This window comes from Clostridioides sp. ES-S-0049-02 (genome assembly GCF_020658465.1).
GTDB lineage: Bacteria > Bacillota > Clostridia > Peptostreptococcales > Peptostreptococcaceae > Clostridioides.
This window is the reverse complement of the sequence record NZ_JACVWG010000002.1, coordinates 346,028-403,698: the sequence shown is the minus strand read 5'-3', so window position 1 is coordinate 403,698 and position 57,671 is coordinate 346,028. Positions and strand designations below refer to the sequence as shown.

Annotated in this window: 50 protein-coding genes (2 of these 50 running past the window's edge); 4 read left to right on the top strand and 46 right to left on the bottom strand. The window is 29.2% G+C overall.

Annotated features, from left to right (window positions below):
* The 7 genes from IC213_RS08035 to serS all read right to left on the bottom strand — a co-directional run.
* Nucleotides 1–204 carry the 5' portion of a GGDEF domain-containing protein gene (locus IC213_RS08035; RefSeq protein ID WP_227824330.1) on the bottom strand. Its footprint begins 1,386 nt before the window's first position, so the window shows 204 of its 1,590 coding nt (coding positions 1–204); its start codon is at nucleotides 202–204; its stop codon lies off the left edge, out of view.
* The gene (locus IC213_RS08030) at nucleotides 197–1,798 is read right to left on the bottom strand and encodes a GGDEF domain-containing protein (RefSeq protein WP_227434386.1); all 1,602 of its coding nucleotides are present in this window, start codon (nucleotides 1,796–1,798) and stop codon (nucleotides 197–199) included. Before IC213_RS08030 ends, IC213_RS08035 begins: the two co-directional genes overlap by 8 nt.
* 356 nt (nucleotides 1,799–2,154) lie before the next feature.
* Entirely contained in the window at nucleotides 2,155–3,411 is a 1,257-nt protein-coding gene (gene glyA / locus IC213_RS08025) for a serine hydroxymethyltransferase (RefSeq protein WP_227434385.1), read from the bottom strand.
* Between the two features lie 186 nt (nucleotides 3,412–3,597).
* A complete protein-coding gene (locus tag IC213_RS08020) occupies nucleotides 3,598–4,686 on the bottom strand; it encodes a hypothetical protein (protein WP_227434384.1) in 1,089 nt (362 codons plus the stop codon).
* A gap of 285 nt (nucleotides 4,687–4,971) precedes the next feature.
* A complete protein-coding gene (locus IC213_RS08015; protein WP_227862965.1) occupies nucleotides 4,972–5,670 on the bottom strand; it encodes a response regulator in 699 nt (232 codons plus the stop codon).
* Nucleotides 5,671–5,798: 128 nt separating this feature from the next.
* On the bottom strand, nucleotides 5,799–7,292 hold the full coding sequence (locus IC213_RS08010; protein ID WP_227434382.1) for a histidine kinase: 1,494 nt from the start codon (nucleotides 7,290–7,292) through the stop codon (nucleotides 5,799–5,801).
* Nucleotides 7,293–7,490: 198 nt separating this feature from the next.
* The gene (gene serS / locus IC213_RS08005; RefSeq protein ID WP_227482072.1) at nucleotides 7,491–8,762 is read right to left on the bottom strand and encodes a serine--tRNA ligase; all 1,272 of its coding nucleotides are present in this window, start codon (nucleotides 8,760–8,762) and stop codon (nucleotides 7,491–7,493) included.
* A gap of 370 nt (nucleotides 8,763–9,132) precedes the next feature.
* On the opposite strand from serS, the gene IC213_RS08000 reads away from it, so the two are divergent.
* Nucleotides 9,133–9,675, top strand: coding sequence for a helix-turn-helix domain-containing protein (locus IC213_RS08000; RefSeq protein ID WP_227434380.1), 543 nt, complete (start codon nucleotides 9,133–9,135; stop codon nucleotides 9,673–9,675).
* 180 nt (nucleotides 9,676–9,855) lie between these two features.
* Here IC213_RS08000 and IC213_RS07995 read toward each other — a convergent pair whose 3' ends face one another.
* Nucleotides 9,856–11,454: an amidohydrolase gene (locus IC213_RS07995; RefSeq protein ID WP_227862964.1), complete on the bottom strand. Its 1,599-nt coding sequence runs from the start codon at nucleotides 11,452–11,454 to the stop codon at nucleotides 9,856–9,858.
* Between the two features lie 397 nt (nucleotides 11,455–11,851).
* On the opposite strand from IC213_RS07995, the gene IC213_RS07990 reads away from it, so the two are divergent.
* Nucleotides 11,852–12,778, top strand: a complete 927-nt coding sequence (locus tag IC213_RS07990; RefSeq protein ID WP_227862963.1) for a carbon-nitrogen hydrolase family protein — start codon at nucleotides 11,852–11,854, stop codon at nucleotides 12,776–12,778.
* A gap of 199 nt (nucleotides 12,779–12,977) precedes the next feature.
* Here the strand turns inward: IC213_RS07990 and IC213_RS07985 are convergent, their stop codons facing one another.
* A complete protein-coding gene (locus IC213_RS07985; RefSeq protein ID WP_227482070.1) occupies nucleotides 12,978–13,973 on the bottom strand; it encodes a YhdH/YhfP family quinone oxidoreductase in 996 nt (331 codons plus the stop codon).
* A gap of 120 nt (nucleotides 13,974–14,093) precedes the next feature.
* Between IC213_RS07985 and IC213_RS07980 the strand changes: the two genes are divergently transcribed.
* Nucleotides 14,094–14,531 carry a MarR family winged helix-turn-helix transcriptional regulator gene (locus tag IC213_RS07980; protein WP_227434376.1) on the top strand — a complete coding sequence of 146 codons (438 nt, stop codon included), beginning with the start codon at nucleotides 14,094–14,096 and terminating at the stop codon, nucleotides 14,529–14,531.
* Between the two features lie 86 nt (nucleotides 14,532–14,617).
* Entirely contained in the window at nucleotides 14,618–15,205 is a 588-nt protein-coding gene (rbr, locus tag IC213_RS07975) for a rubrerythrin (RefSeq protein ID WP_227434375.1), read from the top strand.
* A gap of 395 nt (nucleotides 15,206–15,600) precedes the next feature.
* Here the strand turns inward: rbr and IC213_RS07970 are convergent, their stop codons facing one another.
* From IC213_RS07970 to IC213_RS07790, 37 genes are all read right to left on the bottom strand, one after another.
* Complete coding sequence (locus tag IC213_RS07970; protein WP_227434374.1) at nucleotides 15,601–16,932, bottom strand: MATE family efflux transporter; 1,332 nt, start codon at nucleotides 16,930–16,932, stop codon at nucleotides 15,601–15,603.
* Complete coding sequence (locus tag IC213_RS07965) at nucleotides 16,925–17,359, bottom strand: MarR family winged helix-turn-helix transcriptional regulator (protein WP_227434373.1); 435 nt, start codon at nucleotides 17,357–17,359, stop codon at nucleotides 16,925–16,927. Before IC213_RS07965 ends, IC213_RS07970 begins: the two co-directional genes overlap by 8 nt.
* A 214-nt stretch (nucleotides 17,360–17,573) precedes the next feature.
* Complete coding sequence (locus IC213_RS07960; RefSeq protein WP_227434372.1) at nucleotides 17,574–18,194, bottom strand: YhbD family protein; 621 nt, start codon at nucleotides 18,192–18,194, stop codon at nucleotides 17,574–17,576.
* Nucleotides 18,195–18,201: 7 nt separating this feature from the next.
* Nucleotides 18,202–18,972 carry a polymer-forming cytoskeletal protein gene (locus IC213_RS07955; protein ID WP_227830871.1) on the bottom strand — a complete coding sequence of 257 codons (771 nt, stop codon included), beginning with the start codon at nucleotides 18,970–18,972 and terminating at the stop codon, nucleotides 18,202–18,204.
* A gap of 39 nt (nucleotides 18,973–19,011) precedes the next feature.
* Nucleotides 19,012–19,833 carry a hypothetical protein gene (locus IC213_RS07950; RefSeq protein ID WP_227862962.1) on the bottom strand — a complete coding sequence of 274 codons (822 nt, stop codon included), beginning with the start codon at nucleotides 19,831–19,833 and terminating at the stop codon, nucleotides 19,012–19,014.
* A 254-nt stretch (nucleotides 19,834–20,087) separates the two neighbouring features.
* A complete protein-coding gene (phnW, locus tag IC213_RS21295) occupies nucleotides 20,088–21,998 on the bottom strand; it encodes a 2-aminoethylphosphonate--pyruvate transaminase (RefSeq protein ID WP_227830873.1) in 1,911 nt (636 codons plus the stop codon).
* 241 nt (nucleotides 21,999–22,239) lie between these two features.
* Complete coding sequence (locus IC213_RS07940; protein WP_227434368.1) at nucleotides 22,240–23,025, bottom strand: DeoR/GlpR family DNA-binding transcription regulator; 786 nt, start codon at nucleotides 23,023–23,025, stop codon at nucleotides 22,240–22,242.
* A 308-nt stretch (nucleotides 23,026–23,333) separates the two neighbouring features.
* The gene (gene dltC, locus IC213_RS07935) at nucleotides 23,334–23,564 is read right to left on the bottom strand and encodes a D-alanine--poly(phosphoribitol) ligase subunit DltC (protein ID WP_227434367.1); all 231 of its coding nucleotides are present in this window, start codon (nucleotides 23,562–23,564) and stop codon (nucleotides 23,334–23,336) included.
* An 18-nt stretch (nucleotides 23,565–23,582) separates the two neighbouring features.
* On the bottom strand, nucleotides 23,583–24,731 hold the full coding sequence (dltB, locus tag IC213_RS07930; RefSeq protein WP_227434366.1) for a D-alanyl-lipoteichoic acid biosynthesis protein DltB: 1,149 nt from the start codon (nucleotides 24,729–24,731) through the stop codon (nucleotides 23,583–23,585).
* Nucleotides 24,731–26,245, bottom strand: a complete 1,515-nt coding sequence (locus IC213_RS07925) for a D-alanine--poly(phosphoribitol) ligase (protein ID WP_227434365.1) — start codon at nucleotides 26,243–26,245, stop codon at nucleotides 24,731–24,733. The genes dltB and IC213_RS07925 overlap by 1 nt, the downstream gene beginning before the upstream one ends.
* Nucleotides 26,246–26,259: 14 nt before the next feature.
* Entirely contained in the window at nucleotides 26,260–26,400 is a 141-nt protein-coding gene (locus tag IC213_RS07920) for a hypothetical protein (protein WP_227434522.1), read from the bottom strand.
* A complete protein-coding gene (dltD, locus tag IC213_RS07915; RefSeq protein WP_227434364.1) occupies nucleotides 26,366–27,556 on the bottom strand; it encodes a D-alanyl-lipoteichoic acid biosynthesis protein DltD in 1,191 nt (396 codons plus the stop codon). Before dltD ends, IC213_RS07920 begins: the two co-directional genes overlap by 35 nt.
* Before the next feature lie 242 nt (nucleotides 27,557–27,798).
* A complete protein-coding gene (locus IC213_RS07910) occupies nucleotides 27,799–28,770 on the bottom strand; it encodes a Gfo/Idh/MocA family protein (RefSeq protein WP_227824333.1) in 972 nt (323 codons plus the stop codon).
* A gap of 36 nt (nucleotides 28,771–28,806) precedes the next feature.
* The gene (locus tag IC213_RS07905; protein WP_227862961.1) at nucleotides 28,807–29,826 is read right to left on the bottom strand and encodes a Gfo/Idh/MocA family protein; all 1,020 of its coding nucleotides are present in this window, start codon (nucleotides 29,824–29,826) and stop codon (nucleotides 28,807–28,809) included.
* Between the two features lie 195 nt (nucleotides 29,827–30,021).
* Nucleotides 30,022–30,555: a putative ABC transporter permease gene (locus IC213_RS07900; protein WP_227434361.1), complete on the bottom strand. Its 534-nt coding sequence runs from the start codon at nucleotides 30,553–30,555 to the stop codon at nucleotides 30,022–30,024.
* A 101-nt stretch (nucleotides 30,556–30,656) separates the two neighbouring features.
* Entirely contained in the window at nucleotides 30,657–31,337 is a 681-nt protein-coding gene (locus IC213_RS07895; RefSeq protein WP_227434360.1) for an HAD family hydrolase, read from the bottom strand.
* 28 nt (nucleotides 31,338–31,365) lie between these two features.
* The gene (locus IC213_RS07890; protein WP_227434359.1) at nucleotides 31,366–32,655 is read right to left on the bottom strand and encodes a hemolysin family protein; all 1,290 of its coding nucleotides are present in this window, start codon (nucleotides 32,653–32,655) and stop codon (nucleotides 31,366–31,368) included.
* A gap of 230 nt (nucleotides 32,656–32,885) precedes the next feature.
* Entirely contained in the window at nucleotides 32,886–33,560 is a 675-nt protein-coding gene (locus tag IC213_RS07885; RefSeq protein ID WP_227434358.1) for a flavodoxin family protein, read from the bottom strand.
* A 25-nt stretch (nucleotides 33,561–33,585) separates the two neighbouring features.
* Nucleotides 33,586–34,929: a solute carrier family 23 protein gene (locus IC213_RS07880; RefSeq protein ID WP_227862960.1), complete on the bottom strand. Its 1,344-nt coding sequence runs from the start codon at nucleotides 34,927–34,929 to the stop codon at nucleotides 33,586–33,588.
* 163 nt (nucleotides 34,930–35,092) lie between these two features.
* Nucleotides 35,093–35,440 carry a TIGR03792 family protein gene (locus IC213_RS07875; RefSeq protein WP_227824339.1) on the bottom strand — a complete coding sequence of 116 codons (348 nt, stop codon included), beginning with the start codon at nucleotides 35,438–35,440 and terminating at the stop codon, nucleotides 35,093–35,095.
* A 119-nt stretch (nucleotides 35,441–35,559) separates the two neighbouring features.
* Nucleotides 35,560–36,960 carry a dihydrolipoyl dehydrogenase gene (gene lpdA / locus IC213_RS07870; protein ID WP_227862959.1) on the bottom strand — a complete coding sequence of 467 codons (1,401 nt, stop codon included), beginning with the start codon at nucleotides 36,958–36,960 and terminating at the stop codon, nucleotides 35,560–35,562.
* Between the two features lie 58 nt (nucleotides 36,961–37,018).
* A complete protein-coding gene (locus tag IC213_RS07865; protein WP_227482061.1) occupies nucleotides 37,019–38,026 on the bottom strand; it encodes a dihydrofolate reductase family protein in 1,008 nt (335 codons plus the stop codon).
* A gap of 28 nt (nucleotides 38,027–38,054) precedes the next feature.
* Nucleotides 38,055–39,452, bottom strand: coding sequence for an amidohydrolase (locus tag IC213_RS07860; protein WP_227482060.1), 1,398 nt, complete (start codon nucleotides 39,450–39,452; stop codon nucleotides 38,055–38,057).
* Nucleotides 39,453–39,590: 138 nt separating this feature from the next.
* Nucleotides 39,591–40,856, bottom strand: coding sequence for a dihydrolipoamide acetyltransferase family protein (locus IC213_RS07855; RefSeq protein ID WP_227482059.1), 1,266 nt, complete (start codon nucleotides 40,854–40,856; stop codon nucleotides 39,591–39,593).
* 17 nt (nucleotides 40,857–40,873) lie between these two features.
* Complete coding sequence (locus tag IC213_RS07850) at nucleotides 40,874–41,851, bottom strand: alpha-ketoacid dehydrogenase subunit beta (RefSeq protein ID WP_227434351.1); 978 nt, start codon at nucleotides 41,849–41,851, stop codon at nucleotides 40,874–40,876.
* Nucleotides 41,851–42,831 (bottom strand): thiamine pyrophosphate-dependent dehydrogenase E1 component subunit alpha, encoded by a 981-nt coding sequence (locus IC213_RS07845; RefSeq protein WP_227482058.1) that lies wholly within the window; start codon nucleotides 42,829–42,831, stop codon nucleotides 41,851–41,853. The genes IC213_RS07850 and IC213_RS07845 overlap by 1 nt, the downstream gene beginning before the upstream one ends.
* A gap of 36 nt (nucleotides 42,832–42,867) precedes the next feature.
* Nucleotides 42,868–43,827, bottom strand: coding sequence for a methenyltetrahydromethanopterin cyclohydrolase (gene mch, locus IC213_RS07840; RefSeq protein WP_227434349.1), 960 nt, complete (start codon nucleotides 43,825–43,827; stop codon nucleotides 42,868–42,870).
* Between the two features lie 27 nt (nucleotides 43,828–43,854).
* Nucleotides 43,855–44,589, bottom strand: coding sequence for an SDR family NAD(P)-dependent oxidoreductase (locus IC213_RS07835; protein WP_227824341.1), 735 nt, complete (start codon nucleotides 44,587–44,589; stop codon nucleotides 43,855–43,857).
* A gap of 133 nt (nucleotides 44,590–44,722) precedes the next feature.
* Nucleotides 44,723–46,975: a molybdopterin cofactor-binding domain-containing protein gene (locus IC213_RS07830; protein WP_227835677.1), complete on the bottom strand. Its 2,253-nt coding sequence runs from the start codon at nucleotides 46,973–46,975 to the stop codon at nucleotides 44,723–44,725.
* A complete protein-coding gene (locus tag IC213_RS07825; protein ID WP_413927297.1) occupies nucleotides 46,968–47,456 on the bottom strand; it encodes a (2Fe-2S)-binding protein in 489 nt (162 codons plus the stop codon). Before IC213_RS07825 ends, IC213_RS07830 begins: the two co-directional genes overlap by 8 nt.
* 374 nt (nucleotides 47,457–47,830) lie before the next feature.
* Entirely contained in the window at nucleotides 47,831–49,156 is a 1,326-nt protein-coding gene (locus tag IC213_RS07820) for a uracil-xanthine permease family protein (RefSeq protein WP_227434346.1), read from the bottom strand.
* Between the two features lie 1,008 nt (nucleotides 49,157–50,164).
* The gene (locus IC213_RS07815; RefSeq protein WP_227835675.1) at nucleotides 50,165–51,766 is read right to left on the bottom strand and encodes an amidohydrolase family protein; all 1,602 of its coding nucleotides are present in this window, start codon (nucleotides 51,764–51,766) and stop codon (nucleotides 50,165–50,167) included.
* An 86-nt stretch (nucleotides 51,767–51,852) separates the two neighbouring features.
* Nucleotides 51,853–52,530, bottom strand: coding sequence for a hypothetical protein (locus IC213_RS07810; RefSeq protein WP_227482053.1), 678 nt, complete (start codon nucleotides 52,528–52,530; stop codon nucleotides 51,853–51,855).
* A 12-nt stretch (nucleotides 52,531–52,542) separates the two neighbouring features.
* Entirely contained in the window at nucleotides 52,543–53,238 is a 696-nt protein-coding gene (locus tag IC213_RS07805; protein ID WP_227862958.1) for a DUF5058 family protein, read from the bottom strand.
* 50 nt (nucleotides 53,239–53,288) lie between these two features.
* Nucleotides 53,289–54,488: a membrane dipeptidase gene (locus IC213_RS07800; RefSeq protein ID WP_227862957.1), complete on the bottom strand. Its 1,200-nt coding sequence runs from the start codon at nucleotides 54,486–54,488 to the stop codon at nucleotides 53,289–53,291.
* A gap of 257 nt (nucleotides 54,489–54,745) precedes the next feature.
* Entirely contained in the window at nucleotides 54,746–56,791 is a 2,046-nt protein-coding gene (locus IC213_RS07795) for a sigma 54-interacting transcriptional regulator (protein ID WP_227862956.1), read from the bottom strand.
* Nucleotides 56,792–56,988: 197 nt separating this feature from the next.
* A protein-coding gene (locus tag IC213_RS07790; protein ID WP_227434340.1) for an alpha/beta fold hydrolase crosses the window boundary here: on the bottom strand, nucleotides 56,989–57,671 show its 3' portion. 127 nt of this gene lie beyond the right edge of the window; 683 of the gene's 810 nt are visible here — the last part of the coding sequence; its start codon lies off the right edge, out of view — the gene reads right to left on this strand; its stop codon occupies nucleotides 56,989–56,991.

Genomic DNA, 57,671 nt, shown 5'->3' with positions numbered 1-57,671 from the left:
AGCATCTACATCCCATTTCATTTGAAAATATTGTGCCAAATACACATGAGCCAATGCTTGTCCATAGAAGTAGTTTAACTGTTCTGATATCATTAGTAACCTATCACAATCGTGTTTATTAAACCTAGAATTATGCTCAAAACGACACTGAATTCGATCAATCAGCAATTGAATTTGTTCAAGTGCTACATTATAGTTATTCATTATGCACCTCTTCCATAGCAATTATTGATTTAGCATTATTTCTACCATTATTCTTTACATCATATAGTGCTTTATCTACTTCATCAAATAAATTAAGTACATCAACTTTAGTTGAAACTGTCTTATTACCATATCCAATTGACAATGTTATTATTTTTTCACATCGTGAATGTATATGTTCAAGACTTTTTTCTTTTATTGCTTCTTTTACTTGATTAACATATTCAGCCATTTGTTCAAAATTCAAATCCCAGCTAAGACAAACAAATTCATCACCACCATAGCGAAAGACTGCCATTTGTTCATTTGCCTTTTCTTTCAAGCTACTTGCTACTTGTTTTAATATTTCATCACCTTCCAAATGACCATAATAATCATTGTATTCTTTAAAGTAATCAATATCAAATATTGCAAGACCAATATTAGTATATCTATTACTATTGAGAATTTCATCTTGCTTAATATTAAAATAATAACGATTGTATACATTAGTCAATTCATCATAATTTACAAGGTCATATAATTCTTCTAATACTTTTTTTGATTGAGTATACTTAGTATAAGTGTCATTCAATTCAATTTTTGCACGTAAACCTTCTACTTTTAATAGATTTACTTGATTTTGTGCTTTTAAATATAAATCATAATACTCGTGGTAATGGTAATATAATTCTTTTTTTGTCTCAAATTTCTGTGAATACTTAATATTCAATTTACATAATTTCAATAAAGGCTCTGGTTCATCTTCTTTTATTAGCTCTTGTAAGGATTGTAATAATTCACTTGATTTTACTTTGTTTTTGATAGATATCATTGCTTCTAATGCATTCATCAAAAATTCTATGAGATAAACACGATTTGGAAAAGTCATAAGTCCATCATTCTGCATTTCCTGTAGATAATATAAACTCTTTTCTTGATTCTGTATCTCTGCATAATAAAGCAAATATGCATAATCAACATATATTTTTAAATCTTTCTCTTCGAAGGGAAGTAAACTCAATTCTTCAATAGTTGATTTCATCAATTCAAGCTTACCTAATTTTAAATATATATTAATGAAATTAATTAACAGCATTCGCAGAAAACGTGGCTTCGTATCTGGCAAAGAACGCAATACTTCCATTGATTTATCTAAATAGAACAGTGCTTCATCATATAATTCATAGTCCAAATAATAAGCACTAATATTCCCATAATTTATACCAATGCGATGTCTGATGTCTAATCTTTCAGAAACATCCAATGCTTTTAAAGTGTATCTAAATGCAGACTGTTTATCATATGAATTTAAAGAAAGTAAACTACACAGTGCATAAAATTTTTCTAATAATTCACTTGGATTCTTTTCATTAATATACTCTTGTGCATACTCCAACTCTTTTGATACGCATTTCATATTTGATTCCACATAGAAATAATAATCGGCACGCCATACATGTCCAAAAGCCACACTTTGCCAATCTTTACTTTCTTTTGAAATCGAAATCAGTTTATCACAAATCCCACAAATAACATCATCGTTCACATTAATGTTTTCATGTATTTTTCTCTTTAATTCCTCAATTTCACACAAAACGTAGTTTTCAATCATGGCATTACTCCAAATTTATTTTTTACAACATTATAACACACAAGTGCGGCTTTCCACAATGAGATCTACATTTGTGTATCATAAGTATTAAATAGACTATACTGCTGTCCATTGTTGGCAATAACATACCTATTTTCCTCTTATATCAATGGTTCACAGTTTTTTAAGATTTTAAATAAACTTTCATTTAAATTATTACATAGATTAGGAGTTCTTAGAAATTCCATTTTCTATTTTTCTACAAAAAAAGGAGATGATTCAAAGTTTTATTTTGAGGCATCTCCTTATAATAATTATATATTATTGGGTTTTATGTTATAGGCTTTATAGGTTGTGAGCTATATAAATCAATATACTTAATCTTCAAAATATCCTTCTGGATATAATGGGAATTTAGCTATAAGTTCCTGAGCTTCTACCCTACATTCATCTAATACTTCTTTATTATCAATATTTTCTGCTACCTTATTCATTATTCCTGCTATTTGCACAACTTCTTTTTCTTTAAGACCTCTTTGAGATATTGATGTAAGACCGATACGAACGCCACTAGTTACAAATGGTGATTGTGGGTCATCAGGTATAACATTTTTATTAACCGTTATTCCTACATATTCAAGAGCCTTTTCAAACTGCTTTCCTGTCAAATTTTTACTTCTTAAATCAACCATTACTATATGATTATCAGTTCCACCACTTACTATACTAAATCCGTGAGAAATAAGTTCAGCTGCCAAAGTTTTAGCATTTACTACTACTTGCTCCATTATTTTACGAAACTCATCTGTCCCTAAATACAATAGCGAAAACGTTTTCGCTGCAACTGTGTTAAGATGTATAGAACCTAATGTTCCTGGGAAAACACCTTTATCAAGTTTCTTTGCATGTTCAGCTTTACAAAGCACAATACCACTTCTTGGTCCACAGAAAGTTTTTGTTGTAGATGAAGAAACAAAATCTGCATAAGGTACAGGACTAGGTATTACTTTTGCTGCCACCAAACCTGCAACATGAGCCATATCTACCATAAAATAAGCTCCTACTTCTTTTGCAACATTTGATATTCTTTCATAATCTATCAATCTTGGATATGAACTCGCTCCTGCAATTATAAGTTTTGGTTTACACTCTTTTGCCTTCGCTTCAAGAGCATCATAATCTATACGACCAGTATTTGAATCTACACCATAAAATTCATATTTATAAATATCATGTAAGAAGTTTACTGTACTACCATGTGTTAAGTGTCCCCCTTGGTCAAGACGCATACTTAAAACAGTATCATTTGGCTTTAATATTGCTGAATATACACAATAGTTAGCTGTAGAACCTGAGTAAGGCTGTACATTTACATGTTCTGCTCCAAATATTTCTTTTGCACGTTTTATTGCTAGATTTTCAAGTTTATCTGCTTCTTCAGAACCTGCTTGGAAACGTGCTCCTGGATAACCTTCTTCTGTTTTATTTGTAAATACACATCCACTTAATTCAAGTACTTCTGTTGGTGCTGTACTTTCAGAAGCTATCATCTCGATATTATGCTCTTGTCTAACCAATTCACCAGCTACAATTTCGTATAACTCTGGGTCTGAAATTCTTGTTGTTTTTAACATAATAACACCTCTTCTTAATTTAATTATTTTTATAAATTTAATTAATTTTTATTTATATTTATATTCTACTATAATATTTTAATTAATTATATTATCAAAATTTGCAATTTATTTAACTATTTTGACTTTTTTATAATTTGTATTACAATAAGAAATTTTCTCAACTATCAATTATCCTAACTATATTTATTCCTGACTTTGAGTTGATTTTTCTCTACATGTAATTGCCCTATATACCATGCAAACTAAAATTAAAAGTCCCATATAACCTGTGTATGGATATAAAATATTTACTAGCTTACCAAATGGTAAAAAGCCACCAATACAAGCCAAAATAGCTACTACTGTTGTAACTAATTTAAATTTAGGGTGTTTGTCTTCAACAATTCTATTAGTCACAGACCATAAAAGTGGAACAGCAGTTGTATAGATACCTAATATAAGTGCAACTGAGAAACATACACCTACAATAGGAGATATATTATCTGCTAGATAAAGGGATGGTATCTCTTTCATATACAGGTTACCTATATCTGAAATCATAGCTAGATACATAACTATACCAGCAGTCATAAAAACTACACCACCTAATAATCCTCCCCAGAAAGCATCTTTTTTATTTTCAACAGAAGCTCCCATACCTGTTAAAAATACAATCATTACAATTATATTTAATGTATTGTAAATTACACCTGAAACTATTGGGCTTCCTGATGCTTTTGTAACTTCAATATTTTTCATTGCCTCTCCAACAACAGGTAATCCATCTAAGTGCTTAAATAAACTTATTAATCCAACTGCAATAGTAAATACTGCTATTACTGGTCCAATGCGCCCAAGTATATTTACTAATTTTTCAAGCCCCATGGATACTGTGATTAGTGTAGCAATAGACATTAATACCCTTCCTAAATAAGGATTTATTCCATAATATTCAGTTAAAGTTGAACCAGCACCTGAAATCATTACTATCAGAATTCCAAATAAAAATATTGGACTAAACCATTCATAAAATTTTCCTAGAATCTTTCCACAATAAAAAGTGTAAATTCTTGTTGGCTCTTTAAGTTTTAACTCTCTCCCCCTTGTTATGACTTCAACACCAAGAAATGAGAATAGTACCATCGATATTAATGCTCCAATCAATCCCATATATCCTTGGGATGCAAAAAATTGGAGTATTTCTTGACCAGTCGCAAATCCTGAACCTATTGCTGTTGCTAAATAAGCACCTGCAATACAGATAACATTTTTAATATTTACTTTGTCTGACATATCAACTTACCTCCATTATAAAGTTACCTTCTTTAACAAATATAAATTTACAGCGAATTTAAATGAATATTCTGTCTTTTTGGAATAATATTTAATTCACTTTTTTTATTTTGTATATTTTTTAATTTTTATTTATATATATTTTTTTATATATATAGGTACATCTTTTATAAGGTTCAATGTTATTAAATATGTTTAAAGCGCTTTAATTTTTGTTATTAATTAAAGTATACTTATCCAGACATTTTCAAACAATTATCTATATTGACTTTTTATTTATCAATTTCAATTTTTAATATTCAATTTATAAACTTTGGGTGTCATCCCTTTTTCTATCTTAAAATTCTTATAAAAGTTATTTAGACTGTTATATCCAACTATTTCCGCAATCTCATTTATACTTTTTTTTGTATTTTCAAGCAATTCTATAGATTTTTCTATTCGTATATGATTTAAATATGATATAAAGGTAGTATTCAAATTACTTTTAAAAATCCTAGATATATTGGATGGATTAGTTAAAAATAATTTAGCACAATCATTTAATTTTAAATCCTCACTATAATTTAAATTTATATACTCTAGTATTTCATTTAACAAATCATTGCTAGTATACTGATAACCAATAATCTTTTCTACAGACCTAGTAAACTCCTTCAAGTCTAGTGGTTTAAGAAGTATATCTTTTACATTTAATCTTAAAGCTTTTTGGGCATATTCAAAATAATCAAAGGCAGTTATTACTACAAATTTTATTTTTTTAGATATGTGAGATGTTCTTTCTATTACTTCCAACCCATTATATATCGGCATCTGAATGTCTATAAATACTATATCTGGCTCTAAACTAATTATCTTTTCTACTGCTTCGTCACCAGAAGTTGCTCTCCCAACAATTTCTATTGGCATATCTTTCATCTCTGTAAAATGTGTTATTATTTTTAAAACAGCTTCTTCATCATCTATTATTAGTGCTCTTCTCATGAGAATTCCTCCCTTTTAGCTTAATGATGTACAAAAAAGTAAGATGTAAAAAATAATATAGAAACATCTAATATATTTCTTTATACTGATAAAACTTATTAATTTTATCTAAGTTTTATACATATTCTTTATTCATTTTCAAGAGGGATTTTAATAATTATATAAGTACCTTCTTTACTATTTGATTTAATATTCATCTCAAAATCACTTCCATAAGCAGATGTGAACTTTGTATATATTAAAGATAGACCATGACCATTATTACTATGAATACCTGTTTTCACTTTTTCAATAGTACCTTCATCCAAAATAGTTCCATTATTACAGATTTTTATAACAGCATACTGACAATCTACACTTGCAACTATTTTAATTTGCTTTTCTTTATCAATATCTCTAAAACCATGTGTAAAAGCATTCTCTACAATAGGTTGAATAAAATTGAAAGGTACAGAAATCTTATATAACTCTTTGGGAATAACATATTCAACTTTTAATGCATTACCATAACGTAACTTTTGCAAATTTAAATAATTTTTAATATATAATATTTCAGCTTCTAATTCTACAAACCTTAAATCCGACCTCATTGTATATCTAAACATTTTAGACAAATCTATTATTGCACTATATAAATCATAGCAACCATCATCAAGTGCTATACTTGCCATTGAATTTAAAGTATTAAATAAAAAATGATGATTTATTCTCAAATTAGTAACCGTATCCTGTGCTACCTTTAGATTCATTTCAAGTTGTTCTCCATAGTGATATGTTCTTGCAATAGTTTGTTCTTTCTCTTGTAAATCTTTTCTTATATCATTAAATGAACAAAAATTTATTATGTTTTTAGATATTTGCTTTAATAATCTTTTTATGCTTCTAGCAGCACCTTCTGGAATATCATATAAATTACTATGAGTAGTATCTAGATTTAAATCAGATAACAATACATATCCTCCTCGAATAACTCCAATACTATTGTTCTTGTATAATATTGGAATATTATATATAGTTATCCCATACTTACATATGAATTGATTGCTACTTTTTTGATTCATACAATCGCAATTTTTAGGAAACTTCATAGGGTTACACTTTTCAAAACAAAATAATGGAAAATATGGATTTTTTAAAACTATGTTCCAAGAATCATCATATATAATCAGTGGAATTTTAAATGGATCAATAAACTGACCACGAATTGATTCTACTGCTGCATATAAATTTAAAGTACTTTCACTATAATTTATTAAGGTCTTTTTTAAATCGCTATTAGGATTGATTTCTATAACTTCACTTTCTCCTATATTTCCTACATTATTTGAAACAATAAGTTCTTTTATTGGTCCATCTCCTGTATTTATAGACTCATGTGTGCTACCAGATTCTATGTAAAAAATCATACCTTGCGAAAATGGCTTCCAAACTCCATTTATAATATATAACCCTTCTCCTTCTAAAATATATATCATCTGTTCTTGACCATAATGAACATGATTAAAATGTTTTTTACCTGGCATAGTAACTGCGATATATATATTCATAGCTTGTTTTGGGTTATTCTCATCATAAGTATGTTTCCATTCAATATATCCCCACTCAGTATTTTGAATTTTCATAAAAAAACCCTTTCTGTTTATAGATTATTTATATTCATTTACCCTTAAATAAATTATCAAATAAAAATGTGCACATACTCTTTCATATGATAGCTATACTATATCAATATTCATTAGTTTGTACACATTATTATATTAATTATTATTTTTTAATTATTTATAGCTTACTTTATTATTTAAAAATATATATCTTAATTGTTATTTAATAACAGAAACACCCATATATGGTCTTAAAACTTCTGGAACTATTACAGAGCCATCTGCTTGTTGGTAATTTTCCAATATAGCTGCTACACTTCTTCCAATAGCCAGTCCAGAACCATTTAATGTATGTGCATATTCAGCTTTAGAATTTTTGTCTCTTTTAAATCTTATTCCAGCTCTTCTGGCTTGAAAATCTTCACAGTTTGAACAAGATGAAATTTCAACATATCTGTTATAACTTGGCATCCAAACTTCTACATCATATTTAAAAGAAGCCGTAAATCCTAAGTCACCTGTACATATTTTTACTACTCTATATGGTAAATTTAATAATTGTAGCATATTCTCAGCATTATTAGTTAATTTTTCTAATTCATTGTAAGATTCTTCTGGAGCTACTATTTTTACCATTTCTACTTTATTAAATTGATGTTGTCTTACCAAACCTCTTGTATCCCTTCCAGCAGAACCAGCTTCTGACCTAAAACAAGGAGTATATGCTGTATAATTTATTGGTAGTTGCTCAAATTTAAGTATTTCATTAGCATGTATATTAGTTAAAGGAACTTCTGATGTTGGAATTAAAAAGTAATCTAATCCTTCTATTTTGAACATATCCTCTTCAAACTTAGGTAGTTGTCCTGTACCCAAAAAACTATTTCTATTTGCCATAAATGGTGGAATAATTTCTGTGTATCCATTTACTGTTGTATTTGTATCTAGATAAAAATTTAATAATGCCCTTTCTAATCTAGCTCCTAATCCCTTATAAAGAGTGAATCTTGAACCAGTTATTTTACCAGCTGTTTCAAAATCAAGTATACCTAACTCAGTCCCTATTTCCCAATGAGCTTTAGATTCAAAATCAAAATTAGACGTCTTACCCCAAGTTCTCACCTCAACATTATCTTCATCGGTTTCCCCTTGTGGTACTTCTGAATGTGGTACATTTGGAATTCTCATTAACAAGTATTCCATTTTTTCCTCTACATCTTTAAGGTTTTGGTCTATAACTTTAATCTTGTCAGATAACTCTTTTAGCTTAATTTTTTCATTTTCTACATCTTTACCTTCTTTTATAAGATTTGGTATATTTTTAGATGCAGTATTTAATTCGTTTTTCATAACCTCAACTTCTTGAAGAATTTTTCTTCTTTCATCATCTAACTTAACTACTTCATCAAGATTAAAGGCTTTTTCACCTCTTCTTTCCATTGCTTTTTTTATACAATCTAAGTTTTCTCTTATTCTTTTTATATCAAGCATTTTTTCCTCCTCAATACTTTAAGATTGGATGTTATCTCTTAATCTCAGTTAACTTTGATAATAGTATATTTGCTTAAGGTTAAGAAATCTTTTTCTGTCTTATCCGAACCTATTATTTTTATTTAGTTATATTTTACTCACTTTTTTACATATTGTCAAATTATATTTAATTAAATTAATATAATTTAATTTTTCATCATTAATCTTACTTTTACTTTCATTATAATTATGCTAATTTTAGCAATCAATTATCTATTTTGACTTTTTTTTTATCAATCTTATATAATTATCAATTTTCATATAAATTTTTTTACCTTATGATATAATTCTTTATATATTCTTTGTCAGATGTTAGAATAGGAGGATTTTAATGAGTAATTCAAGTATAGGTAAAAAATTGACTTTATGTAGAAAAAAACAGAACATTAGTATAAAAGATTTATCTAAATTAATTAAAGTTACACCTTCTTTAATTAGTCAAATAGAAAAAGGAAGCGTAAATCCATCCATAAATTTTTTAAAATCAATTTCAAATGCTTTAAATGTACCATTAATTACTTTTTTCGTTCCTTCTATTGATGATTCAGAATTAATTGTAAGAAACAATCTTAGAAAAATAGTAATTTTTCCAGAATCAGAAAATATTTTATATGAAATGTTATCCAATAATCCATTTAATAAATTCGAATTTGCCATTATGAATTTGTCCCCTAAGTCTTACTGTAAAGAAAAAAATGGGCATGCTGGAGACGAAGTTGCTTATATACTTAAAGGAAGTGTTGAACTTAGTTTGGAAGATGATATATTTGAATTAAATGAAGGTGATAGTGTAAAAATACCTTTTGGTATGAGACATAAATGGGGAAATCCAAGTGAAGTTGAAAGTAAGGTAATCTACATAGTTGTGTCCTAAAAACACAAATTTTCAAGGCAGAATTAATAAAATTATGGCAATGAACCTTTAGACCTAATAAGCTAGCCCTTCAGTCACATATAATATTATTTAACTCTACCTATTTTATTAGATTTTATTTTTACATAATATTTTTTATACAATACTTTTACATAATATTTAAAAGAATATAATTCATATCTATTTTAATGAATATAATACTTCCCCTTCTACTATTGTTTGTAAAACTTTAATATCTTTTATTTTAAGAGAGTCAACAGTAAGTGGATTTTCATCTAGTATTATTAAATTAGCTAGTTTACCTTCTTTGATTGAACCCTTTTTATCTTCTTCAAAATATTGATATGCTGCATTTATAGTAACACCTTTTAAAGCTTCTAATGGGCTTATTTTTTCATTTTCACCTATCAATACTCCTTTTTTTGTAATTCTATTAACCGCACACCATATTGTTTCAAGCATATTAGGTGCTATTACAGGTGTATCTTGATGTAAAGTATAAATTAAACCTTTTTCTATAGTTGTTTTAATTGGACTAATCTTAAATGCTCTATCTTCCCCAAGGTTTTTAATATGAATATCTCCCCAATAGTATGTGTGAGCTACAAAGTATGAGGGTATCATGTTTATTTTTTCCATTTCATCAATTTGGTCTTCTCTTACAGTTTGAGCATGTATCATCACAGGTCTCATATTATCTTTAATATTTTTTCCTGTTATAACTTTTTCAAATAAGTTTATCAACTGGTCTGCCGCTGCATCCCCATTACAATGAGTTAAAAGTTGCATTTTTTCTTCTACTGAAATGTTTATAAATTTCTCTACTTCCTCATCTTTATATATAGAATACCCACGATAACCATCTTCTGAATTTTCATATGGTTTCGTTAACCATGCTGTCTTTCCTTGAGGAGAACCATCTAAAAATATCTTATATCCTCCTATTTTAAATTTATTTACATATTTCTTTACAAAATTTTTATTATCATCTTTTACAGATTTACTATTTTTTAAATCTACATATCCTACAATATCTATTTTTAGTCTATTTTGATTTGACATTAGTTTTAAGAGATTAAATTGATTATCTGCCATTAATCCCTCTTGTGCTGTTGTAATACCATAACTTAAATAAATATCTTGTACTTTTTCAATTAGATTACAAACTTCATCTAATGATGGTTGTTTTATTTTAGATGATACTTTAAAAAAGGCATTTTCCTCCAAGTATCCATTTGGCTCTTTACTCCCTTTGACTCTGCCTATATGCCCTCCTTCTGGGTCTTGTGTTTCATGAGTAACACCTAATTTTTTTAATCCTAAAGTATTTGCAACTCCCATGTGACCAGAAGCATGTGAAATTAGTATTGGATTTTCTAAAGATGCACTATCTAATAAATCTTTATCTGGATGAATATTTTCTTCTAAAAAATTGTTATCATACGAAAAACCAATTATCCATTCACCCTTTTTTATATCATTTGAATCTTTAAAATCTTGTATTTTCTTTACTATATCTTTAAAGCTAGTTGCATCTTCTAAAGGAACTAATCTTAGGGTAGTAGCAAAAGCTGTCAAATGACTGTGTGAATCTATAAAGGAAGGCATCAATGTTTTACCCTGCAAATCTATGACTTCTGTTTCATTATTTTTTAAAGCTAGAATTTCTTCTTTTGTTCCTATTTTTTTTATTATTTTATCTTTTATAAGAATAGCATCTCCACATATTGAATCTTCCATTGTAAGGATATTTCCATTATAATAAATTTTTTCTTTCATAAAGTTCTCCTTAAATTGTCTATTTTGATAAATTTATTTTAGTATTTTATAATTAATTATTCATATTTCATTAAGCTTATTTTTTTTAATATTAACTAATATTAATATATGAAAATCTCATTTTTAATTATTGTTCGCCAAGAAATAAATACTATTCATTATAAATATTATAATTTAATAGTCATAATATTGATGTGAAAAATTAATATTATATGTTAATAAAAAAAGTACTTAATATGAATTATTTTTTTGTATAATTGTAATTTGCTAAATCATGATGTATCATTTTAAATATACAGTTACATCATTATTTACAAGATAAGATACTTTTTTCTCAAATAAAACCTGATGTAATCTGTTCAAATCAACAAATTCAAATATTTTTTAGGAGGTTTTTATGAACAAAGAAAATAAAAATGTAAGAATTGCTGTTGTTCAGGCATCACCAATTATAATGGACTTAGATAAAACTGTTGAAAAAGCATTAGAATTAATTAAAGACGCTGGTAGAAAAGGGGCAAATATAGTAGTTTTCCCAGAAGCATTTATACCTGCATATCCAAGAGGACTTTCATTTGGATTTGTTGTTGGAAGTAGAACAATGAAAGGTAGAGAAGATTGGAAAAGATACTATGATAATTCTGTACCAGTACCTAGTGCTACAACAGATTTATTAGGAAAAGCAGCCCAAGAAGCAGGAGTATATCTATCAATGGGAATAACAGAAAGAGATGGAAACGATATAAATTGCACTCTTTATTGTACAAACTTATTTTTCTCACCAGAAGGTAAACTTATTGGTAAACATAGAAAACTTAAACCTACAGGAACAGAAAGATGCATTTGGGGTGAAGGTGATGGAAGCACTCTTACAGTTGTTGATACTCCATATGGGAAAATGGGTTCATTAATTTGCTGGGAAAACTACATGCCACTAGCTAGAACAGCTCTTTATGCTAAAGGTGTAAAACTTTATATAGCCCCTACTGCTGATTCAAGAGAAGAGTGGCAATCAACTATGAAGCATATCGCTTTAGAAGGAAGATGCTTTGTTATTGGATGCAATCAATATGTTGAAAAAAATATGTACCCAACTGACCTTAACTATTATAAAGAACTTGATGCAGAACCAGAGATTATGTGTCCAGGTGGAAGTTGCATAGTTGACCCTTTTGGAAAATATGTAGCAGGCCCTATTTTCAATAAAGAAGAAATATTAATAGCTGATTTAGATTTAGAACAAATAGTTCTTAGTAGACTAGATTTTGATTCAGAGGGTCACTATTCAAGACCTGATGTATTTGAATTAATTGTTCACGAATAGTCTTTTTATCCAAAATCTTTACATAAACTTTTTACATAAAAATCAAAATGAGATACTCTTAAATAAAATAATTTTAAGGTATCTCATTTTTTATTTTATGATTTGATGTTATAGTTTTACATTAAAACTTACTTAACTATATATTAAGAACCAATTATATATTCAGAATCAGTTAACTTAACTATAAACCTAACCTTCACTACAATCCTAAATCAACTACTGTTCTTCCTACATGCTTTCCTTCTATTATTGAATCTATGCTTTTACTCAATTCATTTAATGATACTACAGTTACCATGTCATCTAAATCTTCTAGCTTCCATTCATTTGACAATAAGTCCCATATTTTTAATCTCAAATTCATTGGACAATCTACAGAATCTATACCATATAAAGTAACACCTTTTAATATAAATGGATATACTGAACTTGTAAAATCAATTCCACCTGCATTACCACATGTTGTAACTGCTCCACAATAATTAGTTGTCTTTATTGCTGTTGATAAAGTATTTCCTCCTACTGTATCTATTACTCCAGCCCATCTTGGTCTAAGTAGAGGTCTCCCTGAATTATCATCTACTTCTGATCTATGTATAACATCTTTAACACCTAGTTTTAATAATGTGTCTTTTTGTTCTTCCAATTTTCCTGTTGAAACTGCAACTGAATATCCCAATTTAACTAATATTTTAGTTGCAATCACAGCAACTCCTCCAGTACCACCAGTAACTAGTACATCTCCCATATCTTTGTCTACAGTATTTACAAATTTATATACAGATAAAGCTGCTGTAAATCCTGCTGTACCATAATCCATTGCTTCTTTTAGAGAAAGATTAGTTGGAAGTTTGACAACCCAATTAGAAGGAACTCTTATATATTCTGAAAATCCTCCAGAGGTGTTCATTCCTAAATCATAACCTGTTACCAAAACTTCATCTCCAACTTTAAAATCATCACAACTACTAAATTCTACTACACCAGATGCATCTATTCCTGGAGTGTGAGGATATTTTCTAGTTACACCCTTATTTCCATTTGCTGAAAGTGCATCCTTATAATTTAGTGAAGAATATTTTACTTTTATCAGAACATCTCCTTCTGGTAGTTCATCTATATCTCTTTCGATTATATTTCTCTTAAAACGTCCCTCTTCTTCTGTAATATATAGTGATTTAAAATTTTTACTCATAAATTTCCTCCCAATACATTTAGTTTTATGTTAAACTAATTATAGTTGAAAAATAGTTTTATGTCAAACTGCTTTTTATTTCAAAGTACCTCAAATAATTTAAAGATTGGAGATTAATTTATGGAAGATAAATATATTATACATTTTATAAGTAAGACAAAAGCTAATATGCTTAAATTCATTGAAAATAAACTCAATAAAAACGGTTTAAATGAATTGTTGCCTACACATGGAAATATACTCACTGCACTTTATGAAAATAATGGAATACTTACAATGAAAGAAATTGCAACTAAAATAGGAAAAGACAAATCTACTGTTACAGTATTAGTTAATAAACTTATAAGTCTAGGATATATAGAAAGACAAAAGAGTGACAATGACAAACGTATTACATATATAAAACTTACAAAGAAAGCAATGCTAATAGAGGATACATTCAATAGTATTTCATCACAAGTTAAAGAAACAGCCTACTGTAATATCACAGAAAAGGAAAAGCAAGAATTTCTTAGAATTTTAAAAAAAATCAATAATAATTTCAAAAATGCTGACTAAATTGAGCATAATTATATCTAGTTTTGGAATAATAAATAAAAAGAATCAAATATTGTAAAAATTTATTGTTAATAGAGAGGTATAATATGAATTTAAAAGACAGTAAAACTAAAGAAAATTTATTGAGAGCTTTTGCAGGTGAAAGCCAGGCTAGAAATAGATATAATATTTCTGCATCTGTAGCAAAAAAAGAAGGATTATATATAATAGAATCTTTATTTAATTATACTGCTGACCAAGAAAAGTCACATGCAAAACAATTTTTTACTAAATTAAAAGAATTTGCTGGAGAAAATATAAGTATATCAGGAGCATATCCTGTAGATTTATATGATAAAACAGCTCAACATCTTAAAGCTGCACAACATAATGAGCTTCAAGAGTGGGATGATGTATATAAAAACTTTGGAAAAACAGCACGTGAAGAAGGTTTTGAAGCTATAGCTAAATTATTTGAAAATATAGCTGAAATAGAAAAAGTTCATGGTGATAGATTTGGTAGATATGCTACTGATTTAGAAGAAGGTACTTTATTTAGAAGAAATGAAGATATCCAATGGATATGTACAAACTGTGGACATATTCATATTGGTAAAGAAGCTCCAAAAGCTTGCCCTGTTTGTCTTCATCCACAAGGATATTTCTTGGACTTTAAAAATTCATTATTTGAATAAGTAAAAATAATCTACTGTATTTAAGCAATTTATTACATTGATACTATCTAGTTTTATAAATATTAGATTATTCTAATATGAAATTATATTATAAAAATGATATTATCCATTAAATACAGTATTCTAAAAGTATAAAAAAACTTGAGAACTAATTTTACCACTTATTTAATATTTATCAAAGACTTTGATACAATAAAAATAAAGAGAAGTGCAATTATTAAAAATGGCACTTCTCCTTTTGCTGTTTCAATTTGTCATTGAATTTATATCCTACACCACATATTGTAACAATATATTTCGTATTGTTGGGGTATACTTCTATCTTATTTCACAACTTGCTTTTTACATTCTTATCTGTTGTAGTATGAGTAATAGGATTGACCTTAATTAAGGTTTTATTTACAATAGCCATAATGTTTTTTTCTAATCAAAAATAAAAGAGAAATAAATAACCCTAAAAATTCTGCAACAGGGACAGCTATCCAAACTCCTATTTCTCCAAATATATTTGGAAGAATAAGAATAGCACCTAAAATAAAAATAAACGTTCTAGAAAAGGATATAATAGCTGATGTTTTCCCATCAGAAAATGCTGTAAACATTGCAGAAGAAAAAATACCAAATCCCATAATCACAAAAGCTAGAGAATAGAAGGAAAAACCATAAAGTGTAATATTGTAAACATCACTGTTAATTGAAGTAAAAATAGTCAATGACTTTGTTATAGTCAAATGAATTAAAATATTCGATACTATTGAACTAATAATCAAAAATAATATACTGTTCTTAAATATATCTTGTAGTTGCTTTTTATCACCATGTCCATATTTAAAACTGATAATTGGAGCTATTCCATTGGAATAGCCAAAATAAATAGCTGTAAAGATGTATTGGAAATACAGGATAATTGTTATAGAAGCAACACCATTTTCACCATAATATTGCAAAAAAGTATAGTTAAACATAAATGTTGTTACAGCATTTGCTAAGTTTGTTACCATTTCCGATGACCCATTTGTACAAGAACGAAAAAGCACATTCCAATTTAGTTCTGGTTTCACAAAGTGCAGAGGATTATTTCTTGCAAAAAAGAAATAGGCTAAACCTACAATTGCAGGAATACAATAACCTAATCCAGTTGCAATCGCTGCACCAGCAATACCCATATTCAATGGAACCATAAAGATATAATCCAGCACAATATTCACAACTCCAGCTAACAACGTAACAATCAGACCAAGTGTTGGTTTACCAGAAGTAACCAGAAAAGTCTGAAATGCTGTTTGAAGAAAAAATGCAGGTGCAAAGCTAAAAAGTATTTTAGCATAAGTAATACACAAAGGAGCTTGTATTGAACTTGCACCTAAAAACAAAATAATTTCATCAATAAACAAGTTTCCAATAATAGCAATAAAAATACCAATCAATATTTCTACAATGATTAAGAAACTCAAATTTTTTCTTGCTTCCTCTTGTTTTCCTTCCCCCATCTTTCTAGCAACTATAGCACTTCCACCTGTTGCAACCATGATTGCTACAGCCATTTCAAAACTGATAGCTGGATATACCATATTCGTAGATGATAATGCTATTGTACCAAGCAAACGAGAAATAAACATACCATCAACAATAATGTACATAGATAAACTAATCATCATAATAACATTAGGAATTGCAAAAGATAGTAAAGAAGTAAATGTAAATTTTTTAGCTAATACATTATCCATTTTTAATTTCCTCCTTTAACAATTCATAGTATGCAGTATTACAAGCAATAAGTTGATTCCATTTTTCATCTCCTAATTTTTCAATAGCCTTTTCTTCCATGCTATGAAGTGGTTCTAATATTGAATCAGTAAATTGTTTTCCACTCTTTGTAAAAGAAACCAGACGCTCTCTTTTATTTTCAGAATTAGACGAAATAGTAATATATCCCTTCTTTTCAAATTCCATCAAAATCCCATGTACCGTCTGTTTAGGTAAAGCCCACCACTCACAAATTTGCTTTTGCGTACATACCTTATACTCATCTAAAGTATATAAGATAACTAATGCATTATAATTTAAATCATGCTTTTTAGCCCATACCCTGTATAAATCTAAAGTTCCACTTAAAACAGCATTTACAAGTTTAATTTGTTCACGAATTTCCATAATATCCCTCCCAATATAAAAGTACTAATCAGTACTATTTTAGTATAGTACTAATTAGGACTATAGTCAATAGGATATTTAAACTCTCAAAAAAATGTAGTATTTAAGAAAATTTATAGAAAAATAAAAACGCACACTTTTGCATTAGTGTGCGTTTTCCACATACTTAAATCCTAACTCTTTTCCTACATAATAAGTAATCTACAATAATCTACTATGATAACTTAATACTTATATCATTTATTTCTTTCATTAAGTCAATTTCAACAATTTTAACTACATCCTTTTCAAATTTTACTTGTTTATAATCCAAGCATCCTATTACAAATGGAACACCAAACTTCCTAAACAAATAAATTCTTCCATTTTCATTGTATATTGATTTAAAATTTTCTTCTATTATATTTACTATTAATTTTAATTCTTCAAATGTTATTGTGGATTTAACTAAAAATTTCTCTATTATACTCAATATAAGCAATTCCTTTTTGCCTATACTCTGTTCTTTTTTATATAAATTTTGAAATATTTCTTTTGTGTAATTACATATAGCTTCCTTCTCTAAAATAAAGTCAATGTCAAACTCTTTATTGGTATCTTTTTTTGTAAACATGTTTGCAATATCATCAAGAGATGTATCTTCTTTCATAGATAGTATTAACTCTATTCTCTCTAGTATTTTATCTCTTGGAAAAAACGTCTCTTGACCTGTAAAAGCTGATTTTTTTATAAACCATTCTTCTGGTATTATATTTTTTCTTTTCCATCTATATAGCTGCCCATAAGATATATTAGTTTTGCTTAATAAATCTTTCTTAGATATCAATTCTTCCATAATTTTTCTAGCCCACCTTTGTACTATTTTTTACACTCGAATTATCTGAAACTAACAACTTGTCACTGTATTCAATATTTTCAACATCACAATTGCTTACTAAGGATATGCTTTTTCCTCGTATATCCTTTATTGAAACATCTTCTAATTCAATAGAATCTCCCTCTATCAAATTGCATTTAAATTTGCCTGAAAAAATGTTAATAAATTTAATCCCAAATGTAAAAATATCTTTACTTCTACCTATTTCTATATTAGTTGCTCCTATCTCCTTACAATAAGAACCTCCTCCTGAATAGATATATATGTTTTCTCCATTTAAAAGACCATCACATTTTATTGCTCCGTGAACCTTTATATCTTCACATTCTATATTTTCTTTATTTCTCATTTCACCATAAACTTTTATATCCTGTGCATAAATACTTTCACTTACAATTAATTGACCTTTTACTGTAACATTATTACACTTTAAATTTCCATTAATTTTCTGTTGAGCAGTTATAATCAAGTCATCTATTTCTGCATCTCCATCTATACTAAGTTGCCCATTAACCCTTACACGTTCAGCTTTAAGACTCCCTTTTATAGTAGCTTTTCCATTTACTACAAAGTTTTTTATACTAATATCTCCATCAAACTTTACATTTCCAAATACATTTACTTCATTACATTTTACATTTCCTTTTGACCTAGCACTTCCCATAATTTTTATACTTTCATATTCTCCACTATTGATAAATCCTTCTCCAAGTATTTTTATAGTTCCATTTTCCATATCATTACCTCATTTTAAATTTTATTTTAAGCCTAAATATTACTTATCTTTATTTAGATTTACTTTTCCATTTACATTCTTTATTTCAACAACTATTGAACTTTCATCAATATCTATATTTTCACTGTACTCCAAACTCTCTATATAACAACCTTTGCCTATGTTAATATTTTTACCTCTTACAATTTTAACTTCACTATTTTCTAAGCTGATTTCATCTGCTTCTATAACATTTGCTAATAATCTACTTTCTGTATATTTTTTAACTGACAGTAGACCTAGATTTCTAAGATTAGAAGATGCCTTTTCAAAATCTCCACTCTTTTTTTCGGCTCTATAAAAGCTTTTACAATAATCGCCATGTCCCTTTTTTATATTTACACTACATGCACCAACTTCGTTTAGATTAGAAGTTCCATGCAAACTTATCTTGAGTTCTTCACAATTTAAAAATCCATTACAATCCAAAATTCCACTTAAGTCAACACTTTCGCATTCTACGCTCTTATTGATTTTTAGACATCCTTCTCCGCTAATAATATCTGACTTTAAGTTTCCTCCAACATTGATAATTCCTCCAGATTTAACTTTACTTGAATTTATGTCTCCAGTACACTTAAGAAGTCCAAATATTGTCACTTGTGATGCCAATATATTTCCTTCAATTTTACTCAATCCTGCTGTAAAAAACTCATTACATTCTGTTGTTCCAATCACTTTTGCTGAACCTGAAGAATCAAATTTATTACATTTTATATTTCCATCTATTTTTCCTGTACCTGCTATATTAACTTCATCAAAAATTCCACCTTTACATTTTCCCATTCCATTAAAATTTAGCGAACGTAATTCTCCATCCATAATGATTTCCTTTCAATAACTTATTTTGTTCTTGAATATAATATAACAAAACATTGTTACGTTGTCAAGTATAATAATCTCGATGAATAAAACAATGCTCCTTTAAAGACAGACAAAAAAATAATAGAGGAAATATTTTATATGAACTATGAATCTTTCTTAGATTTCCAATTCAAATAAAATACCCTCTATTATTTAACTATTTACATATACTTGTCTCTAAACTTTATAACCTATCAATGAACTTATATAATCTACATGTTGATAAATTTCTCGATTACCTCAGCTAATCTATCCATATCTTTTGGATAAACTTCTCCTATACTTCCTATTCTGAATGTATCTACATCAGTCAATTTACCTGGATAAATAACAAATCCATTTTCTTTTAGATAAGTGTAGAATTCCATAAATTCAAATTTTGCATTCTTAGGATATAGGAAAGTTGTTATTACAGGTGATTGAGCATCATCATTCACCAATGTATCAAACCCTAGAGATTTTAATCTCGAAGATATTGTAAATTGATTTTCTTTATATCTAGCATATCTTTTTTCAACAGAACCTTCTTCCTCTAGCTCTAGTAATGCTTGATAAAAAGCTCTTACAACATGTGTAGGAGAAGTAAATCTCCATTTACCATTATTATTCTCCATAGTTTCCCATTGAGCGTATACATCAAGAGATAAAGATTTAGCAATTCCTTTGCATTTAGCTAATTCTTCTCTGTTAGCTATTATAAAACCAAATCCTGGTACTCCTTGTATACATTTATTAGAGCTACTCACTAAAAAATCTATATTAAAGTCTTCAACATCAATTTTAATTCCACCAAAACTACTCATTGCATCAACTATATAAACTTTATTATATTTTTTTGCAATCTTACCTATATCTTGTATAGGATTTAATCTACCTGTAGTAGTTTCACAATGAACCATTGATATATGTGTAATATCTTTATTTTCTTTCAATAAATTTTCCACTCTGTTTAAGTCAACTGCTTCTACATCACTAAATGTACAGTCAACATATTCTATATTTAAATAACTGCATATGTCCTTCATTCTCTTCCCATATGCTCCATTTGCAATTACAAGAAGTTTACCATTCTTTGGAATAGTGCTTCCTATTGTAGCTTCCACTGAGAAAGTACCACTACCTTGCATTAATACACTTGTGTATTTTTCTGTATTTTTTGTAGCTAAAGATACTAGTCTTCTTCTAACATCTTGTACCAAATCATTATATTCAACATCCCATGTACACCAATCTTTTAACATAGATGCTCTTACTGATTTAGTAGTAGATAATGGTCCTGGTGTAAGTAATATGTAATCATTTTCTGGTACAAAATCTGACTTAATTGTTTCATTTTCTATTTTTACTAAAACATCTTCTAATTCAGCCATAGTTTCTATAACAAAATGTGCTCCTGCTTCTTTAAATTTCTTTGAAACTGCTTCCATCTTAACTTTTAATTCTTCTTTATCCATATTTTCTACTTCTTCTTGTGTAAGTCCTAATTCACTTGAACCTTTTATTACAGCAACACTCCACATTCCAGCATTTACACCTTCTTTTACATCACTTAATGTATCTCCAACTTTTACCATAGCACTCATTGGAGATACTCCCAAAGCTTCAGCGTTTTTATAACACATCCAAGGATATGGTCTTCCTTGAGATACTTCTGATGGAGTTACAAGAAAATCTGGTGAATATCCCTTTTTAGCTGCATTTGGTTCAACTATATTCATCATTTCTCTTGTATAACCTGTTGTAGAACCTATTTTTAATCCATTTTGTCTTAATCTCTCAATAGTTTCAACAACATGAGGAATTGGAGTTGTATACTCTTCTAGAGTTTCAAATAACATAGGTTCAAATTCAGCATAAAGTTTGTTTACATCTTCCTCTGTTGGAAATCCTCCAAAATTCTCTGCCCAAATATTTTTTATTCTATCCATTTCGCACATTTCTCTTATATGATCTATTTTTAATTTTCCCATAGGTTTTCTTGCTTCTTCCATTGTTACATCTATACCTCTTCTTTTAAATATCTCTATAAATACATTAAGAGGTGCAAAACATCCATAATCTACTGTTGTTCCAGCCCAGTCAAATACTACTGCCTTTATTTTTTCTCCATATAACTTTTTCATATTTATAACCTCCATAGATTCTCATTTAGAATTTTTGTGTTTTTAATTGTTTTTACTTTTAAAGTATAACTTTTTCATGTTAATTATACATCATATTTAGGTTAAATGTATATTAAATTTATGTTTTTAGTTGTTTTTACTTGTTTTTAGTTTTCAATATAAAAATCACATTAAAACTCTATACAAAAAATTAAAATTTGTAATCTTCTTTCTAGGTTAAATCTATGAATTTTTATCATTTCTATTTTGCTTCTATCCATGTTATATTTGATTCATTTAATTTATCTCTCCATTCATTTGGAGGTTCTGCATCACAAATAACAAAATCTAATTCATTCAAATCAGCTATCTTGTACATACTTACAATTCCTATCTTAGAACTATCACATAATACAAAACTTTCCTTTGAATTTCTTATATACTCTTTTGACAATAAAGCTTTACTTTGGTCTATGCTACTAATTCCAAAGCTGTCAATTATACCTTCACTAGATATAAATGCTTTATCTACATATAAGTTTTTCATAGCATCTATTGACATCTGACATGCTGTTCTTTGATGTTTTAAATTTACTTTACCACCAATGAATATAACTTCTCCATCAAATACGCCTTGGTTTTCATATGAAATCAACTTTGATAGCACAGGATAAGAACTGGTGATAACCTTTAGATTTTTTATAGAAACTATGTAATCCACAATTTGTAAATTAGTAGTCCCTTCATCTATTACAATTGATTCATTATCATTCACAAATTTAGCTGCATACTTAGCAATACTTTGTTTCTTCTCTAAATTAGTGCTATTTCTTTTTATATGTTCTGGCTCAATTACTCCATAATTTATTTTTACAGCACCACCATAAACCTTTTTTAACTTATTTTCACTTTCTAATTCTTCCAAATACCTTCTTATTGTTTCCGATGATACTTCTAGTTTTTTTACTAATTCTTTAGTATTCACCTTTCCTTTTGCATCTAGCAGTTCTAATATTTCTTTTTTTCTATCTATTGAATTTAAAGACATTAAGTTCTCCTCCTAAATATGTATTCTACTTTTATAAGATTATAATTAACATCTAAGCTCATAAAGTAATTCTAATATATGACAAAAGATATTTCACTCAATTTAATATAGTATATCTTACAATAGATATTACTATTAATTTATATAGCATGCAATCTTTCATTCATACCTTAAACTTTTCACTATTTTATTATTTATACAACTAAGTTATATCTCTTTACAATAAAAAAATCCATCAAATATCAATATTAGATGGACTTTATAATCTTTTATTATGTAAATTAATAATTAAACGTTTAGTTATTAATTTATTTTCTTGTTTCTAAGAATTTTACTAAATTATTTACAGTAGACATGTCTTTTCTTTCTAAATCAGTTGGTTGAAGTTCTATTCCAAGTCTATTTTCAATCTCAAGTAAAACTTCAATTATAGCTAATGAGTCTAAAAGCTCTGTTTCAAATAAGTTAAGGTCTAAATCATCTCTTATCTCATCAGTTCCTAATACATCTTCAAATATTTCTATAACTGTTTCCTGCATAAATTTGCCTCCTTAAAATTAAGCTAAATATCCTGAGAATATCAATAATCCAAAACATACAATATGGAATGTAATGAAAATTTGAACTCTCTCAAACCATTTTTCTTTTTTATGTTTCTTATAAAATTTAGATTTTCTCTGATATATATCAGTTAAGACAAGTGCTAAGCCTTGATACACACCATAAGCAATGTAAAACCAAGTTAGTCCATGCCAAAATCCCATTGTTATCATTGTTATCATCTGAGCTACATGAGCAGCAGTAGTTCTTTTCTTAAATCTTTTCTTTCTCATTGAAGACATAACAAATCTTGAAAAAATATAATCTCCAAACCATCTTGAAAGACTTATATGCCATCTTGTCCAAAACTCTTTCATATCCTTACTTATAAATGGTTTATCAAAGTTTATAGGTACTTTTATTCCAAATATATATCCTGTACCTATAGCAAATAAACTGTATCCTGCAAAATCAAAGAACAGGTATAAACTATATGCATACATATAACTTAAAATGTTTATAAACCTCATATCTTTAGGTATTATTGACACCCAATATGTATTTATCAAAAATGCTATAACAAACTTATAACCTACTCCCATAACAATGTTTTTTATTCCAGGCAATAAGTATTCTTCTAGATACTCTTTTCTAGATATTTTCTTCTCTAAATCCTGTTCAAATCGTCTTGACCTGTCAATAGGACCAGAACTCAGTGTTGGAAAAAACAACATAAAATAAAGCATATCTGAAATCTTAACTTCTTTTATAGCACCATCATAAATTTCAATAACCATTTGTATAGCCCTGAAATTTAAGTATGATATTCCAATAAATCCAATCAATCCAAAAGATGTAACTGGAGATATTTTATTAATTATTATCGGAAGCATTGATGCAGACAAAAATCCCCAATAGATATATTTGTTTTTAGTTTTTCTTCTTACATATTCGTATCCTTTGACTATTATTACTTCTAAAATGATAAATATCAACAAGTATTTAAACTGAACATCTATTCCTACAATCAAAAATATCATAAATAAACTTGCCAACATACCATAATACTTTATATTTTTACCCATTAAACCTAAAATCACTGCTGGTATTGATGTTAATAATAATATGTAAAGATAAAAATAATCTCCATACTGTGAAAAAATCATTAAATTTCCTCCATAAGTTTCTTTCTGTCTATTTTACCATTGATATTTGTTGGAAACTCAGAAATTATTGCAATATTTCTTGGAATCATATACGAAGGTATATACTTTCCTAGTTCCTTTTTTATCATCATCCCATTTTTGATATTACCTAAATCATTCTTCTCATTTAACTCAACAATACCTTTTAAATAAGCAATTTTTTCATCCTTATATATTGGTAAAACTACTGCGTTTTTTACATTATGAACTTTTCTCAAATTATTTTCTATATCTTCTATTTCAATCCTAAATCCATTTAACTTAATTTGAAAATCTTTTCTTCCACAATAGTATATATTTCCATCTAAGAGATATCCCATATCACCAGTTTTATAAGCTCGCCACTTTACACTATCTATTTCATCATAGAAAAATACTTCTTCAGTCTTCTCTTTATTATTAAAGTAACCTTTTGAAACTGATGGTCCAACTATTATAATCTCACCTTTTTCATTTTCTTTCAGTTCATTTCCATTTTCATCAAGTATTTTTATTTTACAATTTTGCATAGGATATCCAACTGGAAGGCTCTTTTCATCATCTATAGCTTCTTGAGTCATATCATTTACACTTACGCCAACAGTAGCTTCAGTTGGTCCATATCCATTGATAACTCTTGTATTTGGAAATCTACTCATAAGTTCTTTAGTAAGATTTTTTGAAAGTGCTTCTCCTATAAATATCATGGATTCAAGTTTAGGAAGCATCTTACTATTAAACTCTTTTTCTGTTACACATACACCTGCAAAAGAAGGTGTTGATACCCATACTGCAATATTAGATTCGCCAAATTGTTTGAATAGCTCTTTATAATCTGCTAGTACATCTTTTGATATTGAAAATAATGTAGCTCCATGAACAAGACCAGGATATATTGTTGTCACTGAAAGGTCAAAAGAATATGCTGCTTGATTCATTATTACTTTTTCACTTCCATCTATATTTAAATAAGGACTTATCCAATCTACAAAACTATCTAAGTTATTTGAACTTATTTGAACCCCTTTTGGCTTTCCAGTACTACCTGATGTAAATAGTATATATGCATTCTCGTCACCTTTTACCCAGTTTTCTTTATGTAATGACTTTCCTTTATACTCACTTATTATATCATTTAATTTATTCTTATCAATTACATTGATATCTCCAAAGTCTTTTTCATCACTAAAGTTAAATAATACTTTTGGTTTTACTTCCTTAGTAACTTCAAAAACTCTATCTAGTGGAAAACTAATATCAAGAGGAACATATGCTCTACCTGATTTTAAAGCTCCTATCATACATGCCATTATCATATTTTCTTTATTACCATAGATTACTATAGGAGTATCTTCTTCTTTGTATACATTTTTTAGAAAAACTGATATAGCATCTGAATACTCATTTAAATCTTTATAAGAAAGTTTATCTCCATTACATGTCAATGCTATTCTATTTGTATTTGAATATTTTTTTATTCCTTCAATAATTTTCATATAAAAATTCTCCTTTAAAATCCATTATAAATAAATGGCAACTCTTTAAATGGTGTAAATGTTAAAACACCTATTGCCAATATTATAATCATAGTTAAACAAATACTAGTTACTAATTCTTTATTGCTCTTTAAATATTTTAAATAATCTCTCACAGACATCTACCCATCCTTTCGTTCCAAGATGCATTACATCTCTTAAATAATATTTCTCTTTACCTTTATCTTTAAGATTCATAACTTCAAAGCCTTTACTTTCTGCTATATTCTGTGCCTTATCATAAAACTGATTTCTTTCTTTCTCAGAGATACCAGTTAAATCATAGAATTTGCCCATACTTGGAATTAGTACAACAACTGGTTTAATATCTAAGTCCTTGCATACATTTAATAAAAGCTTATAACTTTCAAATTCCTTAGATGTTACTAAGTCTATGCCCTTGTCTCTTCCTCTATATTGCTCTAGACCATCTTTAAAATGCTCATTGTAATAATACTTGTCAATGTTTAGAGGATTGTTACCTACTCTCTTCTTAGCATCTTCAATAGCTTTCTTTTTCTCATGTGACCAATTTATAGGTTTTTTTCTTCCTTCTTTTTTGTGTTTATCTAGCCTAATTAATTTCTTATAAAGTATCCCTTTTTCTTTAAGCTCTATACAGTATTTTCTCCCTTGAAAATAAGGCTCTAATAACACCTTCTCAGCTTTCTCATACACTGTCTTAGGTTCATATAGCTTGGCATACAATGCTTCTGCCTTATATTCGTCACTACCCCATAAAAGCTTACTTGATTTTTTTATATATTCAATCTTATTTTGTTTAGATATCTTTGGATTATCTAAAAAACGATAAAATTGTATTGGTGAAAACCTAGACTGGTAATGGTGACTTGTGACTCCATCTTTTTCCATAAACCATTGCATAGAAATTAACAAGACAACCTTCTTATTATCAATATTAGGATTCATACTTCCTAACACTGCAGCATCTTGTAATGTCTGAGTATAAGCTCTACCAATTGCAAATACTTTGTTTTTGCTCCTATCTGTATTAAAATAGTACTTTGGATGTTGTTTTGTTGAATTACTAAGTTCTGATGACCCCAAAATCATAATATCTTTTTCTCTCAAAAAATGATTATTTGCTGTAACACCTTTATCCTTTATATCACTTAAAGTATCATCCATAATTGGAAGTAGATTTTTCTCCCTCAAAAGTTCATCAGTTTTAGAATCAAGAAATTTGTCTAACCCAAATAAAAATACTACGCCTATTATAAATGGTGTAATAAAGTATATCAATTTTCTCATATTTTCTCTCCTCTAAAAATATTCAAATTTATGTTATTATTAATCATATTAGTTTTAATGTATATATTCAACTACAAAATTGTAATAAAATCTCCAAAACTTTTTTTTATTCTGTTACAAATTTGTAAAAAAAAAGAAGAAATTCACTGAAAAAGGAATCTTTTTAGTGATTTTCTTCTTTTTATAATTTGACATTTTAATACTTAATTGTGTATACAATTTAACTTATTTTAAAATTAAATTTACTCAAAAGTATATCTTAATCCCCATTGCTTTCTTATTTCATCCATTAAATTCATGACATCTATAGATGATTCTAGAGTATTGGCTTTTGTTTTATTTAATATACAATTATTGACATATTCAATTTCATACTTTAAAGCTTTTTCTGTATCACCATATTCTAGAGTTTCAATTCTTCCACCATCTGTATAAGTTATTGTAGCTTTTGATGCTCTTGGGAAATTTTCTACAGTTATAAATCCTAATTCACATGCAAGAATACCTCTTTTTGGCATCTTAGCTCTCATAGTTAATGATATTACAGCCATCTCATTCTCAGAATTCTTTAAAATTATTCCAGATTGTTCATCCACACCTGTTTCAAATTTCTTAACAGTTGTTAAAATTTCATTCGGTTGAGATGACATAAAGTACCTAGCAAATGAAAGTGCATATGTACCAATATCAAGCAATGCCCCACCAGCTAAATCTTGACTAAAAAATCTATTATTAACATCATAATCCTTGCAACTTCCAAAGGATACTTGTATCATTTTAATTTTTCCCAAACTTCCAGACTCTACTATCTCCTTTAATTTTTTATATAAAGGCATATAATAAATAGTCATCGCCTCTGCTACTATTAAGTTCTTTTCAATAGCTAAAGTTATAATATCAGTTAGTTGACTTCCATTTACTGTTATAGCTTTTTCACACAACACATGTTTACCATTTTTTAGACTTTTCATTATATATTCATAGTGATTGCAATGTGGAGTAGATATATACACTACATCTATATTCTTATTCTCTAGCATTTTATCATAATCATCATACACATTTTCTATATCAAACTTATTTGCAAAGTTTTTTGCTCTTTCAAGACTTCTTGAAGCAACAGCATACACTTTACAATTCACCTCACTCATAGCTTGTGCAAATTCTGATGCAATAGTTCCAGGACCCAATATAGCCCAATTTATATTCTCCATATTTACCACCTCATATCCTATATATTTTTAAATAAATTACAGACTGTCAGCTGGATAGACAATCTTTCCTTGTCTTCTTATCTCATCCATAATTCCCATTACTATCTTTGAATTTTCATGTGAGTTTATACCAGACTCTATTTTATTATTATTTATAAGAGTTATAAACTCAATAAGTTCATGATATATTCCTTCTATTTCTCTAGGTTTCTCTTCTTCTTTTTCCTTTAAAATAGATATATCTTCTTCAGTTCCATCTTTATATCTAATAACCACCCTTTCAAATAAATTAAGTTTTTCGATTATTATACTTCCCTTTTCTCCTTGTATCTCAGATGGTATGTAAGAATCAGCTATTTTAGAATACTGAACTACTGCATCCATACCATCATATTGGAATATAGCCAAACCTTCTCCATCTACTCCAGTTTGAAGCATATGAGAAAATGATTTTACACATTTTGGAGCACCAAATAGATTTATCATAGGGTGTATGCAGTACACTCCAATATCCATCAATGAACCATTTGACAGTTCTTTTTTAAATGCATTTTCTATAATTCCATTTTTATATTTATCATATCTTGAAGAATACTGACAATAGCTTCCAAAAAATCTTCTTATTTTACCTATCTTATGTAAATTTTCTTTAACTGCTTTAAAATTTGGAACACATGTAATTCTCATAGCTTCCATAAGCAATACATTATTGTCCCTTGCAACCTTTATCATTAATTTTACTTCCTCTAAGTTAGATGCTAATGATTTTTCACACAACACATGTTTTTTGTGTTTTAAACAGGTAACAGCTTGTTTTGAATGCATTGAGTTTGGAGAAGCTATGTATATAGCATCTATAACATCTGATTTAGCCATGGTTTCTAAATCGTCAAAAAACAGACTTGCCCCATGCATCTTTCCAAATTCCTTAGCTTTTTCTAAATCTCTTGAATATACAGCAACTAGTTCAAACTCTTCAATCCTAGATGCAGCTCTTAAAAATAGTTTTGATATATTACTTGTACCAATAATACAAAATCTTATTTTACTCACCATTCAAACACTCCTCATTTTTTATAATTTATTTTAAATAAGTAATACCATATAATAAATAATACTCTATATAAACTTTTGAAACTTATTAGAATGTTAACTTCATCAAATAAAAAAGAAAGCTAACTTTAAATGATTTCACCATTTTAGCATAGCTTTCTTTTAACTACAATCTAAACTTACCTTATACTTCTAAAGTTATATTATATCTCTATTTCCTCTCAGGAATTTTATAGTAAAAATTTCATCCACAAACAATGCTATCAATAATACAGTTGCTATAATTGGCCAATAAGGTATTATTAAACTATATAAATTATCAACTACATACACTTGAAGATACCTTACTCCAATAAAAGTCAATATAGTCCAGTACATAGAAAATTTTAAACATATTATTCCTCTATTATTGTACTTATAATCTGAATAATCCCAATATACCTTATTAAAATATACCTTCATAATTATGCCTGTGATGTACTCTACTGTTGTTGGCACTACTAAACATAGTAAAAGCAATGCAAATATATTATTTGGGTCAATAAACCTTGAGACCTCTATTATAATAGACATTGCAATTGCATACATTGGTTTAAATGGACCATTCAAAAATCCATCTTCTTGAAAATGACCTTGAGTAAAATAACTATATAAATTTTCAATTATCCAACCTATAAAACCATACAAGAAAAAATTAAATAAAAAATATAATAGAGAACCTACACTATCCATGAATATTCCTCCTAATTGTTTATAATTATTTTTTCTCATATTCATGGATTTATTCTAAATCAAAGAAATTAAATTTAAATTCTTTGATTTAATATTTCATATTATAGGCTACAACATTCTTTAGATTCTAAACTTTTTAGGTATTCTCTAACTTCTAATAAATTTTCAAGTATCTTATGTGATTGTTCTTTAATTTGTTCATCTGGTTCTTTTAAGTCAGGTACATTTATACATTTTATACCCCCATTATAAGCAGCCTCTACTCCCATAGGGGAATCCTCTATAACAATGCAATTTTCGGGATTAACATTTATCTTTTTGGCTGCCTTTAAGAATATTTCTGGATTTGGCTTAGAGTTTACAACATCATCTCCACAAACTATAGCATCAAAGTATTCTTTTAAATTTGCTTTGGCTAATCTTTTAACTGCTCTTTCTCGCTTTGTAGAGGTTGCAACTGCCATTTTATACCCATTTTTCTTTAAAAAAGATATTAATTCATTAACTCCTAATTTGATAGGAGCTCCTTCTCTATCCATAAATTCAATCATATTTTTAGTTTTCTCATCATACAAATCTAATATCGGCACAGAGCTATCATATATCTTAGTAAGACCTTCTATTATCCCTTTACGATTCCTTCCCATAACAGATGTATATATTTCTTTAGTCATAGTGTATCCATACTTTTCAAATGTCTCTATCCAAAATTCAAGAGAGATTCTCTCTGAATCAAACAAAACTCCATCCATATCAAAAATAATTCCTTCTACTTTTTGCATACAATTCCTCCAATATTTTTTGATATAATTATATTACACTTTTTATGATTAATTTTACAACCCTCAATTTATCCAATTCTAATATAGTAAAATTGTAATTTTCAAAAGTTACACTTTGATTTACTTTAATGTTTGAACCAAGCATATAGGATATCCAACCACCTATACTATCAAATCCATCATGTTCTATATCAAGCCCAAAGTATTTATTGATATCATTGATTGATTCAGTTCCATCAACTAAGTAAGAACTTGTTCCTATTTTCTTAATATGAGTTTCTTCTTTATCAAATTCATCTTGAATTTCTCCTACTATCTCTTCCAGTATATCTTCAATTGTTACTACACCAGATGTACCACCATATTCATCTACCACTATAGCAAGTTGGAGTTTTTCTTTTCTTAATTTCTCAAGAGCCTTATCTATAGTACAATTTTCTGATATATATATAATATCTCTAAGTATTTCTCCTAGTTCAATTTTATTTCTGTTTATTTTTTGATTATACAAATCTCTTATATGTACAAATCCTAATATATCATCTTTATTTTTCTTACATACTGGATACCTAGTAACACCTTCATCTCTCAAAATAGATAATATCTTTTCCTCCGAGTCACTTTCATATATACAAATCATATCAGTTCTAGGTACCATTATCTCTCTAATTTTCTTTTCTTCAAATTCAAAAATATTGTCAACTAATCTTTGCTCTGATTCATCTATAAGCCCACTTTTATAGCTTTCTTCAACTAATAATCTTATTTCATCACCTGTATGTGGCTCATCAACTTCATCTGCTTGTGAATATCCAAATGGCTTAAGAAATAAATCAGTGCTTAGATTAAAAAAGTATATTATTGGATATGTCAATTTATAAAATCCAATCAACAAAAAAGATGTACTTAGCATTATTCTCTCTGTATTATAAAGTGCTAAGGCTTTAGGAACAAGCTCCCCTATTACAACTTCTACCATTGTTATAATTAAAAAGGAAATAGAAATTGATATTGTATATATAACACTTTCACTAAGATTAAATATACTTATTATTGGCAATATTAACTCTTTAACTGTAGATTCTCCCATCCATCCTAGTGCAAGTGAACAAAGTGTTATCCCAAGTTGACATGCAGAAAGATATGAATTTAGATTATCTTTTATTATTTTACACCTTTTAGCATTATTATTACCTTCAGCTATCATAGTATCTATCCTAGAACTACGAAGCTTTACCATAGCAAATTCACAAGCTACAAAAAATGCATTTATTAAAACAAGTACTATTATAAGTGTTACATTTAATAACTCCCGCATAAAATATTGGCCCTTATAATCTTATAACATAAGAAATTTATAAGAACTCAAAGTTCCCCCCTTATATTTATAAAATTTAATTTATAATATATATTCTATCATATTTATTAATATATCTTATTTTATTACAAATAATTTTAAATACAAAATTACCCCTCTTAATATTTATGATGGGTTGTATCATATATTAAGAGGGGCTAATTAAATTTTACGTATGGGCAATATAAATTTTAGTGGTCTTTTACAGGACTTTTTTCAGTTTCACTTGTTATTCCTAATTCTTCTTTTTCAATATTCCATTTTTCAAGACCATATTTAGATATTTTAACAGCTTCTGCTAGACCTCTCCCAAGTCTTTTTATCGTATTCATGCCTACTTCATCATCTTTTGCACCTTGTTCTTTTGCATCTTTACTCCAAATACTAGCACCAGTGTATCCTCCAATAAGTCCTCCTGTTACCAATACCTCATGCATTAAAAAGAAATTTATTATTGGTAATCTGGCCATTTCTTGTCCACCATATCTAGTTCCACCAGTAGTTATAGCAGCTCCTACTTTATTTTGCAAATTACATCCATGTACTAAATACATATGTCTTAATCTATTTAACACAGCAGTCAATTGAGCAGTTATTCCCATATCATAAACAGGAGAACCTATTATAAATCCATCTGCTTCTAACAATTTTTTCTCTAGTTCGCCCATATCATCTTGTATAGTACATTTTTCTGCTTTTCTCATACAAGCATCACAATGTATACATGGACCTATATTTTTTCCTCTTACAGTCCAAAAGTCAGTTTCTATTCCTGGTATTTCTTTAGCTTCCTCTAAAGCTTGTAGTATTGCATATTCAGTTGCTCCTTTTCTTGGACTTCCACATATTCCTAGTATCTTAGCCATAACTATACCTCCCACAAATTTTAATTTAAGCCTCTATGTTTATATCATTAGACTTATTCGATTTTATTGATAATATATATTTAATTATCATTGCTACAATAAATACTGATACTATACAAGAATTTCCAACTAAGGTTCTAATAATCTCTGGAAACTTTTCTAAAGTCTGAGGAACTGAAGTTATACCTATACTTAAGGTAATTGAAACTCCTGCTATAAGATTGTTATCTGACGTAAATCCACATTGACTTATCATATCATAACCAGCCATAGCAATTGATGAAAATACGATTAAAGCGACCCCTCCTATTATGCATGAAGGTATAGTAGTTATTATTGCACCCAATAATGGCGAAAATCCAACTAAAATTAATACTACTCCTGTAATTGACAATACAAATCTACTAGTAACTTTATTTATAGCTACGATTGCAGCATTTTGACCAAATATTCCTGTTGGTATTGAACTAAATACAGATGCAATTATAGATGTTAATGCATTTCCCATTGTAGCAGACTCTAATTCTTTATCTGTAACCTCTCTATTCATAGCTCCCATTGTAGCAATTGTTGCTGCTCCCATCATATCAGCTATAGCTACCATGAATAAGATGGCAAACATTAATATCAAATCAAGTCTAAATTCTAGACCAAATGCCAATGGCTTTGGAAAAGAAAGTATTGATGTCCCTTGAATTGCAGAAAAATCAACCAATCCAAATGCAAGTGATACTAAATAACCAAATATTATACCTATTAAAATTGCAGCATCTTGAACCAATCCCTTACCAAATTTCATAAGCAAAATTATGACTACAACAACTATAAGTCCTATTGCGAAATTTATAGGTTCTCCAAATGTGGCTGAGCCTTCTCCCCCAGCTAAATTTTTTACAGCGGTTGGAAATAGACTAATACCCATACAGGCAATCATTGTACCTGCTATAATTGGAGTAAATAAATGTCTTATCTTCTTAATTCCAAAGGCTATAAAAAACACTACTATTGCCCCTCCAATTTGAGCTCCAAAAAGAGCTTTAAGCCCATATTTGCCAGCTACTGAAAGACATGCACCTAAAAACACATAATTTGTTCCCATTATTACAGGAAGCTTTGAACCAAGCCTATGCCCTTTAAATAGTGGTATTGAGTACAATTGTAGTAAAGTTGCTATTCCAGCTACCAACATAGCACCTTGCATAAGCATAGTTGACATCTGTTTATCAAGCCCTACTATATTCGATATAAGCATAGCTGGAACCATATTACCAGCTATCATTGAAACAAAATGCTGTAATCCTAAAGGTAAAGCTTCCTTAAAAGGCGGTTTTCCCTCTAGATGAAATTTTGATGTATCGTGCTCTTTCATAAAATAAATCCTCCCATAAATTTTATTTTTCTTTACGACCATGAATTTATTAACAATTAATTTTGAGCTATACACATCTTAATCTAGTTAATTCTTAACTTAAATGATATTTATTTTAACTAAAATATTATTTATGTATAGTTGTTTAGTGCACTTAATCTTATTATTTATATTCTCTAAGTTTATATTTTTTATTGACATCATGCTCTGCTCTTACAAACTCTAAATTTCCTTCTCCCATTAATTCAGACATTCTTTTCTTTCTATCACTTAGCCAATCTTTATCAATATTTTTATAGTACTTGTAATCTGTCCAATATATTATTGATGTTATTTCTCCTGGATTACTTTCACTAATCCATATCTCAGAACCAGCAAATCCTTCTAATAATTCTAGACCTTTAATCCAAATCTCATAATCTAATTGTAAGTACTTTTCTATTAATTTAGTATCTATCCTAAAAGTTAGCTCTTCAATAAATAAAGGTCTTTCAAATGATTTTAATTTCATATTATATACTTCCCTCTTTAATATTTGACTACTTTTTTATTTAAATGCTTTTTACATTTAAGTACTTTCAACATAATATTCTTGCATATAACCACTCTTCATTTTTACTTCTTGTAAGACTACCTTCTAGCAGGAGGTACATGTATTGCTTTACCTACTATTCCCATAGTAGCTTCTGCAAAAGCTTCTGATAAGGTTGGATGTCCATGCATAGTACTTGCAACTTCTTCAACTGTCAACATTGCTTTCATTGCAATTACAGCTTCATGAATTAAATCACTAGCATTAGGCCCTATGATATGAACCCCATATATTGTAGTCTTATCTTTTGAAGCAATTACCTTAACCATACCATCTGAATCATTCATTGTAAGAGCTTTTCCATTACCAGAAAACTGAAATTTACCAACGACATAGTCTAAGTTTTTATTTTTGGCTTCTTCTTCAGACAATCCAACTGTAGATACCTCTGGAAAAGTAAAAATGGAATTTGGTACTAAGTCATAATCTACACTTGTTTTTTCCCCTACAATTCGTTCAACAACTACTTTGCCTTCTTCAGATGCAACATGTGCAAGCATTATTCCTCCAATTACATCTCCAATTGCATAAATACCTGGTACAGATGTACAGTAATTTTCATCGACTTTTATTCCCTTTTTATCATATTTGATGCCTAAATTATCTAGATTTAGTCCATCTACATCTAACTCTCTTCCTGTAGATATAAGTACATTATTACAAGCAATCTTTGTTTTTTCTCCATTCTGATTTATATCTACTACTAGTTCTTTATCACTCTTAGATATTTCTTCTACTTTTGATGAAAGTAGTATTTTAATCCCCCTTTTATTAAGTAGTTTAGTTAACCTACTAGATACCTCATTATCAACCATAGGAATTATATTATTCAAGAACTCAACTATAGTTACATCTGAACCAAATTCATTTAAAATTCCTGCAAACTCAATTCCTATAACTCCACCTCCAATTATTACTAATTTCTGAGGCAACTTAGTTATTTCTAAAGCTTCTTTACTTGTTATTACTCCCTCCAAATCAATCCCTTTAATAGGAGGCTTAGAAGATTTTGAACCAGATGCAATTAAAATATTTTTTCCTTTAATTATCTTCTTTGAGCCATCTTCTAATTTTATCTCTACAGAATCCTTACTTATTAACTTTGCTTCTCCCTTTTCTACAGTCACTTTATTTGCTTTTAATAATCCTTTTACACCACTAGTTAAGGTCTTAACTATATGTTTCTTTCTTTTCTGAACTTTTTCCAAGTCTAATTTATATTCATCAACTTTTATCCCATATTCTTCAGCATGATTAAAATAATTTAAAACCTGTGCATCTTTAAATAGTGTCTTTGTAGGAATACAACCTGTATTTAGACAAGTACCTCCAAATTCATTCTTTTCTACAATTATAACTTTTAACCCCAGTTGAGCTCCTCGAATCGCTGCAACATACCCACCTGGACCACCACCAATTACGATTAAATCAGCGTTCATATTTATTTTTCCTCCTTTTAAGTTATAGATATTAATATCTATAATTAAAATTTTAGTATCAATATTTATAGCTTGTTAAATCTACTTGATTTTTAATACCATAGCAAAGTTTCTGACGTGTAAAAATAAAATTATTTCTATGCATTCCTACTATCAATAGTTCCGAATGTGGATGTTCTAAATGGCTATAAGCTGTTGTACAGCCTGGAGTCATTTTTCCACCAACAAATACCATGGAATAATTCATAAAATATTCGTCTAATAATTCATTTTCAATTAGGTGAGTACAGTATGAAGGAGATTCGATACACATTTTTTCTATCCCTAGATTTTTAAGTACATAAAGTAATATCTTAGAGTCTGGAGTACTATCTTTACCAGTAACAATTACAGGACAAACATCAAAATCTTTGTATAATTCTTCAAATTTATAATCATCAACATCCTTAATTGAATTAAAACTCCCTATACATATGTGTTTTAAAGGAGAATTTTCTTTTATATAATCCCAACCATTTGGAGATGTGGCTATAACCATTTTATATTCCTGACTCTTATCAACTCTAAATGTATAATGGTCAAATGGAATATCTCTAGCATCAAAAGAAACTACTACTCCACATGGCTGATATTTTTTATTTAAATAGTCTTTTCTTTGCTGTGTCAAACTTTCATCAAATACATGGCATGTTATCCCAGGTTCATTTTGCAACGTTCTAGCCCCTATAATTACAGCATCTGAATATGCTCTTAGAACATTTAAAACCCAAAAATCTGCCAAGGCTCCATCTGGATCAACAAAATTATTTTTTCCAATTAAAGGGCCTGCTTTATTGTCTTCATATGCCATTTTTCCATCAGATGAAAGCACCATAGATGAAAATATATATGGTCTTTTATCTTTTGATTTTGGAAAAAACAACTCTGTATAATACTCTAAAGCATCTGGTATACAGATATTTTCATTAGATTCTTCTTTTATATTGTCTAATATCTTTTCATTTCTATTTAATACATTTATTTTTAAGTTATGTTTTGGTATATTGAAAAACTCAAGCTTATTCATACTTTGACCACCTTCTCTCAATTATTTTTTATAATCCATAAATTCTTTTTCCCCATTGCATATTTCCTAGACCAACATCCTCTATTAACTTACTTGATATTTTTTGAGTTTTATAGATTACTTTTTCTTCATCTATATTAACTATTTGATTCTTATCCATAACTACTTTTCCATCTATAATAGAAGTTTCTATATTATTTGGAGTAGATGAATATATTAATGAACTAATTGGGTCGTGAACTGGTATAGAAATTGCACTTTTATATGGATTATAAATTATAATATCAGCATTTTTTCCTATCTCTATTGACCCTAAGCAGTCTAATTTATTTATGGATTTTGCTCCTCCAAGTGTTGCCATTTCCAGTACACTTGACGAAGGTAAAAGCTTTGCATCTCTATGAGTAACTTTTTGTAATAATGTAGTCATTTTCATTACTTCTAACATATTTTGAGTATCATTACTCGCTGAGCCATCACAAGCTAAACTTATAGTCAATCCATTTTCAATAAGCTTTGGAATTGGTGCTACTCCTGCTGCTAGAACCATATTAGATACTGGATTATGAGATATTTTAACATCATATTTTTTAAATAACTCTATATCTTCATCTGACATTTGTATGCAGTGGACTGCAATAAAGTCAGGCCCTAAAATTCCTACTTTTTCAAGATATGGCACAGTCTTCATACCTCTATCTTCTAAACAGTATTTATCATCGTCCTTAGTCTCAAGTAAATGCATAGTTATTGGAATATGAAGCTCATTGGCTATATTTCTCATTTCTTTGTATCCTTCTTCTGTGTTATCCCATATAATACCAGGAGCTAATGCTAAACTTATTCTCGAGTGGTCTCTATATTTTTTCTCTAATCTTCTGACATCATCAAAAAACTTTTGTTCTGTATCATGATAGGTACAACCAAATTCTTTTGGGAATTTACTTGTATCTGTAAATCCTCTACCAAGTATTCCTCTTATTCCTAAGTCTTCAAATGCTTGAATTATACTATCATCAAGACCTTCTTTTCCATGACAGTACATATAGTCAAGTATAGTAGTTGTACCTGTTCTAATTGCTTCTATACATCCTGTTAAAGCTGCATAATAGCAACATTCTTCATCTATTTTATGTATAGCTCTTCTAACAGAGCTATCAAGCCAGTCTAACAATAATTTATCTCTTCCTAATCCCTTTAGCAAAGTCTGAAATAGATGAGAATGAGTACTTATAAATCCAGGTAAAACAAATTTACCTCTAGCATCTATAATTTTTTCAGAGATGTATTTTTCTAGTAAATTCTTCTTTCCTATATCAATTATCTTGTTCTTTTCAATTATTATACAAGCATCATTTAGTATTTCCCTCTCATTATTCATTGAAATTAGATAAGCGTTTTTAATTATCAAATCTACTTTTCTCATGTAGTAACCTCCATATAATTTTTTGCTATATCTTAATTTTGACAGATAGTTTGGAGAGAAAAAATCTTTCGAGAAACGCATAACAAACTATCTGTCAGATTACTAGTATACTATAAAATCACTTTAAATCTGGCTGAATTACATCCATCTAAAATCTAAAAGATTTTGTGTGACTTCTTGAAGAAAACGTGCTCCAGGAGCTCCGTCTACTACTCTATGGTCATGAGTTAAACTCATATTCATTGTTGAACCAGCGTAAAATGCACCATCTTTTACAAGAACTTTTTCTATTATACTTCCAATACCTAAAATTGCACTTTCTGGTGTATTTAATACTGGGGTAAAGTATGTTATTCCAAACATCCCTAAGTTAGTTATAGTAATAGTTCCATTACTCATTTCATCAGAATTTAACTTGTTATTTTTAGCTCTATCACTTAAATCACTTAGTTCAATACATATTGTTTTTAAGTCTTTTAAATTTGCATTTTTTATTATAGGTACCACCAAGCCATTTGGAATATCTACAGCTACACCTATATTAATTTCGCTACTTACTTTAAAATGATTTTCATCAACTATTTGTGTTCTAAGTTTAGGATGATTTTCAAGTGCTTCAGCTACAGCCTTTATTATAAGAGCTGTATAACTTAATTTAACTCCTACTTTTTTATACTTTTCTTTCAATCCTTTATATACTTTTGATAAGTTAGTAATTTCTAATTCAGTGGCAATTGTAGTTTGAGCTGTTGTCAATAAACTCTCATGCATTTTTTTTGCTATTACATTTTGCATTGGTGTCATCTTAGTTACCAAATCATTTTCTCCTATGTTTACCTTAATGTTATTAACTTGAGAAATATTGGTAACTTCTTGCCGTACTTCTTTTTCTACTACTTTATTTTGATTGACTTCCATAACTTCTTCTACTGGATTATTGTTCATGAAATTTTTCAAATCATCAATTGTTATTGAACCATGTATTCCTGTACCCTCTATATTTGAATAGTTAATTCCTTTTTCCTCAGCTATTTTTTTAGCTCTCGGAGTTATTTTTTTCTCTATATTTAAATCTTTTTTCTTAGTTGCATTTTCTAAACTTAAAATATCTACCTCTTTTTCATTATCAGTTTTATCTATCAAGTTAAATCCACTAATATCTTCATTGGCTTCTGCAATTATACAAATTAGTTCTCCACAATTAGCAATATCGCCCTCTTCAAAAAATTTTTTTCTCAATACCCCACTTTCTGGTGCTTCAACAGTATTAGTAATCTTGTCAGTTTCAACTTCTAAAATTTCATCACCCTTATTTACTACACTTCCTTCTTCAATCAACCATGTGCCAATTGTTCCTTCCTCCATAGAAAGACCAAACTTCGGCATCTTAACCTCTGTAATCATTGTTTATCCTCCCCTGACTAATATTGCATAACTTCCTTACAAGCCTTAATTAGATTTTCTAATTTTGGTAGAACAAAATCCTCTAAAACTGGTGCATATGCTACTGGAGCATCAATTGATGTAACTCTTTTTATTGGTGCACTTAGATACTCAAATACATCTTCATTTATCATTGCAGATATTTCAGCAGCCCATCCTCCAACTCTTGGACCTTCTTGAGCAATAACCAATCGACTAGTTTTCGCAACTGACTCTACTATAGTTTTTTTATCATAAGGAAATACAGTTCTAAGGTCGATTATCTCTACACTAATCCCTTCTTTTTCAAGTTGACTTGCTGCTTTATGTGCTAACCCTAACATCATTTGAGTAGCTACTATAGTAATATCACTTCCAGTTTTTTCAATCTCAGCTTCATATAGAGGAATTTCATATGGCTCAACTGGCACCTCTCCTTTGACATTGTATAGCATTTTATGTTCTAAAAATAATACAGGATTATCGTTTTTTATAGCTGAAAGCAACATCCCTTTAGCTTCATAAGGTGTTGTTGGTGAAACTACTACAAGCCCAGGTGTATTCATAAACCATGACTCTGCACAAACTGAATGATGATATGCACAGCGTATACCACCTCCCTGTACAGCACGAACAGTAATTGGGCAATGTGCTTTTCCTTGGAACATAAAATTTAATTTTGCTGCATTATTTACAAGTTGGTCAAAACAAACTCCCAAAAAATCTGCAAACATTATCTCTGGAACTGGTCTTAGTCCACAAAGTGCTGCACCATTTGATAATCCCAATATAGCTGATTCTGATAAAGCTGTATCTTTTATTCTATTTGGCCACTTAGCCATTATTCCTTTAGTAATCCCAAAATCTCCACCCATTTTAGCTACATCTTCACCTAGTATAAAAACTCTATCATCATTTTCCATAGCTTGATGAAGTGCTTCATTTATTGCCATTCCATATGAAAGTTTTCTTCCCATTATCTTATCTCCACCTCTCTATCAACATATGTGTGTGTAACTGCATCTTTAATATCTGGTGATGGACTCTCCAATGAGAATCTCAGCATTTCTTGAACATCAGCCTCTATTTCTTCTTCTATTTGCTTAAGTGATTCATCTGACATACCTTCTCTTTCAATAAGTATCTTTCTAGTTAACTTGATTGGGTCTCTATCTTTCCAATACTTAACTTCTTCTTCAGGTCTATATGCTGCTGGGTCTCCTGCAAAATGACCTTGCCAGCGATAAGTGAGAAATTCTATTAAAGTTGGTCCTTCACCTTTTCTTGCCCTATCTGCTGCTATTTCCACTATCTCAATTACTGCTTCTACATCATTTCCATCTACCCTATAACTTGGAATCTCATACCCCTCGCCCCAAGTTTTTAATTCTTTTTGAGGATGTGAATCTGTATAGTGTGTAGATATAGCATATTGATTATTAAGTAGGCAATATATTATAGGAAGTTTCCATGTTGCTGCCATATTAAGACTTTCGTGGCAAGTTCCTTCTCCTAAAGTTCCATCTCCTAGAAATACTGCTGTAACATCATCTGTTTCTTTATACACAGATGCAAAAGCTGTACCAAGACAAGTTACCATAGTTGAACCCTGTATTCCATTAAACCCCATATTTCTACATTCAATATCATTTATATGCATTGAACCGCCTCTACCACCATTTATTCCTGTAGACTTAGCAAAAATTTCTGCCATTACAAGTTTTGGGTCAGTACCACAAAGTGCTATAGTTCCATGACCTCTATGGTCTGGAAATTTATAATCTGTTTTTCTAAGTGCATCAACTATGCCTGCTTGACAAGCTTCTTGCCCTATACTTAAATGAACAAATCCTGGTATTGTTCCATTGGCAGCATATACTTCTATTACTTCTTCAAATCTGCGAATCATAACCATGTCACGGTATAATTTTTCTAATCTTAACTTACCTAATGCCATCTTATCTCCCCCTGAATCAATAAATTTTTAAGTTGTTTATTTTAAGAAACTTTTTTCAAGTACTGAGTAATTTATTTCTCCTGCCGAAAATGATTTCCCAGTATTTATATTATGTATCTGTATTTTGCCTATTGAGTGTACATCATGGTCTACATAGAAAAAGTCTCTTCCTGCCTTCTCAAATACATCTTCAAACAACTCTCCATAATTTGGAGACGAAGTTTTCCCTGCCAACTGGTGTATAGTTTTTGCAATAGCAGTATCAGTCGAATCCACCCAAAACTCAGTTTCACTACCATAAATCAATGCATCATTTATTCTTCCCATAGTCTTAAGTTCATCTTTTAATACAGGTGCGATTGGTGCTTTTCCTCTAGCAAGTACAATTTGACCTGCATCAAAGTTTTTTTCAAACATCTTATGGCATACTTGCTCAATAATTCTTGCTGACACTTGCATTGATGCTACAATACATGTACTTGGTGAAATTAATATATATGTGTCTTCTGGTTTTACTTTACAGGCATTTGCAACCTCTAAGACCGTTTCATCATTAGGATATTTTATATCTTGGATACATAGGACTGCCTCATGATAAGTGTCTTTATATGGAGTCATTTCAAAATACCAGTCTGATTTAACTCTTGCTAAAGCTCTTGCTGGTCCTGACCCAATAGTTGCAAATTCACCTTCTCCAAGTTTCCATCCAGCAATCTGTGAACCCATACATGCAATCAATGGTTTATCTATAAATACTTCAACTGCTGAGAAAGAATATTCATCATTTAATTTAAAATCTCCTAATGATACTGTTCCTAGGTCGCCTATAGAAGCCCTAGTAAATAAAACACCTGCTTTCCAGCTTCCACTACAATTTAATCCCATATCAATTATAGTTGCTCCACAATCCATCTTAACAACTTCACACCCTAATGCTTCTGCATCTTCCAGTATCTCTCTTACTACCACCATAGCTTTCTTGTTTAAACTTATCATCTTTATACCTCTCAATATATATTTTATTTATGCCTTCTTCCCACATACATCAATTGCAGCTCCCATTATTGGACTTGCTTCATCAGATGCTAAGAAAGTTACAACTTTTGATACTTCTTCCACTTGCAACATTTCTTCAAGTGGTATCGTAACTGCATCATCATAGTCAAATCTTTTTCTTGTATATTCAGTATTAGTCATACCTAAATATATTGCATTTACATTGATTCCATACTCTTTTACTTCTTCTGATAAAGTTTGAGTAAAACTTACCATCCCACCTTTAGAAGCAGCATATGCCCCAAAACCCGGAAAAAAATGTTTTGCTGCTGTAGAACTAATATTTATTATTTTTCCATACTTTTTATCAATCATTGTTCTAAGAACAGCCTTAGTACAATAAAAAGTTCCACTTAAATTAGTCTTTATCTGAACATCCCAATCTTCAATTGTAGTATCAACTACTGGAGCTGATTTATGGAGAGCTACATTATTAATCAATACATCTACACGCTCAAATTTATCTATTACTTCACTAAAACAAACTTCTACTTCTTCTGGTTTGCTTACATCACAAACTGAAACAAAGGCTTTACCACCAGATTTAATGATTCTTTCTGCAACATTATCCAATTTACTTTTAGTTCTACCAATTAAGACTACTGTTGCTCCTTCAATAGCAAAATCTAAAGCAAATCCTGCTCCTAATCCTTGCCCTCCTCCTGTTATCACAACAACCTTATCTTTAAATCTTAAATTCACAATCCATCACATCCTCTACATTCTTATAATTCAAACTTATATTTAGAAAAATGTCTTACATTTCAATATCTAAAGTATTTTAAATAAATATCTTTTTACTTTGTATAACTAATTTCTTTTGTATAAAACAACATTAAATATTTATATTATCCATTAAAATATTTTTCTTTAATGGCAAACTATAAAAATCACAGTTTAACGCATTTGCTACTGCATTTGCTACTGCTGGTGCTGATGGTACAACAGAACATTCACCTATACTCTTAGCTCCAAATGGACCTCCAGGTTCTCCACATTCTATCATTCCAACTTTTATTTGTGGCATTTCACTAGCCTTTATCATATGATACGAGCGAAATGAATTAGCTTTTATTCTTCCTCTATTATCAAACTCAAGCGCTTCAGTTAACGCATATCCTATTCCCATTTGAATTGCTCCTTCAATCTGACCTTCTACAGACATTGGGTTCAAAGCTTTACCCACATCATGTACTGCAACATATTCTAAAACTCTTACACTTGCCAGTTTAGTATCAACCTCAACTTTAGCAAAATGTACACCATATGAACTCGCTCCAGTTTGAGATGCAAAAGTTTCAGCTCCTATAATCTCTCTTAAACTTACCCTTTGAGCATGTATCATGACATCGCATAAAGTGGCTTGTTTGTTGTTATTTTTGATAGAATAAACTCTATCGTCCTTAAATTCTATATATTCTTCATCCTCTTTTAAGAGTTGGGATGCTTCTTTTAAAAGTTCTTTTTTTACTGAGTTTGCTACTTTTAAAGCTGCATTTCCGGATACAAAAACTCCTCTACTTGCGTAATCTCCTAAATTCCATGGTGATGCTTCTGTATCTGCCTGTATACATTCTATTTTTTCCTGGCTTATTCCAAGTACTTCAGATATAATTTGCACCTGGACACTTACAGATGCATTTCCCATATCATGAGTACCTGTATATAATACAGCTGAACCATCTTCATTCATTTTCAACATTAAGGCTGTTATATCTCTATGTGCCCCAAAGCATCCATTTCCATGTGAACCAACTGCCATACCTACACCAATTAAAAACCTACCATTTGATTCATTTTGCTGTCTTATTTGTTTTTTCCAGTCAAATATTTCAGCACCTTTTTTTATACAGTCTATTGGTCTTGGATTACCATGAGGACTTTTAAATCGTTGGTCTATTCCATCTGGTTCAACTAAGTTCTTAAGCTGTAAATTTAAAATATCCATATTTAGTTTTTTTGCAATTTTATTTAGTTGGGATTGTTGTGCAAAAAAAGCTTGTGGAGAACCATATCCTCTCATTGCTCCTGCAATTGGTGTGTTTGTATACACTGGTATTCCTGTATATCTCATATTTTCAATCTTATATGCTTTAAATACTTTATGACTCATTGCTCCAATTACATTTAAAGCACTTGATGCATATGCTCCTGTATTTGTTAGAACTTTCATATCTTGTGCTACAATTTGACCATCTTTCATAACACCTGTTTTTAGATATACAACTGCACCATGTCTAGTTCTTGTTGAAGCAATAGTTTCTCTCCTGTTAAGTTCTAGTTTGACTGGCCTACCTGATAGTTTTGCTAATAATGCTACAATTGGCTCAATTGTAATCTCTAATTTACCTCCAAAAGCTCCTCCAATAGCTGGACTTACTAGTCTAATTTTATTCATTGGTACTTCAAATAACTTAGATAAGATTATCCTAAAGCCAAAAGTATTTTGATTAGGACTATAAACAGTAAGTTTTCCACTGTAATCATAATCTGCAATAGCCACATGAGTTTCTATTGCACCATGATGTATAGCTGGAAGTGTATACTTATCTTCAAAAATATAATCAGCTTTTTTCATAGCTTCTTCAATATTTCCACACTGTTGTACACTTACTGCAAGCTTGTTTCCACCTTTATGGATTGGATATGCACCCTCTTGTATTGCTTCTTCTGGATTAAATACTGATGGTAATTCTTCGTATTCAACCTCAATAAGCTTCAATGCTTTTTCAGCAGTTTGTAAATCTTCAGCTGCAACAGCTGCAACTTTATCACCAACAAAACGAACAGTATCATCAAAGATATATTCAACCTCTGGCAACTCATGTTCATAAAATCTCATTGCACTATTAAAGGCTTTTTGAGGTGAGTTTTTATAAGTGGCTATGGCTTTTACACCTTCTAATTTTTCAGCTTTTGATGTGTCTATTTTTTTAATTTTTGCATGCGCTATAGGGCTGAATAAAACCTTAGCATAAAGCATATTTGGAATTTTCATATCCGCAGTATATTTAAGTTGGCCAGTAGCTTTAAGTACAGCATCTCTTATTGGGACTCTCTCACCAATAATTTTAAATTTATTACTCACAGGTTATACCCCCCATCCTTTTTGCTGATAAAAGTATAGCCTCAACAATTTTTACATATCCTGTACATCTGCAAAGATTGTTATCTATAGACTTTCTAACATCTTCCTCAGAAGGATTTGGAGTTTTGTCTAGTAAGGCTTTTGCCGACATTATCATCCCTGGAGTGCAATATCCACATTGAACAGCTCCACAATCAATAAATGCTTGTTGAATTGGATGTATATTGATTCCATCTGACAACCCTTCAATTGTCAATATCTTTTTCCCAACTGCGTTTCTTGCTAGAATCAGACATGAATTAACTGCTTCTCCATCTAAAATTATTTTACAAGCTCCACAATCACCAGTACTACATCCACACTTACTTCCAGTTAAATTAAACACTTCTCTTAAAACATAAAGTAAAGTCCAGCTTTTTTTTATACTCACCTTTCTCAATCTGCCATTTATATCAAGTTCAATAACATCTATAATCTCCACCTTCTCCCCACATAATTTAAATTTTAATATTTTCTATGAAATTTAATCTTTGATTAATTTATCCAAGTTATTTACTCTCCTTTGACAAGTAAAATCCATAATTACTGTTAAAAAAGGAGGGGCAAGGCGCTCCTCCTGGATATCCTTTCAGATTATACTTTTATTAAAATGAGTATCATATCTTTTGATTATTTAGTTTTTTAAGGTTTTTGGGTAAAAAAAATAGAAGCAAGGCGCTCCTTCTTGGATATCCTTTCAGATTATATTCTGCTCAAATGCAAGCTATTAGGTTTCCTTCAAAGTTCAATTCTATTTTTGGTAAAAAAAATAGAAGCAAGGCGCTCCTTCTTGGATATCCTTTAGAATTACATTCTCTAAGCTTTACAACTTACTTTACTTTCCACTACATCTTCTTTTTCCTTAGGCAATACAATATTTAGTATTAAAGATAATAAAGCTGTTCCAGATATACCAGTCATTAAAGTGACTACAATGCTTGGTAAAAATGCTAATGCAGCTTGATTAAAATAACCACCCATACCAATGCCCAATGAGACTGCTAAAATTGTTATATTACGATTTGTCATCTTTCCCATTCCAATAACCTTAATACCTGATGATGCAATTGTTCCAAACATCATAACTAATGTTCCTCCAATAACTGGGTCTGGTGTTAAAGCTAATATCTGGGCAAACTTTGGGAAAAATGCTAATACGCCTAACATTACTCCTCCAAGTGCTACTATGTACCTACTTGCAACTCCTGTCATACAAATTATTCCTATGTTTGGACTACCTGATATAACTGGAAGCCCATTAAACAAGGCTGCAAAACAACTTCCAACTCCATCTGCTCTCACAGCTCTCATCAATTCTTTTTGTGTAGGTAGACGGTTTTCAACAGAACTGACAACACCTGTCGTATCTCCTATTATTTCCATAACTGTAACAATATGAATTGTACATATGGTTATAATAGCGCCCAAGTTGAACTCCAATCCCCAGTATATAGGTTTTGGCATTGCAAACCAATTTGCTTGTGCCATACTAGAAAAGTCAACCATACCAAATATTATTGCTACTACATACCCTATTACTATTGAAATTATTATGGATGCTACTTTTAGAAAACCTTTTCCAAATTGATTTAAAATAAGTGTTAATAATAATGTGAATATAGCTAAAGAAAAATTAGCAACTACATTAGGTCCATGAGCATCAAAAGATACTGCGTAGTCAAATGAAGAACTCATAAGTGATAACCCTACTGCCAAAACAACACTTCCTGTAACAGTAGGTGTAAAATATTTATGTAAATATTTTACTGCAAGAGGTCCTACTAAAGTTAAAACTAGACTTCCTACAAGTACTGCTCCAAAAGCTCCAGCAATACCAACATCATTATTTGTACTTAAGGCAATTAATGGTGCTACAAAGGTGAAACTTCCACCAGTAACAATTGGCAACCGTGACCCTATTGGTCCAATTCCCATAGATTGCAGTATGGTGCTCACTCCTGCAATCAACATCGAACATTGAATCAAAAATGCAGTCTCACTTAGTGAGAGACCCATGCCCACAGCTACTAAAATAGCACCTGACATAGTACCTGCAAAAGCAGAAAAAACATGTTGCATACTAAGCGGTATTGCTGTTAGAAGCTTTGGCTTGTCATTAAATCCATACTTGTAATTTTCCATATCTTACCCCTTATCGCTCCCGCCATTGCCGCCAAATGTATGGAGCTATGTAATAAATTATTAGTAACCTTAAAAGTTAGAGCCTAATAAATATTGCACAGTTACATTATGAAGTTTTAGTAATACATTTTGAAATTAGAAAAGCTCTAATTTAAGGAGTGGCGGAGGATTAGTTACTAAAAAAATAAAACGTTTGCTTTTAGCATCATTTTTATTTTTTGTAAGCTAGGTAATTAATCCGATTTTTAATTGTATTATACAGTCACGATTTTATACTGTCAAGATTATTCTGACAATTTAATTTTAGTTTTATTTAGAATTATTAAAGTAAAAATAATAATCAATTTGTAGAATAAAATCAGTATTAAAATACTTTAATTTTCAAATTTTTGTTATTTTATTATCGAAATTCAGTTTAATATTTATTTCTATAAAATATATACAACTTCTTATTTTAGCTATATAACACTATTTCAGTAAATATAATAAATAAAGATATATATAATAATCATAAAAATTTTAATTATTGGATAAATATAAATATTTTATTGTTTATTTAATTAAATCAGACATAGTATATATATTTTATAATACAATATTATTTTAATATATATAAAAAAAATAATTATTTTTTATTATTTTCTCATTCTCTGATATTTAAATTCTCTTCTATTAGATATTTTTTTAACATTTTTTCATAAAAAGTTTATCTTTACATACTTACAAAAAATTTATTTTTCAAAATTATAATCATTTATTTTCCCAATTTTTCTACATATTTCAATAAATAAAAATCTTAATTTTTTATTATAAAAGTAAATTATTTTTTGTACATTTCTTATTACTCATGCTTTTTATTATTGCTATAAATTAATATCTATTACTATTACGAGAAAAAACGAAGAGTGATTTTTATTTAAATAATATTCAAACTTCGTTTTTTCTTACTAGCTATTTATTTAATTTCTAAATTTCTATTATTTTTTAATACTTTATCTTTTTAATAATCTATCTTTTTAATACTTCACCACATGGATTTTTAGTAACTTTACCTTCTTCTAATGCAATTTTTCCATTTACAATTACATATTCAACACCTTTGGCTAATAACTGTGGATTTGAGAAGTCAATCTCTTCAGACCTAGGATAGCTGTAGTTTTCCATATCAATAACTGCTATATCAGCTATTTTACCCTCTTTAAGTATACCTCTATCCTTTATTTTAAACTGGTTAGCTGGTAATGAAGTTACCCTTCTTACTACTTCTTCCAATCTTACACCTGATTTTTTATACATATCAAAGAAAATTGGAAATGCCCCTCTTCTTTGAAGCTCAAACCATGACATATCTCCACCTACACTAAACAAACAATCTGAACCAACCATAACAAATGGATTATTTATTATCTTTTTATCATGTAATTTATCAGGAAAATCTCCCCTGTACATTCCCCCTAGGCAAAATATAAGTTCTTCATCTCCATATAAAAGTAAATCTAGTAATAACTTATTCTCATCTATACCTTTTTGCATAGCTATTTCACGTATTGATTTCTTTTCCATATCAATATCATTGGTATTTAGAAGTATTATACTTCCTCTATCTCCAAGTATAAATGCCTCTTTTAATATCAAAGCTCTTCCTTCTTCATTACTAAGAGCATCCATAACTCCATCCATACCTAATTCAAACAAACTAGATGATATTGCCATAATAAATTGAAGTACTCTTTTTTTCTTCATACAATGTCCAGAACTTCTTGGTACTGTATCAACCATTATATCAACACCATTGTATCTAGCTTTTAATATCTCATCAAAGGCTTCTATTTCAACTGGACTTAAATGTGATACTTGAACTCTAGCACCACTTTTTTGACCTACCTCTATAGTTTCTTTTACTGCATTATATCTTCCTATGTAATCTCTAATATGGGATGTATATATACCATCATGTTCCTTAATTAACTTTGCAATATCAACAAGTTCATCAATATCAGCATACTTACTTGGTATATATGCCAATCCAGTAGATATTCCAAAAGCACCACTTTTCATGCCATCATTTATTATATCTGTAATTTCATTTTTTTCTTTTTTTGTAGGAGGTCTATCTTTAGACCCTCCCATAACACTCCATCTTATAGTCCCATGACCCAATAAAAATCCCATATTAATAGCTATTCCACTCTTAGATATAAGGTCACAATATTCTATAAAACTATCCCAATGCTTATTTTTATCTATAAGATACTTTTTTTCTTCTTCAAGTAATAGACCATTTTTATACATATATTCATATATATTTTCAGAAGAATATGGTGTTATAGAGTGACCACAATTACCATTTATAGTTGTTGTAACACCTTGTTTTAGGAATTTTTCAAATTTACCATCTAGTATTGCTACTATTTCTTCATGAACATGAGGGTCAATAAATCCAGGTGTTACAACTTTTTTATGACAATCTATCATTTTATTTGTATCATCATTTATCTCAGAATCTATTCTTACTATTAAATTATTTTTTATAGCTATATCTCCATAAAAACCATTTTCTCCAGTACCATCTACTATAAATCCATTTTTTAAAACTAAATCATATGCCACATTATTCACCTCTTAAAGTATAATTTTATTGCAGTAGCCTTTACTATAATTCTTTATATTTTAAACTTTTTACTTCTTTAATTTTACTAGTCTCTAAGTTTATCTTTATGCATAACTCTTGCAATCAATATAGTACCAAATACGCATATAAGAACTACTAAAGATTGTGGTATTATACCTTGCTTTGATAATATAATAGTCAATACAGCTATTACAATTGCTACTAATCCTAGTTTTTTATCTTGTAAAAAAACTTGTCCAAACACTGACCCAAATAGAGCTGGTAAGATTAAATTCAATTTTTCTACTACTTCAGGTGGTATTTTAGACAACACACTTCCTCCTAAAATTACTCCAAAAGTCAAAATACTTATATTTACTAGAATAGATACAGCTATTCCTATAGTAGATATTATTGAACCTTCTTCTGTTCCAGATTCAACTTCTGCTGCTTTTTGAGCTGCTATTGAACATGGCAGTCTCATATTAGATATATTTCCAGAAAGAAAACTCATATAAGTTCCTGGTATCCCTAAAATTGGTGAATAAGAAACTGGCTCTATTATGTAGTTTGGTGCGCTCATACTAACTATTGCCATTGTACTTGCTAATAATGCTGATATTGGAGGCATAAGACCAAATCCAAAACTTAAAATTATTCCAGGAACTAATGCTGCTATAATACCTAAAGATAATGTCAATCTACCATACCTTATCATAAAAGGTAAGTACTCTTCATTGTATATAGATTTTACTTTACTCATAAAACTCCCCCCTTATATTATTGAACCTATTATCATCCCACTAAACATTGATATTGTAAGACCCCACTCTCTCAGCCATTTTATATTTTTCTTTTTTTCAATCATACAAAGTATTACCATTATTATCATTCCACTTATACATGCAATTGTTCCATTGTCAAAACGCAACACTCTATCAGCATTTAGGTATGCAAATGAACCTAACATTGCTCCTATAGATATTATTGGTATAAATGATTTCTTACCACTAGAAATAACATTCGTTATTTTATCTAACTTATGCCCAAACAATAATGTAAATATTATCCACCCTAAAGAACCTAATATCATAGTCCAAACTGCATTTGTAAATGCTACTTTTGTCATCTCAGGAGAACCCAAAGTTACCCCTAACGCATCTGTTCCAAACCCAGCTGACATAGATTCAAAAATTACAGAACCTATAAATGATAATCTCATCCATGCTATAGGTCCACCCATAGTTACTATAAGTGAAACCATCCCAGCAAATATAGTCATTGATGGGCCTATAGCTGAAATAGCACTACTCTTAATAGCTGATTTTATTTGCTTATCAGTTATTCCCATCGTCTTCCCAACTTTACAAGATTTTATAGCAAATACAAGAGATTGTACTACTACTATTGATACAGCTACTGTACTTGCTATCCACAAAAGTGGATGATTGGCTAATTTTAAATAATCCATTGCAAAAAACCTCCCTATAAATCCTCAAATTTTATTAAAACATTTAAGCCTTATTTCCAAACCTTATTCAATACTCTAAGTATGTTTCCACCCAACACCTTTTCTATTTCCTCATCACTATATCCATGTTTTACTAAATATCTGACAATATTTTTTGAAGTTTCAGTTGGATTTTCAAGACCTTTTACATACTCTACTTTAGGATGCTCCTTTGTCCCAGTTATTTTTTTAATATCAAATTTAGCAGCTAACACTGAATGTAATTTAACATGGTCACCGTATACTGTATCTGGTCCAAAAGCCACATGGTCTATCCCTACTAGATTTTTAATATACTCAAAATGTTCCATAAATGACTCTATTGAATGTTCTTTGTTTTTTTCAGTTATTGTAGTATGTGGTGCTGCTTCTACACCTATGACCCCACCCTTTTTCGCACATGCTATTAGTACTTCATCTGGCGTTAATCTCTTTGTGTTCCACAGACTTCTTGCCCCAACATGACTCAATATTATTGGGTCCTTACTGTGTTCTATAACATCAAGTGTCGTTTGAACTCCAACATGAGAGCAATCTATTGCCATTCCAATCTTATTCATTCTTTCAACAGCTTTTCTACCAAAATTCGTAAGTCCACCATCTTTTTCTTCTTTCAATCCTGAACCCAATGCATTAGATTCACTGTATGTTATACCCATTAACCTTATGCCAAATCCATACAAAATATCTATTCTATCAAGTTCATTTTCTATTGGTGCAGCTCCTTCTAAAGTAGGTATCAAGGCCACTTTTCCTTCTTTTTTTGCTCTGTATATCTCTTCTACTTTTTCACACTTTATAACAAAATCTTGGTGTGCTAAGTCACATAATCTCATACCTAAATCTATTAATATATCATCCCACTTCCATCCTGAGCTTGATGTTATTGTACATACACCATCCATTAAATTATCAAATATAGCATCGTAATATCCTCTTGATAATGCTTCATAAGCACATCTTTGTTTACCCTCTCTATTGTATTCAAATATATCTCTTTCTAAGTGTTCTGGAAATAAAACTGGATGTTCATGTAGTGATATAAATATTTTGTCATCCACTATATTTTTAACCTTAGCTTCTTGAATATCATCTAACTCGATAAGGTATTCTTTTACTCTCTTATCTCCTTTACACATCTCAATAGATGAGATATCTTTTCCCTTTTCTAAATAACTATAAGCTTCATAGCCTTTATAAGCTGACTTCATAACAATATCCTCCAAATTCTACAATTTTTTATATTTTCACTATGTAGCAATTGATATGCCAAAATATAAATTTTAATTGCATACTAAATCTTTCAAAAATAAAAACAGTAGTAAAGTGATGATTTACTACTGTTTATTAGAAATAATATTTTTTATTTTTAATTTAATATTTTTAAAATTATCTCAATATTTAAAATAATTTTAATTATTTAAGATTATTATAGGGAGTTTTTAGGGGATTTTACATTTATATACCCCTATATTTCCCCCTTAAATTTTATATATGATATAAAATTCTTTGCTTCATCAGTTATAAAACTCCCTTGTTTTTTTACTCCAGATGACAGCAATCCATGATTTTTTAATTTATCTATTCTTTTTCTAATTTGGTCTACACTTAATGTCATACTTTTTTCTTTTAAGATTTCTTGTAATTTATTTCTTCCTAATGATATATTTTTATTATTCCAAGTTTCTATACTCATCAATATACAAATACTTTCATTAAAGAAATTTGATTGTTTGAAATCCAATATAATTGAATCAAAGTTTTCATTAACTAAAGTATTGTTATTTTCAAATTTAAATTGTTCCGGCAAATGCTCATAGTCTACTCTATCTTCCTCCACTATAGTGTCAATATAATAAATCAAATTCTTAAGCTCCCTTACATTACCTGGCCACTCATACAATTTTAATACTTGCATTGATTTTTCTGTAAAACATTTATTACTATTTATTTCATCCAAAAAATACTTACTTATAAGAGGTATATCTTCCTTACGCTCTCTAAGCCTTGGTATTTCTATATGTAATACATTAATCCTATAATACAAATCTTCCCTAAAAGAACCTTCTTTAATTTTTTTCTTTAAATCCTTATTTGTAGCAGCTATAATCCTAACATCTACTGGTATAATTTTACTTCCACCCATTCTCATAACTTCTTTTTCTTGTAAAACTCTCAACAATCTTTGCTGTACCTCTAGAGATATATCACCTATCTCATCTAAAAAAATTGTTCCTGTATGCGCTCTTTCAAATATCCCTATTTTTCCGCCTTTTATCGCACCTGTGAAACTTCCTTCTTCATAGCCAAAAAGCTCACTTTCAATAAGTGTATCTGACAAAGAAGATAGATTAACTGCAACAAACGGCTTGTCTTTTCTTAGAGATTCATTATGTATTGCCTGAGCAAATATTTCCTTTCCTGTTCCATTTTCTCCAAGTATCAACACAGAAAAATCTGTAGATGCTATCTTTCTTGCGATATTAATTTTTTCTTTTATTATTTTAGTCTCACCTACAACATTCTCAAATGTGTACTTTGATACAAATCCCTTTGTCTGAAATTTATTTTGAATCTTATCCTCAAGCATCTGAATTGCACTTATATCTTTAATGCTTATAATACTTTTTATTCGCTCATTATTTTCATACACATTTACTTTATTAATTATGAGTTTTTTGTTATTTAGGCTTACTACTTCATCACTGACTTCATCCTCTTGAAAAAATATTTTTTTGATAATTTTATCACTAAATAAATCCATAAAATTATTAGATATAATCTGATTTTGGTCTACTCCAACTAGATTAGAAAATACTTTATTGCAATATATAAACTTCCCTAATTTATCAATAGAAGCAATCCCTTCATCGATAATCTCCAAAAAACTCTTCATAGTTTTATTCATAGTTGTATAGTATCTATATCCACTTACTGTGTCTTCATTATATTTTTCTTTGATAATATGTAATTTATCTATAGATATATTAAGTTTTGTAAAGATTTCTATAACTGTATTTATATCTATTATTTTAGCACCTATATCTATTATTTGCTTTAAGTTCTGTGGTACTCTATTTCTACTTCCTGTAATAATTCCAATCTCATATTTAGACTTATCACATCCTGGATAATATGGTATTAAATTAATATGAATTAATCCTAATTTTCTAATTATCTTGGCTGTTTCATCTGCTGACTCTTTATAATCATCTATAACCATAACTTCAGAATCATTTTCTATACTTATTATCTGGTTTATATTTTCAATATTTATTGTACGATGTACTATTACAATAGGTATATTTTTATCGATATTATTGTGTATATGCTCTTTTATCTCATTATCTGAACACACTATAAGTTCATACTTTAATAGTTCAATATTTATGCTATCCATATAGACTAAATTATCTATATTACAAAATTCTCCAAATATATTTTCTAATTGTTTTGAGATATCTATATTTATTTTGTCATCAGTTGATACAAATAAAATATTATGTTTTTTCATACCATCACCTCCTGTTTAGTTAATATAGAAACTAATAATTTGGTCTATTGTAGCACTTTTTAAAAAAATTTTAAATCTTAAAAATCATATTTTATACTATTTGGTAATATTTTCTACTCAAAAATAAAATGGTATAGATTTTAATCTATACCATTTTATATAATATCACCATATTTTTAATTATTAATAAGATATTTCTATTCCTCTAAAAACTGCAAAAATTCTTGATTAAATAGTTTAAGTTCATCATAGAATATTGCATGACCGCTATACTCAAAAGTATATAAAGTTGAATCCTCTATTTTTTCATTCATAAAAACTGCAAATTCATATGGGCATACTTGGTCTAATTTCCCATGAAATATACCAGTAGGCACTCTTACACATTTTAAATCATTAAACAATTTTTCATCTCTTAAAGATACAGCTGTTCCAATAGTTCCAATACCTGATGCACTAAAACCAATGTCGTTAAACCACCTTCTAAAGCTTTCTGATGGATTCGATGCAAATACTTTTTCTCCAAAATTACTTACCATTTCTGGTCTATCAGTACATGCCTGAGCTATCAGTTTATTAACATCCTCACGTGTCATACCATATGGAAACTCTGGAGGTCTTTGTACAAACGATGGTGCAGCAGCAGCAAGTAATGCTAATTTTGATACTCCATAGCCATGAAACAGACTCATATATCTAAGTACAATTGCTCCTCCCATTGAAAAACCAACAAGGGTAAAATCTCTTAATCCAATGGCATGTACCACCTTATAAATATCATCTGCTAATTGGCTATAATTATACCCTCCTGATGTTGCAGCAGACTTACCAAACCCTCTTAAATCAATTGAAACGGTTCTATATCCGAGTTTTGGTAATA

What these genes read in the sequence shown, in the direction of transcription:
- IC213_RS08030 (WP_227434386.1), bottom strand. Translation starts at nt 1,798, where the DNA reads ATGATTGAAAACTACGTTTTGTGTGAAATTGAGGAATTAAAGAGAAAA.
- glyA (WP_227434385.1), bottom strand. Translation starts at nt 3,411, where the DNA reads ATGTTAAAAACAACAAGAATTTCAGACCCAGAGTTATACGAAATTGTA.
- IC213_RS08020 (WP_227434384.1), bottom strand. Translation starts at nt 4,686, where the DNA reads ATGTCAGACAAAGTAAATATTAAAAATGTTATCTGTATTGCAGGTGCT.
- IC213_RS08015 (WP_227862965.1), bottom strand. Translation starts at nt 5,670, where the DNA reads ATGAGAAGAGCACTAATAATAGATGATGAAGAAGCTGTTTTAAAAATA.
- IC213_RS08010 (WP_227434382.1), bottom strand. Translation starts at nt 7,292, where the DNA reads ATGAAAATTCAAAATACTGAGTGGGGATATATTGAATGGAAACATACT.
- serS (WP_227482072.1), bottom strand. Translation starts at nt 8,762, where the DNA reads ATGCTTGATATAAAAAGAATAAGAGAAAACTTAGATTGTATAAAAAAA.
- IC213_RS08000 (WP_227434380.1), top strand. Translation starts at nt 9,133, where the DNA reads ATGAGTAATTCAAGTATAGGTAAAAAATTGACTTTATGTAGAAAAAAA.
- IC213_RS07995 (WP_227862964.1), bottom strand. Translation starts at nt 11,454, where the DNA reads ATGAAAGAAAAAATTTATTATAATGGAAATATCCTTACAATGGAAGAT.
- IC213_RS07990 (WP_227862963.1), top strand. Translation starts at nt 11,852, where the DNA reads ATGAACAAAGAAAATAAAAATGTAAGAATTGCTGTTGTTCAGGCATCA.
- IC213_RS07985 (WP_227482070.1), bottom strand. Translation starts at nt 13,973, where the DNA reads ATGAGTAAAAATTTTAAATCACTATATATTACAGAAGAAGAGGGACGT.
- IC213_RS07980 (WP_227434376.1), top strand. Translation starts at nt 14,094, where the DNA reads ATGGAAGATAAATATATTATACATTTTATAAGTAAGACAAAAGCTAAT.
- rbr (WP_227434375.1), top strand. Translation starts at nt 14,618, where the DNA reads ATGAATTTAAAAGACAGTAAAACTAAAGAAAATTTATTGAGAGCTTTT.
- IC213_RS07970 (WP_227434374.1), bottom strand. Translation starts at nt 16,932, where the DNA reads ATGGATAATGTATTAGCTAAAAAATTTACATTTACTTCTTTACTATCT.
- IC213_RS07965 (WP_227434373.1), bottom strand. Translation starts at nt 17,359, where the DNA reads ATGGAAATTCGTGAACAAATTAAACTTGTAAATGCTGTTTTAAGTGGA.
- IC213_RS07960 (WP_227434372.1), bottom strand. Translation starts at nt 18,194, where the DNA reads ATGGAAGAATTGATATCTAAGAAAGATTTATTAAGCAAAACTAATATA.
- IC213_RS07955 (WP_227830871.1), bottom strand. Translation starts at nt 18,972, where the DNA reads ATGGAAAATGGAACTATAAAAATACTTGGAGAAGGATTTATCAATAGT.
- IC213_RS07950 (WP_227862962.1), bottom strand. Translation starts at nt 19,833, where the DNA reads ATGGATGGAGAATTACGTTCGCTAAATTTTAATGGAATGGGAAAATGT.
- phnW (WP_227830873.1), bottom strand. Translation starts at nt 21,998, where the DNA reads ATGAAAAAGTTATATGGAGAAAAAATAAAGGCAGTAGTATTTGACTGG.
- IC213_RS07940 (WP_227434368.1), bottom strand. Translation starts at nt 23,025, where the DNA reads ATGTCTTTAAATTCAATAGATAGAAAAAAAGAAATATTAGAACTGCTA.
- dltC (WP_227434367.1), bottom strand. Translation starts at nt 23,564, where the DNA reads ATGCAGGAAACAGTTATAGAAATATTTGAAGATGTATTAGGAACTGAT.
- dltB (WP_227434366.1), bottom strand. Translation starts at nt 24,731, where the DNA reads ATGATTTTTTCACAGTATGGAGATTATTTTTATCTTTACATATTATTA.
- IC213_RS07925 (WP_227434365.1), bottom strand. Translation starts at nt 26,245, where the DNA reads ATGAAAATTATTGAAGGAATAAAAAAATATTCAAATACAAATAGAATA.
- dltD (WP_227434364.1), bottom strand. Translation starts at nt 27,556, where the DNA reads ATGAGAAAATTGATATACTTTATTACACCATTTATAATAGGCGTAGTA.
- IC213_RS07910 (WP_227824333.1), bottom strand. Translation starts at nt 28,770, where the DNA reads ATGGAGAATATAAATTGGGCTATATTGGGTCCTGGAACTATTGCATCA.
- IC213_RS07905 (WP_227862961.1), bottom strand. Translation starts at nt 29,826, where the DNA reads ATGGTGAGTAAAATAAGATTTTGTATTATTGGTACAAGTAATATATCA.
- IC213_RS07900 (WP_227434361.1), bottom strand. Translation starts at nt 30,555, where the DNA reads ATGGATAGTGTAGGTTCTCTATTATATTTTTTATTTAATTTTTTCTTG.
- IC213_RS07895 (WP_227434360.1), bottom strand. Translation starts at nt 31,337, where the DNA reads ATGCAAAAAGTAGAAGGAATTATTTTTGATATGGATGGAGTTTTGTTT.
- IC213_RS07890 (WP_227434359.1), bottom strand. Translation starts at nt 32,655, where the DNA reads ATGCGGGAGTTATTAAATGTAACACTTATAATAGTACTTGTTTTAATA.
- IC213_RS07885 (WP_227434358.1), bottom strand. Translation starts at nt 33,560, where the DNA reads ATGGCTAAGATACTAGGAATATGTGGAAGTCCAAGAAAAGGAGCAACT.
- IC213_RS07880 (WP_227862960.1), bottom strand. Translation starts at nt 34,929, where the DNA reads ATGAAAGAGCACGATACATCAAAATTTCATCTAGAGGGAAAACCGCCT.
- IC213_RS07875 (WP_227824339.1), bottom strand. Translation starts at nt 35,440, where the DNA reads ATGAAATTAAAATCATTTGAAAGACCTTTATTTATTGAAGAGCTAACT.
- lpdA (WP_227862959.1), bottom strand. Translation starts at nt 36,960, where the DNA reads ATGAACGCTGATTTAATCGTAATTGGTGGTGGTCCAGGTGGGTATGTT.
- IC213_RS07865 (WP_227482061.1), bottom strand. Translation starts at nt 38,026, where the DNA reads ATGAATAAGCTTGAGTTTTTCAATATACCAAAACATAACTTAAAAATA.
- IC213_RS07860 (WP_227482060.1), bottom strand. Translation starts at nt 39,452, where the DNA reads ATGAGAAAAGTAGATTTGATAATTAAAAACGCTTATCTAATTTCAATG.
- IC213_RS07855 (WP_227482059.1), bottom strand. Translation starts at nt 40,856, where the DNA reads ATGATTACAGAGGTTAAGATGCCGAAGTTTGGTCTTTCTATGGAGGAA.
- IC213_RS07850 (WP_227434351.1), bottom strand. Translation starts at nt 41,851, where the DNA reads ATGGGAAGAAAACTTTCATATGGAATGGCAATAAATGAAGCACTTCAT.
- IC213_RS07845 (WP_227482058.1), bottom strand. Translation starts at nt 42,831, where the DNA reads ATGGCATTAGGTAAGTTAAGATTAGAAAAATTATACCGTGACATGGTT.
- mch (WP_227434349.1), bottom strand. Translation starts at nt 43,827, where the DNA reads ATGATAAGTTTAAACAAGAAAGCTATGGTGGTAGTAAGAGAGATACTG.
- IC213_RS07820 (WP_227434346.1), bottom strand. Translation starts at nt 49,156, where the DNA reads ATGGAAAATTACAAGTATGGATTTAATGACAAGCCAAAGCTTCTAACA.
- IC213_RS07810 (WP_227482053.1), bottom strand. Translation starts at nt 52,530, where the DNA reads ATGAGTAAAGTAAAATCTATATACAATGAAGAGTACTTACCTTTTATG.
- IC213_RS07805 (WP_227862958.1), bottom strand. Translation starts at nt 53,238, where the DNA reads ATGGATTATTTAAAATTAGCCAATCATCCACTTTTGTGGATAGCAAGT.
- IC213_RS07800 (WP_227862957.1), bottom strand. Translation starts at nt 54,488, where the DNA reads ATGAAGTCAGCTTATAAAGGCTATGAAGCTTATAGTTATTTAGAAAAG.
- IC213_RS07795 (WP_227862956.1), bottom strand. Translation starts at nt 56,791, where the DNA reads ATGAAAAAACATAATATTTTATTTGTATCAACTGATGACAAAATAAAT.